Source organism: Moorena sp. SIO3I6 (genome assembly GCF_010672095.1).
The window spans coordinates 57,672-115,342 of the sequence record NZ_JAAHHU010000009.1; the positions used below are offsets into that span (position 1 = coordinate 57,672).

Below are 57,671 nucleotides of genomic sequence, written 5' to 3' on the forward strand. Positions count from 1 at the left end.
ATAATTGCTTAAGGGTTATTGGTTTCTGTAAACCTATAACCCTGATTTGCTTAGGTGCGCGCCTCCTAGGGCGAGTAAATCGCTCTTGGGTCACACCTTTAGATGCGGACGAAAGGACTTGAACCTTCACGTCTTGCGACACTAGAACCTAAATCTAGCGCGTCTACCAATTCCGCCACGTCCGCGTACCTTGCGATTTAAATTATAGCATATATTTTAGCTTTTATTGCAACTGCTGGGGAAAATTTTCCCAAATCCCCCTTAAAAAGTCCCTTTATCACCTACACCTCAACTCTCACCCCGCCCCGGAAAGCAATATACCCTTCAATGGGTTTCGCCTTCTCCTTGGTGCTCGGGTAATACCAGGCTGCATAGCTTATTCAAAAGCACCATCTGTAGCACCATCTGTAGCCCATAGGCTGATACGCGACACGCTGATAGCACCATCTGTAGCACCATCTGTAGCCCATAGGCTTACCTGCCATAGATGATAATCGCAATTGAAGGCTAGAATCCAGTCAGGAATAGTTGCCTCGCAATTAAACCCCTAAAAATAGGTATAAATCGGTATTTAATCCTATAAAATGGACATTGACATTTGACTAGCGCTAGAGTATCATTGAAGTAATTGACTCAGGTTTGACGATGCCCAAAAAAGTAGGAATGACCAAGAAAATATCAACCCAGATTGTCCCTGTAGTAGGGATGACTGAGTCGGTTGAACTTGAGTTGTTGTCCACGATGAAGAAATTGGGCATTGTCAGGTCTGAATCCTACAACAAGCTAGGCAGCATAAGTCATTGGGAACTTGATTGGAAAAAAGCTTACCCAAAAGTTAGGAGTTTTAGGACTCCTGAATCCTTGGGACTACCTTCCAAATTGATGGAATGGACTGTAAGCGATGTAGCCAAAGCCATTACGGCTCAGCAGGCAGCTTGCACCGAAGCGGTAATTAAAAAGGTTTACAAAAGGTTTCCTGGAAAAGATAACCAGAACGAACGGAAGGAACTTTGCAAACAACTTAAGACTTTAGCCTTTCTGGACACGCCACTTCTCCACAGACTTGTTAGGAAGGAGTTTCAGCGGGGACATTCTTGGGGTAAAAACCAGATAGTTTATCAACAAGTAGGTTATAAGTGTAAAAAGCTTTCCCGTAATACTTACCAGTTAGAACTAGCTGGACTCACTAGAGGGAAAAGGAACAGGATAGTTGTTAGGTCTAATCGTACAATAAAAGGCCAGATCAGACTGATATATAACCAACTTTTGCCAAGATTTGAGATTCACTTTCTAGTAGATCATGGAACTGTAGAAATTAAATCTGAACGTCGGAGTCTAGGAGTAGACAAGGGTTACACTGAGGCTTTCTATGACTCAGAGGGGCAAGCTCACGGAAAAGAACTAGGGGAAGTAACCACCCAGAAACAGAAACGAATATGTGCAAAAAACCGAAACAGAGGGAAGCTTTGGGCACTTCATAGAAAACTAGAAAAAATCGACCAGGCCAAATCAGCTCGAATATTAGAAAATAATCTGACCAGAAAAACCGAAAATCGCCGCTACAGAAAAAATCAATCAGAACTGACGGCGATAATAGGAGCAGCCTCTAAGTCTCTTTTTAATGGGGAATCTTTAAAGGTTTTTGCGGAAGATTTAACACAACCGTACCGAAATAAGCGTCAGTCTAAGGCCGTGTCCCGCAAACTCAATAGTTGGATGAAAGGAGTTATGCGGGATTCTTTGCAGAAATGGGCTGATTGGACTGGCTCGGTTGTCACAGAAGTTCAACCTAGTTACACGTCGCAAATTGACTCTAGGAATGGAACCCTGTTGGGGAAAAGGACTGGGGACAATTTTACCGGATTTGATGGGGTCGTGTTACAGGCTGATTGCAATGCTGCCAAGAACATCCTTGCTCGCGGTACCGACAAGGAAATAACTCGGTACATGAATAAAACCGAGGTTCAAGCAGTGTTGTTGCGTCGTACCGCGCGTTTCTTGAAAGGGATGGGGCTTAGCCTGCTAGATGCAGTCGAGCTTGGTTGGCTTGATTGTAAGCATACCTTGGCTAAGGCTTTCAAGCAACTCCTCAACGGGATTTGAGGAATGCCTAGAAAGACGGGTGGAAGGTTCAACTCCAATTACTGTATAACCACCCCTCACTCAGGCAACAATAGTGCGGCTCGTTCTTACTAGGAGCCTCGGGAGAACCGAGGGGTATGAGTAAGGGGATAAACGAAGGGAAACCTTCCAAAATCCTAACTGTCCTACGGATGTGAGTGAAAACCTCACCCCTGAGGAGAACAGGTGACTCCCTACCTGGCCACACCGAGACAGACGGCAATCTGTCAGAGTGAAGCTGGCAACAGGGCGCAATCAGAGGGGAAACAGATACCTAAACACTGGCGCTAACGGGGAGGCGACAAGAGTAAACAAGTCCTAGAAAAGTGTCTTAGCCTGGAGCCACAATCTGAGAGGAACATCGTGTGGACTTCATCCTTTTATTCTCACAGCGTTATTAATTGTGACAGCTGTAAACTCCGAGAAGAGGATAGGCAAAGTGGACTGCTCTAAATCGCCATAACAATCTAAAGGATGGAACGAGTAAAAACACCAGCGAAATAAAGGTCTGAGGACAGGTCGTAACCTCAGTAAGTTATGCCAAACTTAATCCCTACTGGTGGGTAAGATGTGACCGGAAACTGGTCACGGGGTTCAGAAAATACAAATCAATGAAGAGCATGGGTAGACACAGACAAAAATCTAGTGACCTTTGGAAAAAGCAGGACTGGAAGCAATTCCAGAAAAACCTTTTCCGCCTACAAAGAAGAGTATTTAAAGCAGTTCAAGCTGGAGATTTGAGGAAAGCACGGTCTCTACAGAAACTGATTCTAAAATCTCGTTCGGCACAGTTACTGGCTATCCGTCAAGTAACACAATTAAATCAGGGTAAACGCACCGCCGGAGTCGATGGGAAGACAGCCCTACGACACCAAGAGCGATTCAAGCTACTAAAAGAACTGAACGATTATGTCCACGTCTGGAAACATAACCGACTACGTGAAATACCAATCCCAAAAAAGAACGGAAAGGTAAGAATTCTTAAAGTACCTACAATCGCCGATAGAGCATGGCAATGTCTAGCAAAATACGCTCTCGAACCAGCACACGAGGCAACCTTTCACGCCCGGAGTTACGGGTTTAGGACTGGACGCAGTGCTCACGATGCCCAAAGACAGATAGCAAACCACTTGCAATCTAATAAAAACGGCATTAACAAAAGAGTAATCGAACTAGACATCAAGAAGTGCTTTGACCGTATCTCCCACAAATCCATTATGGACAGGTTAATTGCTCCAGCAAGTCTAAAGACCGGGATACACCGATGTCTAAAGGCAGGAGTCAACCCGGAGTTCCCTGAACAAGGTACCCCGCAGGGAGGGGTGGTCAGCCCACTACTTGCCAACATCGCACTTGACGGAATAGAGGAAATACACCCAAGCGTCCGATACGCAGACGACATGGTGATTTTTCTTAAGCCAAAAGACAATGCAGAAAAGGTCTTGAATAAAATCAAAACCTTTCTGGCCGAAAGAGGAATGGAAATCAGTGAAGAAAAAACCAGGCTAACCAAAACGACAGATGGATTTAACTTCTTGGGCTGGTACTTTCGAGTCCAATATGACGGAAGATTTAAGAGCTACCCCGCTAAGGAGAATCTCAAAAACTTCCTAAAGAAAGTAAAAACCATAATTAACAGCTCGAACTATGGTGCAGAAGTCAAAGCAAAGAAACTGGCACCCATTGTAAGAGGCTGGAGAAACTACCATAAATGGTGCTGCATGGAAGACTCACCTAACAACCTATATTTCCCGATGAAAGCTGCCGAAAGAAAATTCCGAAAGCAGAAAACAATAAATCGGTATAAATCAAAGAAACTGTTAGGAAAAGCCTTTCCAAAAGTACCATGGAAAGAAAACGGCCACACAATGGTTAAAGGGACTAAGTCCCCATATAACGGAGACTTAGTCTACTGGAGTAAGCGAAACAGCAAACTCTACAACAATGCAACCTCGACAGCTTTGAACAAGCAAAACCATTCCTGCGGATATTGCGGATTAAAATTCATCAATGAAGAAAGAGTACACTTACACCACATTGATGGGAACCACGACAACTGGAAGGAGAACAACCTCATGGCCGTTCACCAAAGCTGTCACCAATATATCCACGGGGGCAAGTCGTTCGCGAAGCGTCGCCTTTGGCCGTAGGCCACGCTGCGCGAACGGCGATAAGACTAGAATACCCAGGAGCCGTATGACGGGAAACCGTCACGTACGGATTTGAAGGAGAGGTGCTCCGGGTAATACCGGACATCGACTCTAATCATTGCACCTTGACCGTTTTGTACGGGTTTATCCCGATTAATTACGGTTTAAGAGTATCCCAATCCACCTCAGCCAAATCCATAGTTTGGTTAATTGTTCGCATCCTATTTCGACGAGCCCATTAGTAAACTATTATAACTGGAGACCGCAAGTCAATATGTCTTTCACTGCTAGTGTCATTTCAGCAAAAGAATGGGGAGCTAAACCCCCAAAAAAATGGCCAGATACCACTCGACCACGATATATTATTATTCACCATACTGCTACTCCCAATGCCCCGAATGATCTATCGAAAGGAACCTTATGGGGATCCAGAAGTTTGGCTAGGAGTATTCAAAAATCCCACATGGATGGTTTTGGCTGGGATGACTCAGGTCACAACTTTTTGAATACCACCGGTGGATATTTACTCGAAGGTAGACAGAGTTCCTTATCAGCGATTAAAAAAGGACGTTCTGTCAGCTCTGCTCATGCTGGTAGTACTCTAGGTAACCAGTCACCGGGAATTGAAAATGAAGGCACCTTTATCAGCTACCGGATGAATGCCAAACAATGGAAAAGTTTGGTAGATTTATGTGTTTCGATTTGCAACACTACCAAGATTAGCCCAGACAATATTAAAGGACATCGAGACTTTTCACCAACCCAATGCCCTGGGGACTGGTTATACAGTCAATTGCCTCGGTTGCGCCGAGAAGTTCGTCAGCGCCTTGACTCATCAGTTGAAGACTATCTCAGAGAAGGAGACACTGGTCTGAAAGTCAAACAGCTACAGCAATCCCTCCAAACTAAAGGGTTTAGTCCCGGCCCAGTTGATGGCATTTTTGGTCCTGCTACCACCAAAGCAGTAATTTCCTTTCAGAAGTTTGAGGGACTCAATCCCAATGGATTAGTGGGATCAAAGACCTGGGAAGCACTGAAAAGTTCTTCTAAACCATCAGAGAAATCTCCTTCTAAACCAGGTAACCAGAACCGCAAGCCTGTGGTTATCCTGAACACCTACAAGTATTATCGTGGCTTACCTCACCAAAAACAAGCGATTGAGTGGCTACAAAAACAACTACCAAAAGAAGTCTTGGAAGAGTTTTCAGAAAGATGGCGTAACGATCAACCCTCATCTGCCTATCTTCCTTTAATTCAAGGAGCAGTTGGATCAGAAGTAGAGGAACTACAGCAGCTGCTCCAAACCCAAGGATTTTATTCTGGTGCAACGGATGGTGATTTTGGATCTCGGACAAAATCTGCTGTGATTGCTTATCAGAAAGCGAAAGGATTATATGCTGATGGGATTGTAGGTTCTATAACTTGGTCTACTTTGAATCTTGACTAATGGTAATGGGTAATTTTGAATTGGTAATTGCTAGTTTACGATGACCCATTAACCATTAATCTATACAAGAGGTGCGACCCGTGGCGAATTTAATTCGCCAAGGTCAAGCGCACCTATTAATTTATCAAAAAACGGGAGGCTAACAAAGTAATTATTTAGCCTCCTTTATCTAGGTATAAAAGCGGTATTTCAGCTAGGGTTTCATAACTATTAACATAATTAAACGTAATTATATTAATAGTTACATTTGTGACGTTTATAAAAATCTTGATATTAACCGTTTACCCTTGTCTAATATAGCACTAAGCATTAAAGTTAGGATATTGATACAAGCAGCAAAAGCTGTTTTAGTCAACTTTTTCCTCTTGCCTCTTGTCTCTTGCCTTGCGCGTAGCGCTATACCTGATCTTAACAGTCAAGTTTAATTGTATATAACTACTTGAATCGAATATTTCTGATCTTATCGATCTATTCGGAAAACAGGTTGGTACTGTCGCAGACACGACCTCTGCCAGATATATGAATCAACAGCCAGTCAAGCTAATTGAATTTGAGCAGCTGGAAGATGCATACAAAGCTCTCAAAGCGGGGCAAGTGCAGGCTCTAGTTTATGATTCACCAACGTTACTTTACCAAACGTCACAAAACCGAGAATACCAGATTGTAGGTGAGTTGTTTGCTGAACAAGACTACGGCATAGTTTTGCCTCAAGGTAGCCATTATCGTGAGCCAATCAACCGAATTATTTTGCAATTACAGGAAGACGGAGAACTGACCAACCTAGAGCAAAAGTGGTTTCCTTCTAACCAGTAAGATTAGGTATGCTTAATCACGTACAATAGGGTCGATTCCATGCATAGTAATTGGTAATTGGCCATTGGTAATTGGTAATTGGTAACGTGACACAAGAGATACAGCTTCAAATTGAAACAATTGATGAAAAATCCCTGCACCTAAGGACAGTCAAGGCTTTGGGACGAGCACACGCAACCACTCTTGGTCATTTTCCTGAAGGAGCGTTTGATCAACACGCACTAAGTGGTCAAATACTTGTGGCGCTTACTCCTGAAAAAAAGTGTACCGGTTATTTGTTATACCGGAAGGTGCGTAGACATAATATCATCGTTATTGTTCATCTATGCATCGAGCCATCATGGCGTGGTAACGGTATTGCTAAGAAGCTGGTTAATTATCTAAGTCAGAATACTCAGGACTTTTACGGCATTAAACTCAAATGCCGTCGTGATTATGGATTAGAGAAAATGTGGTCTCACTTAGACTTTGTTCCTTTGGCTGAAAAACCCGGAAGGAGCAAGGATGGAAAACTACTTACCGTTTGGTGGCGGGATCACGACCATCCTACCCTATTTTCTACGGTTGCTACCCAAAAACTTGAGTCTAAATTGTGTGCAGTCATTGATACCAGCGTGTTTTTTGACTTGCAAGGAGATGAAGCTAGGTCAAAGGCCGAATCCGACTCTCTACTAGCTGATTGGTTACAACCTGACTTGGAGTTATGTATAACTAATGAAATATTTAAGGTCATCAATAGTATTGATGATACTAAACAAAGGAATGGTAAACGCCAGTTAGCCGATACCTTTACTCAACTCCCTTACAATCAGAAAGACTTTCAAACAGCTTGTCGCGCTCTAACCAAGGTTTTGTTATCAACTCAGATAACTCTCAATAAATCTGAACTGCGTCAGTTAGCTATAGCCATAGCTTCAGATGCACCATTTTTTTTGACTCGTAATTCACAAATACTAGCGATCGCAGATGCTATCAATGAGGAATTTAACTTATCAATCCTTAGTCCTACTAGTTTAATTGTTAAGCTAGATTATCTTCACGAATATATTAACTATCAGCCTGTACGATTAGCAGGCACAGGTATCACTAGACAACGTGTTCATAAATTTGATCAAGTACGTTTTTTGAGTGAAACGTTTTTGGTTGGTGCTAAGGGAGAAAAACTTAGTAATTTTCAAGGAAGGCTGGGCTATATTATTGCTAATCCCGATAAATTTAAGTGTTATATTATTCTCCAGTCAGAAAAAAATCCCCTAGCTTTAATTGCGTATCATACTCATAAAAATCATGAGTTAAACGTGCCAATTTTTCGGGTTAGATCTGGTCCTCTTGAAGAAACCCTGGCGCGGCACTTAATTTTTTGGTTTATATCCCTGTCAGTACGTGAAAATCTGCCATTTACACGAATTACTGAACCTTATTTGGATCACACTATTCTTAGCGGTATTCAAGATGATGCATTTTTTAAAGTTAAGGATGGTTATTTAAATGCCAATCTTGCCGTTGCGGTTACGGCGACAGAATTATCAGACTATCTCACTACTTTAGCGAATCGAAGTCAAGATTATAACTTTTGCCTAAAAATTGCTGATACCCTCAAAACTGATAAATTAACCACAGCGGTAAAAACAACGCTAGACGTTGAACGCATACTGTGGCCAGCAAAAATTATTGATGCTGATCTTCCTACTATAATCATTCCTATTCAAGCAGAATGGGCGAAAGAATTATTCGATGAAGACTTAGCTAACCAGCTCCTATGGAGATCGGAAACTGATCTGGCGCTAAAACGTGAACTTGTCTATTATCGAAGCCATCGAGGTAATGGTGGCTTAAAACCAGGGGTTGTTGGTAGAATTCTTTGGTATGTAAGCTATAATAAAAAGTATTGCGGCACAGGAAAGGTAAGAGCGTGCTCTAGACTTGATGAAGTAGTCGTAAATAAACCTAAAAATCTCCATCAACAGTTTCGACGATTGGGTGTATATGAATTAGAAGATTTAATGAAGCTTACCAAAACTGATCCTAATAAAAAGCTGATGGCGCTTCGATTTAGTGATACTGAACTGTTTAAAAATCCTATAGATTTGCCTGAAATTCAAGAAATACTTGGTAAGCGTTTAACACTTCAATCACCGTTGCGGATTTCTCAAGAACAATTTACAATAATATATAGAGAATGCACCCAAAATTAATCAAAATTACTCGTGTTAACAATGCCCAATGTGTTGTTATTATCAATTCGTCCTAAATATGCTAATCAATTATTCAAGGGAACCAAAAAAATTGAACTTCGTCGGGTGCGTCCTCGATTAGTACCAGGGGATATTGTTGTGGTTTATGTCTCGGCTCCAGATAAGGTTTTATCGGGTTTTTTTGAAGTGGAAGACGTTATTCAAGACCGCCCGGATATCCTTTGGTATAAAGTAAAGGACAATGCTGGTATAGAAAAAAAAGATTTTAATGAGTATTATGAGGAAGCCGCCGTCGGTTATGGGATTTGCTTAAAACTCATAGAACATTTTGAGCCACCAGTAACCTTACAAGATTTGAGAGCAAAATGGGCTAACTTTAGACCTCCACAATCTTATCATTACTTGACGACTAGTCAATTTGAGCATCTTAAGTCTATTGTAGAGGATAAAATGGCAATTATGTCAGAACATTATATCAATTAGCTAAATGTTTGGTAAGAATAGATTTTGGAATGGGTAATGGAGAATCGATAATGGATAATAGCAAGCCAATAACCCATTACTCATAATCAATGACTAACTAACAGTCTCTAATATCTCAAACATGTTCTAATAAAAAAAATTAGGTGGATAGTATGGTGGGGGATAAGAAAGCTGAATTGGTCAGTCTATTTCAGGAATTTATTAGTTCATATCCCTACACACCGGTTGGGTTAAGTCACATGGCAACCTACAAAGAGCAGCGTCGCCTTTGGTGTCGGAATTTTGAAGCTATCTCTGCCATAGTGGAGTCTGGAGAAGCTATAACAGAACCGATACTATTTCAGCTATTCCCTGATAGAGAATTGGCGATTACGTTGAATAGTCAATATGGTGAGGGTGATGATTCATGGATACTAACTATTCCTAGAAAACGTGATAATTATTTAGAATTACGATTGCCATTAAAACTGAGATATCAGCATAAATGGATACAAAGGTTAGTAGAGCAGATTGGTTACGACATCCTTGAATTTGTTGGTTGCTGCACTAAGCATCCTAATCAGTTATCAGCAGCTTGTGATCAGTTTTCTACAGGGGAATACTCTAAAGGTTTTCCGACGGAAATGCTGACGAATCTCCTCAATGGGCTGCAACCAGATAGGTTTCTGTTAATCAATGATAATTCTCGACAGGTTATCAATTATTTTGTTAATACATCCTACGGAAAGAGACTGACAGATTATCCAGCGGCCAATGCTGCTGGATTGAAGCTGATTAAAGCATTAGATAACACTATGCATCAACCGGGTGTACCAGTGCTCAGGGATAATGATTTATTCGATATGTTTTGCTACTGGTTAGTTGCGGTAAAAGGGTATAATTTTCCGGGTAAAGACGAGGTTATCGAATTTACCTCTGATGGTTCAAGGATGGCGTTACCAGAGGACTATACGGTAAGCGACTGTGCTAAAGATACTGGTTTTGATATAGCAGAGTTAGAGGGATGGATACGTGCTATTGAACGCAAAGGACAAGTAATTTTTTACGGCCCACCAGGTACAGGTAAAACCTATAGTGCTCAAAAAATTGCTAACCATTTAATCAGTGGAAGTGATGGATTCACGGAACTTGTCCAATTCCATCCTGCCTATTCCTATGAAGACTTTATTCAAGGTATCCGTCCACAAAGTCAAAATGGGGAATTGAGATATCCTTTAGTTCCAGGCAGATTTATAGAATTCTGTAATAAAGCTGAGTCTCGGCAAGGAATTTGTGTTCTAATCATCGATGAAATTAATCGTGCTAACCTCGCTAGTGTGTTTGGAGAATTATTGTATCTACTAGAGTACCGGGATCAAAAAATTCCCTTAGCTGGCAGTAATCAACTATTCAGTATCCCGAAAAATGTTCGGATCATCGGTACTATGAACACGGCAGACCGTTCTATTGCTCTAGTGGATCAGGCATTTCGCCGTCGCTTTGCATTTATTCGGCTCTATCCCAACTATGAAATCCTGAGACGATATCACCAAACAACCGATTTTCCAGTGAATGGATTGATTAAGATACTGGAACAAATAAATAATGCGATCGCAGATCCTAACTACTCCCTCGGAATCTCCTTCTTTCTACTAGAAACTATAGCTGAGGAAATTGAAGATATCTGGCAAAGGGAAATTGAGCCATATCTAGAAGAATACTTTTTCGATCAACGAGACAAACTAGACCAATTTCGCTGGGAGACTATAAAATTAAGAATTAAGAATTAAGAATTAAGAATTAAGAATTAAGAATTAAGAATCTAGCATTTCAAATACTTATGAAGTAAATTCAATGTTCTTACCCCTACTCCCTACTCCCTACTCCTACTCCCTACTCCCTACTCCCTACTCCCTGTTCCCTGGGCGTAGCCCTATAAAAAATGACAATAATTAAACTAACGGAGTATCAGCCAGATAAGATCCCACGCTACCAGATTCCAGAATCCGTAATCGATGAATTGCAGCAAAAATACAGCAATCAGGTCACAGTAAATCTTGAATACTCCAAAACTGGGGATTACTGGCAACTAACCTCTCAAGGATGGGTAGGTTATATTCCCCTAACCAATGAACTGAGTATCCAACTCCAGCCGAAAGTCCCCCTAAACAATCTTTTCGGAATGCTGGACTATGCTTATAACCTTAGAAGCTTTCACATTCTAGAAGGGTTGATTGATTGTAAATCTGTAGAAGAATTTTACGATTACCTAGTCAGTATACTCATTAATGGCATACGCGATCGCATTCGCCAAGGACTCTACCGCACCTACATCCCTACAACTGGTCAACTAGCATACCTTCGGGGGCGTTTGGATGTACAGCAAACTATCCAGAAGCCATGGGATATCAAACTTAACTGCCATTACGACGAACATACTAGTGACATCGAAGATAATCAGATTATCGCCTGGACACTCCACTGTATCTCTCGCACGGGTTTATATAGCGCTAAAGTAAGTCCCATGTTGCGCCAAGCCTATCATGCCCTACAAAACCTTGTCACCCTACAACCTTATAGCGCTAGGGATTGTATCGGACGAAACTATAATCGGCTCAATCAGAATTACCAAAGGTTACATGCTCTTTGCCGCTTTTTTCTCGAACACAGCGGACCAAGTCATCAAACAGGTAGTAATACCATGTTGCCCTTTCTAGTTAACATGGCAAAACTCTATGAACGCTTTGTTGCTGAATGGCTAAAATCGCACTTACCTACTGGCTTTGGCATTAAGATACTCGAAAGAGTAGACATCGACAAGACATTATATTTTTACATTGATTTAGTACTGTACGAGATAGCGACTGAGAAAACATGCTGCATTCTCGATACTAAGTATAAAATCCCTATTAGTCCATCTCGTGATGACTTTAACCAAGTAGTAATCTATGCCATCACACAAGATTGCCAAGAGGCAGTTTTAGTATATCCAGCTCCTTTAACTCAACCCCTTGATGTTAAAATTCGTGATATTCGAGTCCGGAGCTTGACGTTTTCTCTGGATGGGAATTTGGAAGAAGCTGGTGAACTATTCCTAAAGAAATTAACAGGACTTACCCAGAAATAGGAAACAAACCCTACAGGTAGAGTGACTCATGATTCAACAGACTTGATCTCATTCATCATTGGCCAATTCCTCAACGCCCTGATGAATTACAATTGGTGTTCCCACAGAGGCCCAATCAAATAACCACTCAGCATGATCCACAGCTACATTCACACAGCCATGACTTACTGGCGTACCAAACTTACGATGCCAGTATGCCCCATGGATAGCATAGCCCCGGTGGTAATACATCGCATAAGGTACATTGGCCAGATCGTAATCTGCACCACGCATTCTGTCCTTGCGACGCTTGGATTGAATCGTGAATGTACCAGGATGGGTAGGTGTTGAATCTTTACCAGTGGAGACAATTATTGCATAAACCGGTTGTCTACCTTCCCAAGCAATCAGCCTTTGATTAGTTAGGTCTATCTCAATCCAGCGTTCCTCTGAATCTTGTAGTTCCATCACTCTGGTAGCGATTTGCTCACTCACAGGATTGGTCAACGCTGGTGTTGTCCAGACAGCCAAGGCGATTAGCATCAGTGGGAAACTGGCAAACAAGCTTCTTAACGGATTTAGCCAGTGGAAAAACATATAACCTTAGCAGTCAATCAAACAAATCACCAACATCATAGCCTCAACTCAGAGAATCAGGGGCTAATCGTTGCTTGAGCTGTTTTGCTCGTTTTGCGATCGCATTCCAATTCCCCCCATCAATCAGGGATTTAGGAAACAAATTCCCAGAAATACCCACAGCGATCGCTCCGATATTAATCAATTCCTGAGCATTGTCTATCGTAACACCACCAGTAGGGATTAACGGGATGTGACCGAGTGGCCCAAGTAAGGCTTTGATGTAACTAGCACCACCTACCGCCTGAATCGGAAACACCTTAACACAGCTAGCACCAGCATCCCAAGCTGTCACAATTTCTGTGGGGGAAAGTGCTCCGGGAACCACTGGCACCTTAGCAGCTACCGCTGCTTTAATAACTGCTGTATCTACATGGGGACTAAAGATAAACTGCGCTCCAACATCAATTGCCTGATGTAACTGAGATTGGTTTAATATCGTGCCAGTACCAATGATACAGTTGGGTAATTCTCTATGGAGCTGACTAATCAGCTCAGGAGCATCAGCGCTATTCCAGGTAATTTCAATTAACCGTATACCCCCAGTGGCTACAGTCTTAGCCATCTGATCTCCTAGGGATTTCGAGGATGCTCGAATCACAGCAATTACTCGCTGCTGTCGTAATAGGTTTAACCAGTTGTCAGTCCTCAATTCTAGTTACCATTAGTTAACCTCAACACCCTTGTGCGTTCCCGTAGCGTGACCTACGGTCAAATCGCATCTGGATAACTAGCAACTTGGGTTAATCAAATTTATATGACTTTCATAGAAAATGAAGATACAAGATTGAGACACTATTTAGCAAGACTACATCCACGCACTCTGTGCTACTCTATATTTGAACAAGCGATGCAGCAAGGTCTTGGGAGTCTCTCCCCACTCGCGCTTTGCATCAATAAAATCTTCGATTTATCAATTAGGCTTCTTATTTATTATTTAAATTATCATAAAATTCCCCTTTATAGTTAAATCATTTCGATATTCAGCAACGCCCAATTTTGAGACAGTGTTTTTAAGTTCACTGAGCAATTGCGCTAGTCAGGTAAGTTACGATGGTTTTATACTGGATTTAGGAAAGTTAATCTATGAGCCTCGTTTTGGAACGTGAGACACCGCCTCTGCGAGAAGATGAAACCGGAGCGATTCGAGTTGGAAATTCAAGGGTTTTGCTAGAGACTGTTATTCGAGCGTTTCAAGATGGTGCATCTCCTGAGTCTATTGTGCATCGATACTCGACTCTATCTTTGTCCGATGTTTACAATACAATTGGCTACTACCTTCGACACCAAGATGCGGTAGAAACATACTTAAATCAGAGAGAGCAGTTAGCTGAATCAGTGCAGCAACGTTTGTCTAGTATCCAACCTGATCTCAGCTTAATTCGTACCCGTTTGCTATCTCAGCAGAATCAGTAGAAACGGTTATGCTGAGTTTGCTAAGCGATGAGAATTTCAACGGTGACATTGTTCGAGGGCTGTTTTTGCGTCAACCCAATCTTGACCTACTACGGGTTCAAGATGTTGGCTTGCGAGAAGTAGATGATCCAGCGATTCTAGCTTGGGCAGCAATTAATGGACGTATCCTTCTAACTCATGATCGTGCAACGATGCCAGATTTTGCCTACAACCGCCTAGTTTCAGGAGAGTCAATGACGGGCATCTTTGTCGTCAATGATCGAATGCCAATTCGACAGGCAATTGATGAATTACTACTACTGATCGATTGTAGTGAGCAAGCAGAATGGAAGGGAATTGTGCTGTATTTGCCTTTGTGACCAATAATTAGTCACTGTACAATTTGCTAACTACTCGGTAATTTATGCTTAAAAGCCCGTGACGAGGATTGAACTCGTGACCTCACCCTTACCAAGGGTGTGCTCTACCACTGAGCCACACGGGCTAGATTTAAATTATTAGATTTACATTATTGGTTTGATTTAGCCTATTGTGCTTTGGCCAAACCTATTCTGCCGATACACCAAATAAGCTTTTGATTTACCGACGCTAAACCAGTCATGGTAATTAGTTAACGGTTAACATCAGCAAATCTTATGCTGACTTATCAAAAGTATATTTAGGTTATATCCCAAACCATTGTGGTGGGCCGGGCTGGATTTGAACCAGCGTAGGCATAGCCAACGGATTTACAGTCCGCCCCCATTAACCACTCGGGCACCGACCCTTTTAGCTCACATTTATAAATGTTAGCACAGCTTTTAGGAATTGTCAATTTTTTAAGGAAATCGACGGAGATTAGCCAATGCTGTAAGCGTTGTGCAATGCCCACCAGATCAGAACGCTGATACTGCCCAAAACCAGAATTGCTGAAATAACAACGGCTGTGGGGCTATCAGCTCCTTTGAACTTCATGATGCCACGATTGAGGTCTGACATAGTTTGTCGCTCCTGTTTGAGTTATCAGGGATCTAAGCCAACAAGTCGATTATAGCCAGGGCTAGATCAGGGGGAAATTTACCGATTAACCTTGGTATACTCAGCTTTGAGCGGTTATACTCGGCTTTTAAAGTGATCTCACTACTGAACACCTAGACAAAACTATAGGAAAAATTTATAAATTATATAGGATTTTCTTGTGAAAGTATTGCTATTAACCTTGGCAGTGCTAGTCAGTTCCTTGGTAGCGCTAGAGGTCGGTTTACGATGGCTGCTCGGCTTCGGTAATCCCCTGATTTATGTGGCAGATGAGGAAATTGGCTACTTGCTAGCCCCTAACCAAAGCACCAGACGGTTTGGCAACCGCATTGTCATTAATGAATATTCCATGCGCAGTCCCACCACCACTCCTAGCCCACCCCTATCCATGCTGCGGGTGTTCCTACTGGGGGATTCTGTTGCGAATGGGGCTTGGTGGACAGACCAAGACCAAACCATATCAGCACTGCTCCAATCTCAATTAGAACTATGGCTGACCAAAGACGTCTTACCAAGACTAACCAAGGAGAAACCATTTGAAACATTCGAAGTCCTTAATGCTTCTGCTAATTCTTGGGGACCACGAAATGAGTTAGCCTATCTACGACGCTTTGGCACCTTCAACGCCCATGTAGTGGTATTACTTATTAATACCGATGACTTGTTTGCTACAGCACCGACTTCTGTACAAGTGGGACGCGATCGCAATTATCCCAGCCAAAAACCCCTCCTAGCCATAGCCGAGATCTGGAGTCGCTATCTCCTGAGAGCACCAGCTATTCCTGAAATGGAAGCAGTCAGAGCGGAACCAGGAGACCGGGTTGGCTTTAATCTCAAGGCCATTGGGGAAATTAAGACCCTAACTGATGCTGCTGGAGCCAAGTTAGTGCTAGGGATGACCCCCCTACTCCGGGAAATTGGCACCAAAGGACCTCGTGACTATGAGTTAAAAGCCCGCAAACGCTTGAGTGACTTTACTCAAGAGCACAACATTACTTATCTAGATTTTTTACCAGTGTTCAATAACACCGAAACACCAGAAATACTTTACCGTGACCACATTCACCTTAGCCCCCAAGGAAATCATAAAGTCAGTGAAGTGATATCAACTCAGGTAGCTTCATCAGTTATCACACTTGTCAGTTGACACTCCCAGCCCTGGAAGGACGGGGATTCTTGATTCAACGAGATGACTTGTTCAACCAGGCCGGAGCCAGGAAAAATAGAGGTCTCCTCTCCCCAAGCGTATTTGGTCTATGACCCAGGTTTCGGTGTGCCCCACCGTACCTTTTGTTTTATATAGATAGATAGATACTTTTTTAATCTAATTTTTTTCATAGACGTTTAAGTCGTTAGACCAAATTACGCAATATGCATCTGATACATATTTTTTACGTTGCCTACTTATTTTTAGATAGTATTTATCTAGCTTTTTAGTTTTTTATTTATCATATGATGATAACACGCTCTGTGAAAACTGTCAAGTTTTAGCTGAAAAATAAAGCCGTCCTATAAGGACGGGGCGCGATTACCTAATTTTTTCGGTAAATGTTCAAACGCACAGGGGAAAAGGTTGATCGCAAATCCGGATTCAAGACCCCCTGTTGAAGTCAGTCTGTCCAGGCAGACTTTGTACTCTTCGAGAAGGCTTAACCTACCTATAGCTGCGACTTTTAGTTGTCAGGGCTATAAGGGATTTATCAAAGCGGATTTGACTGATTTGTTCCTTACCCCCTTGGGCTCCCCCTAATTTCGGTCAGTTACAAGTGCAACTGACCCCTAAATTATCAACAAAAAGCCGTTAACAGGGAACTGTCATAACCGAAGTATGGAGTTTATGATTCCCATTGTCTACGTTGTGCCAAACTTGACCATCAAGAGCCATCTGCTCAATCAAACTTGCCAAGCGCAGTGCTTTTAGGGCTTGTTCACCCCCGACAGAAGGTTGATTACCACCCCGTACACAATTGACAAAGTGTTCTAACTCAGCATGGAGTGGTTCAATATTACTGGTATAAACCTTCTCAATCAAACCATCCTGTCGGTAAAGCACTTGACCATAGTCGGTCATATAATTGGCAGTGGTTTGCCGATGAATTAGAATCTCATTATTGAGGAAATCAGCTTCCGTCAGAGAATTTTTGCAATGGGCAGCGATGCGACGGATTTTTCGGTGTGTCACTTTACTTGCCGTGACGGTACCAACAATACCATTGGCAAACCCCAAGGTAGCAGTGACGTAATCTAAATACCCGGAATCAGAAGCACGGCTGCCACTAGCGGTTAACCTTGTCACCGGTGAGGCTACCAATTCTAGTAATAGATCTATATCATGAATCATGAGATCCAAAACCACCGAGACATCATTGGCTCGGTCAGAGTAAGGACTCATGCGATGAGCTTCCACAGCCAGCAATTGTTCTGTCTTCAGAACTTTGCTCAATTCCTGGAAAGCTGGGTTAAAACGTTCAATATGTCCAACTTGGAGAATACATTGGGACTCTGCTGCTGCATTTACTAACGATTCTGCCTCAGCAATACTAGCGGCAATCGGTTTTTCAATTAAAATATGGACTCCAGCTTGTAGACAAGTCATCCCGACTTCATGATGTAGACGGGTCGGCACTGCAATGCAAACCGCCTCTACATAGGGAAGAAGATCGTGATAATCTTCAAAAAAGCGAACACGGTACTTACTGGCAATATTTAAACCACGCTCGACGTTAATGTCTGCCACACCCACAATTTCAACGTCTTTGAGAAGACTCAAAACTCGGGCATGATGTTGTCCCATATTGCCAACGCCAATCACACCGATTTTGATTGGCTGCGGTAAGTTGCGCTGGACTTGATGATCTCGATGTCTTTGATAAGTACGATTCTGCACTCTTTTTTGCTCCTCCACCACTGGTAATAAGTCGATTTACTTAATCTAAGTCGCCTTAAACCATCCAGATAGTACCACAGCAACTATAAATGTGAAGAATTTCAAAGCTTTGTCCATCCCACTCAGGCTAAAAGAACCTTTAAAACATGTGTTCTATACTTATTGTGGTTTGACGAAATATGGAACACTAACCCTATGTGTCAGTTTGTGGGTTGTCTGTTGACAGAGCAATGAAATTATTAATTGGTAGTTGTAGTAACAGTGCAAAACGTTTGATTAGGCATTATCCTGATGAGACTTGTGATATCTGGTTGGATCATGTCTAAGAAAGTAATTGTGTTGTTATCTGGAGGTTTAGACTCTGCTACAGTTTTGTATCAATCAGTAGGAGACGGTTATGAGTGTTATGCCCTTTCCTTTGATTATCAGCAGCGACATCGACGAGAACTCAAATCAGCGTACGCAATTGCTAGTGCAGCAGGTGTTAAGGAACATCAGGTAGTCAGGTTTGACTTACGGCAGTGGGGAGGTTCAGCGTTAACCGATGATAACCTTGACCTACCCAAGGAGCGTAGTCTAGAGCAGATGTCTCAAGAAATCCCCATTACCTACGTTCCAGCCCGTAACACGATTTTTCTGAGCTTTGGCTTATCCTATGCAGAAGCAATTGGTGCTGAGGCAGTCTATGTCGGTGTCAATGCCTTAGATTATTCTGGCTATCCAGATTGTCGTCCGGATTATATCCAAGCAATGCAGACAGCTTTTGATTTGGGCACAAAACAAGGTAGGGAGGGCAATGGAATTAAAATTGTCACTCCTCTGATTGACCTGAAAAAAACCGAAATTATCCAATTAGGCAATCAGCTGGGTGTTCCTTGGGAAAAAACCTGGTCATGCTACACAGGTAACGATCTAGCTTGTGGTGTTTGTGATGCTTGTCGGTTGCGATTGGCTGCCTTTGCTGAGTTGGGATTGGACGATCCACTTACTTATCAGGAAGGCTGAGTGCCTCAGTGTGAAGGGTGCTGAGTAAGCTGAGTAATCAGTGTGTTGGTAGAACAACAGGGATTTTCATTCCTGTTGGATACTAAGAGAATTGATTTAGCTGATAGTTACGGCTGGCGTAGATACGGTAAACCCCTGTATCTGCCAGCAATACTTCTTGATCAATCACTAACTGGTAGCCTTTCCGTTGGAGTAAGTTTGTGATTTGCTTTAGGTTTATCCCTGCTGTAATCTGATCAACCTCGATCACAATTTGCTGAATTTTTTCCCAATCCTTCTCCTTGATGCCAGCCAGGATATCTAACTGAGGTTGATCAGCATTAATTTTGAGTAAATCAATTTTTTCAATGTTCTGTTGATGAATAATACTAGATATAGTCTTTGAGTGCTTGGAAAGTCCAAAACTGAACACTTTGGCATTCGAGCCATAGAGTGATGCATTGATCTGCAACAGTTCAAAAACATCTGGTAAGGCTTCAAAGGAGAATAGTCTGGCATTTTTACAGATTTGCTGAGCAAACAGGGTGAACATACCGATGTTTGCCCCTATATCAAAAATACAATCCCCATCATGGATAGTGATGCCATGTTTAATGTAGGTCTGTTTTTCAAATATATCTTGATATAATTCATCAGTTTTTTGCTCATTTTCATGAACGATTACTAAATGATTAGGTAATTGGTAATCGTTATGATTAGCTAAAAGTGCCTCGGCTTTAAGAATATCAAAATTGGTAGCTAATCCTAGGTTAGAGTGATTTGGTGATAATGGCTGATTGGCAGGAGACTTGATCCAGTCTTCAAAACTTGAGGAGATGACAGGACTCCCATTGTTTTTAGTAGATATTAGACTAGACTTATCAAATATTTTTTCAACATGTTGATTAGATTTTGATAAGTTTATTTTGGATGGAATATTTATATCTTCCATCCATAAGTTAACAGATTTATTTAAGGGTTATGCTGTCAGGGTAGCTGTTAGCTTAATAGTTATTTCAGATAGTTTATTTGCGTTTAATACCATAGGTCTTATCGTTAACTATATTGATTTAAATGCACAGTAGTAATATCACGAATTATAAGTAGTTATCTTGACATAGATATTACTGACTTACTTATAGTGTAGTAAAGCACCCTGATTTAAATTTAGTTAATTAAAGCCATTTTCAGCAATCTTAATTTAACTTTCATGAAAATTATAAAAATCAAGAATACTCTGGGGATATTATTTACCCTGGATTTTAGTTTAATCCTCTTCCGAATCTAATCATTTCGACATGGATTTATAGGGCAGTGAACTTAAGAGTAAATAAACCTGCATCTATACAATATTGACTTATACATATTAGTAATTGGTTGCCATTTTGGCAAAATTTTCAGTGATGAGGAAGGAGAGGCCGTGAGCTAGCAGTGATTTTCGGGATACTCTGGGGGGTCAAACCTAGGTATATTTTATAACCGATAGCTTGAAATCAATTTAATAGGGTTACAGTTGACGCTTGACCCTTGAGTGTGAAGGATAAACGCTCAAAAAAAAGTAAACTAGTGAACTCAAATAATCCAAAACGGAACTATCTAAGGAAGTAGATATAGTTAAGCATCTTCAATATCTCAATATCTCAATTGATTTAAAACTCCCGTTTAGGATACTTGTTTTATTTGCCAATCAAGTATATAATAGTTAATGGGAATCAAATCAATTTTAATCCTAACTGTTAAAACTCTTCTGAATAACCAGGGTCACTGGTATTTTGTTGCCACTAAGCTTAACTAGTTGGTAATGATTCAGCAGTCAGCTCTCGCTTCTGAGCTTCTCAAGATAGGTATCCACAATAGCTCATCTCTTCCTGCTGAGATAGGTACTACGGAATTATTCTGATCAGCAGATTCGGCACCATGTCACCCACATAAGAAGTTGTCGGTCAAAAGCAATGCAACGCAGCCAAAGGGAAGCCAGCCCAGTCTTGGGGTACCTCCCATAGCGCGACTGCATCAAGACAATGTCACCACAATCTCAGCAAAAATGTCACAAAGAGTACTCATCAAGGGTACCGTCAAACTTGACACTCCCCGCTCTAAAGAGACGGGGATTCCTAGATCTACGACCGGCCTTAAACCTCCGTATCCAAGTCTCTAACTCTGTCAGAAGCTTGGCAGTATCTGAACCGAAATCCCGTCAAAACCAAGACTTTAGTTCAGTTTACGAAAGACCCAGCGGGCTAGTCTCGCGATAGCGTTTAGTTACTTTTTGAGAAGTGCCTTATGAAGTCCGTTGCTTCCCTGTTTCACTTGGTTCCGGCGTGCCCCGCCGTACCGTTTTTTTTCTCAAGTTGTGTCTTGCTGGGTTCACACGCCAACTGTTAATTGACGATTGGGTTTTTAAGGAGGATTTTCCCTACCCTCCGGGCATTACTACTTTAAGGTCAAGCAGTGGCGGGTCTCTCTCCCGGTTGCGCCTCGGTTTTTCAGCCTGTACCCATATCTCACTAATACTCTAGCGCGCAAGTATTGTCAACTACGCGACTAAAGTCGGTGCGAGCCTACATCCGGTGGTTTAAAAACACGGGGTTTTGGCTTGTGGGAATTCCCATAAAATAAAACTTGCCAGCATACTAGATATATCAGTAAGCCCACCCACAACAGTCTTTTTCCCCGAGCTAGACTGTTTTACCTCTCAAGGTGTAAGCTGAGCGGGAACTGGCAAGGGGTTCAGTCATTCATGTATAAAAGGTACAATAATCCCGCCGATGGCGGAGTATAACGACGAGTAAAGTAGAAAAAGACACAATAAATGCAGATTTTCTTTCTGATCTGGTTGGGACAACTAGTATCCCTTCTGGGGTCTAATCTTACCGAATTTGCTTTGGGTGTTTGGGCTTACCAGACCACTGGTTCAATCACCCAATTTGCCCTAATTTCTTTATTTATTCACCTACCCAATATTATCATCTCACCCATAGCTGGTACATTCGTAGACCGGTGGAACAGACGCTGGGCGATGATTCTCAGCGATTCCGTGGCGGGGGTTAGCACACTGGTGGTTATGGCTCTGGTGTTCTCGGGCAGGTTAGAGATCTGGCACATTTACCTAGTCGTAGCAATCAGTTCAACGTTTAAGGCTTTCCAGTTGCCAGCCTATACAGCAGCTACGACTCAGCTGATGCCTCAAGAACATCTTAGCCGTGCTAATGGCATGATGCAAGCCTCTAGGGCAACTGCCAAGATTCTTGGACCGACCTTGGCGGGTGTGCTGCTGGAGACCATCCACTTGCAGGGAATTCTATTAATAGACTTCATCACATTCATCTTTGCCCTAGCAACATTGCTAAGGGTTCAGATTCCCCATCTCCAGTCTAGCCATCACACTCATCAAAAGCAAGCCCACTTCTCTCAACTGCGCCAAGATCTAGTATCAGGCTGGCGTTACATTGCCAAACGCCAAGGACTACGAGGGTTGCTGATGTTCTTTGCCGTGGTCTACTTCAGTATGGGTATTCTTCAGGTGTTGTTCTGGCCACTGGTGTTAAGTTTTGCCTCCAGTGCTGAACTTGGGGTCATTTTATCTATTGGCGGTTGTGGGATGCTGATTGGTAGCTTAGTCATGACTACCTGGGGAGGACCCAAGCCCAGGATATACGGTATTTTTAGCTTTGTAATCCTGCAAGGCTTGTTCTTACTTTTAGGTGGGTGCCGCGCTTCTGTGAGCTTGGCTGCTCTTGGGGCTTTTGGTGTCTTATTTGCTCAACCCATTATCGTTAGTTGTAATCAGACTATCTGGCAGAACAAAGTCCCAGCTAATCTGCAAGGACGGGTCTTCGCCTTACAACTGGCCATCGAAAACTCCTTATTGATCCTTGCCCACATGCTAACCGGACCGTTAGTCGATCATGTTTTAGAACCGATGATGGCTACCAATGGATTGTTAGCAGGTAGTATTGGCCATATCATTGGCGTTGGTCCAGGGCGTGGCATGGGCTTGCTGTTGCTGTTGATGGGATTGCTGAACATCCTGGCAAGCTTTATCGCTTATCGATATCCACCCATACGGCGAGTGGAAAAGGAACTCCCGGATGCGATTCACCCTAACTTAGGTTTAACTACTTCGACTAGTGTTTGATACCAAATCGGCTTCAAAAACCCTCTTGATGATTCCAACATTCTTTCTCCTGTTCTCCTGAAGCTTAGTCACGCTTAGTCACGCTCCTCATGCTTTTTGCTTAAAAAGGGGGTAATTAACCCGGATTTGGTATGAAACGTTATTAGATTTGCCTGATCTGTTCTGCTGAGGATTTATGCAAAAATTGATCCATCCTCAATACTTTGGCTCTACAGATTAAACACGCTCTGAGTGTAATAGATTCTACTAACCATGAAAATTGCTATTATCACCTCTGGATTCTTGCCTGTTATTGATGGCGTAACAGTTAGTGGATTATCTAGGCTACAACGACTGAGTCAGTGGGGACACCAGGTGTTGTTATTTTGTCCTGACTACAGTGCGTTAGAAGATGTCTATCCCAATTGGCGAGATTATACTGGTCAAATCCTGCCTGGAGTGAGAATCATCAATTTACCGAGTACCTCATTCATGGACTTAGAGTTTGAGCGTCAGGTGCGTAGAAGTTCCTATTCAATCCTCCTCCAGGAGTTAAAAAAATTCCAGCCCGATATTATTCATGTTGATGAACCAGAAAGACTGTTTTTTGGCTTTTTTAGAGTGCCTGGGGTGGCTTTTGCTAAAAAGGCTGGTATTCCCTGTGTGAGTTTTTTTAGGACTAATTTTCTCGACTATGCCGAAGATTACTTTTCTCTACCGTCTGTGGTCGTCGCTGGAATTAAATTTATTTTTAAAACCATATTGCTTTCAGTGTACAATTCTTATGATGTCACCTTAGTGTCTAGTCGGATTACCCATAAAAAAATTATCGATCTAGGCATTAAAAACACCACTTATGCCAATTTACTTGGCTTTGATGCTAGTAAATTCTCTGCGGATTTACAGGAGGAACAGTTTTTTGAGAAGAACTATGACCTTAGAGGGGTTGACAGTAAAGTTAAGTTAGTTTTTCTAGGTAGGTTAACTCCAGATAAGGGGTGGGAATTTACCCTAAATGCCTTTTTACGAGTTGTACAAGAGGTCAACAGTGACCAAATCGCACTGATCATTGTTGGTGATGGTCCGATGCGGGATGAGATTGCTACCAGGTTAAGCAAGTTAACACCTAATAGTCACTTAATTGGTAGAGTCCCACCGGAAAATGTTCCAGCTTTGTTGGTCAATAGTGATATTCATATCACTGCATCAGAAAAGGAGACTAGAGGGCTAACTATATTAGAAGCCTTCGCTGCTGGAATTCCTGTGCTCGCTCCTGAAGCAGGTGGGGTAGTGGAGAATATCCAAGACGGATGGAATGGTTTTTTGTTCACTCCCCAGAATCAGGAAGATTTCTGCGATAAGCTCAAAGTACTAATTGAGAACCCAGCGTTGCGACAGGAAATGGGTCGCAACGGTAGGGAGTGTGTTTCCCAGTATGGTTGGGATCAGAGGGTTCAGAATTTAGTTGCTATTTGGGAAAAGCAGATTGCTAAGAAAACCCACTGATATCAAGTCCAGTTAATTACTCAAGAGAATAGCCTATCGCTTTTTGGGAATGGGTAATGGGTAATGGGTAATGGGTAATGGGTAATGGGTAATTGCCTATTACCAGCTAACGGATAGGATGAGTACTCCAATAGACTTGATATGATTGAGTGGGGTTCTGTGTGTTTAAGGTTTAAAAGTAGTCGGTTTCTGGCTGCGGCATTGGTACCATCTCAAAGTTGGATGGATCACGAAGATAACGAATGGCATCTTCTTCTAAGCGGTAGGTTATATAGGATTCAAGGGTATTTGTGTGTTTGAGGGCAGAAAGATAGCCATCGATATATAGCCGCAATTCATCGAAGCTATAACCTCGATTCCACAAATCGACTAGGGAGTCAGTAAGTTTTTGATAGCAGCGTATAGCTTGAGGATCTTGCAGCATAGTCTTAATAAATTTTGAGTATCAACAGTAGTGGTATTGGCTCACTCAGTAGAAACTCGGATACGCCAACTTAATTTCAGTTTAGCAAAAGTAGCAAGTCCTCGATACGTTTCTCAATTATTTGTTATGTTAGCTAGACTAAATTGCATCTTATATGCTATAATTAAAAATGGTCAGTTAAAATTAATGGTAAATTGAAATTTTACTATTGTCCTTATTGTCCCTCTGACCTGGTCGCGATCGTGCCACTAGGAAGTCGTATTTTAAGAACCCAAGCCAATATCGGTATCATCAGTAGCAGTTGTTACAGAATGTTGACGTGACCTTTGCTAGGATTAGATCCCAACGGCTAAGGCTAAGAGGACTTTAAAGTGCCGTGGGCTCAGTTAGAATTCAGATTATTGAAGGAAACCCTCATTTGCGATCGCTTCTAGGGTCGCACCTGAAGAAATCCGGCTATGGGGTGTATCAATCACAAAATCTTGATCAAGCCAAGGAAGACTTTCACCATCGCCAACCCACTCTGGTTATCCTAGACTCTGATTTACCAGACAGCGATGGGGTTGAATTTTGCTGCTGGCTTCAGCAACAGCGAAAATCTCTAATTTTAATGTTGTCTGCTCGTAATAGTGAAAGAGATATCGTCACTGGTCTTAAAGCTGGGGCAGATGATTACCTGACCAAGCCCTTTGGTATACAGGAATTTATGGCACGGGTAGAAGCCCTAATTCGTCGCCTCCGCATTACGGTGGCTCCCCTGTCTCTAGACTACGGTGATCTCAAAATTGATTTAGTCCAGCGTCGTGTCCGCTTTAAAGAAGAGTTTATTGACCTGACTCCCCAAGAATTTAGTTTGCTCTACGTACTTGCCCAAGCAGAGGGAATGGCTTTGAGTCGCTCTGAATTATTGCGCCGCGCTTGGCCCAATGCGATTGACAATCCGCGCACCATCGATACCCATGTCCTTGCCCTGCGCAAAAAAATAGAAACCGATCCTCGACAACCCAGCATTATTCAAACGGTTCGCAATGTTGGCTATCGGTTTAATCAAGGGATAAGTGAGAATAATCCAACACCTGGGACAGAATTGGCAATTTAAAAAATTTATTAGAGGTTCTGCGTCAATTAATCATCAACCCTTAAATCCTGATCAACCAGCGTCGCCGATACATCCCATAGAGAATCACCCACCACAACAGTACATTCACTATCGCAAAGATCAAAGAACCATTCATGGCTCCAGCCCACGACCGAAACAGATTTTCATAAATCCAACTATAGGTACTCACAGCATTATCACCTGTCCCTACCTTAGTTCGATATAGGATACGAACTACTAAACCAGATGCGACAAACAGAAAAATTGCGTTTAACCCCATCACTTCTAAGAGCCATCCCCATCGGCGAAATCCCCGCACTTCAATTAACTCATAACAAGCAGCCAGTAACAGCATCGACCAAGCAGCAGAAAAGACTACATAGGAACTTGTCCATAGCTGCTTGTTAATTGGGAACCAGAAATCCCAAACCCAGCCTAAACCAAGACAACCTAGACCAAATAGTACTAATCCCAAACTAGTACGGGACTGTATCGGTTGATGGCGTAGCCAATCCCCAACGAAATAGCCAGCCAAAACAGTTACTACCGCCGGGAAGGTGCTAAAGAGTCCTTCTGGATCAAATTGAGCTTGTTTATACAAATGGTTTGTTCCCAATACCATACGGTCGATATAGGCAGCAAAATTCCCTTCCGGTGTGAGATTACCAGCACCATAATCAGGAACTGGCAATAAAGACATCGCTGCCCAGTACCCTAGCAAAACTATTCCGGTCAGTACCCACAAACCCCGTCGTCTTAGATTTAGCACTGCTACAGCACAAAGGAGATAGGCAAGACTAATGCGCTGCAAGACACCCATAATCCGAATAGTATCCCAGTTGTAAGTCGGAAAACCATTGAGCAATAAGCCTAGGGCAAATAGAATGGCGCATCGCCTGCCAATACGCCAATATCCTTGGGATAGGGATTGGTTGTTATTGGTGTACTTGACTAAGGAAAAAGCCATTGCTACACCAGCAATAAATAAAAAGGCAGGAAATACTAAGTCTGTGGGTGTAAAACCATGCCACTTAGCGTGAAGTAAGGGGGGATAGACATAAGACCAACTTCCTGGATTGTTGACTAGAATCATGCTAGCCATGGCAATACCTCGAAAGACATCAAGAGAGGTTAGACGCATGATAGGCAAGAGGCAAGAGGCAAGAGGCAATAGACATGCTAGCAATAGACAATAGGCATGCTAGCAATAGGCATGCTAGCAAAATTCAAATAACCGTCAACTGTCAACAAATGATTAAGACCACTCTTGAGATGCTTTAGCTTCTGCTTGTACTAATCTCTCTCGTAACTGTTGCCAATTAATCTGCTCAGCGGTCGTATCTTGGAGTAACTGAGTATTTTGGAAATACAATACTCGATTACAAAATAACTCAGCCATATCTAGCTGATGATTGACCATCAAAATTGTGATCTGCTCCTTTTGCGCTAAATCTGTAAATACCCTGATCACCTGAGAGGCTATACCAGCATCCAAGGCTGAGGTGGGCTCATCGAGTAACACTATTCTTGGTTGGACAACTAGTGCTCGTGCGATCGCAACCAATTGCCGTTGTCCCAAAGACAGTTGTAACTCTGTACGCTCTAACCACTCCGCTGGAATACGCAGTCTCTCTCGAATCTCTTGTGTCCGTTGTGCGTTCGCGTAGCGTGGCCTACGGCCAATCGCTTTTTTTGGCAGCTGTTGCAATACCAACGGATAAGCTAGAGCCTCCTGAACGGTCATCCCTAACAGTTTTGGTTCTTGAGGTACCAGCATGATCTGTCGCCGCAATTCTAGGACAGGGATATTCCGGATGTTCTGATTATCTAGGTAAATATTTCCCTGGGTGGACTCACTTAGTCGGTTCAACAGGCGCAACAGAGAGGTTTTACCCGCACCAGATGGTCCAATCACGCTGATGCGATCGCATTGGCTGACCTCGAAAGAAATATCACTTAATATAGGTATTCCAGCTGCTTTAGCCCTGGTTGAGAGGGTCAGGCTTACCTGTTTGAGCTGCAACAGGGGATTAGTCAATCGCTTTGCTCCCATTCAAAATTATCAATGTCTTGATGCAGTCGCTCATGGGGAGGAGCTGCATCAAGGTATTGTGATTAATAAATCAAACCCTGATTAATAGCTGTGGTTATTGTCCAGCCATCTACAAGTAATAGCAAGAGGGTGAATCCGAACAAAATTAGATACATCCAAGGCTGGGCTAGGGGACGAATATCGGTAGTATCTATCCCGGTATAGTTTTGTACTAACTTAACTAAGCGATTAAATCCTACTACTCGCATTGGCAGCAAGTAAGCTTGGTCAGAAGACTGGCTAATGAAATAGTAAACAAGCCCTCCTTGACCTGTGGTGCGCATTTTCAAGTCTTTCACCTCTTTCCAGTGTAATTGCCAACCTTTGCGAAAGAATCGGGGCACCCAATTGGGATAAGCCACCTGAATTTTTTCGTCATCTACAATCACCTGTTCGCTTAAAGCTCCATAGAGGGCTAAAAATCCTAAGCTAATTCCTATCCACAGGACTATTGGCGATACCGGAGTCGATGATACTTTAGCTAAAAACGGTAATGGTATCAACAGTGCCCAATAAAATGTTATTAGGGTAATCCGAATTATAGGAGAGATGCGAAATACAGAAGGGATATACTGTTTAGTCTCAGGTTTAGTTTCAGGTTTAGTTTCAGATGCTGTTTGTTGATTTGGTGACATAATTAAAAAGGGTTTAATAAGGGAATAGGGAATAGGGAATAGGGAGTAGGGAGTAGGGAGTAGGGAAGATGGTAAAATTTCTGTTTACCTCAGGTGCGACCCGTGGCGAATTTAATTCTTAATGGCTCAAGCGTACCTCATAGCTATGATAAATGTTATCTCAACTTCAAATTCTATAGTCGATTGAGCGCATCAAAACTCATAGCCGAGGAAAACTCACCCCACGGGCGAGGTGGGGTGTGGCTCTATTTAATTAATTGGGCAACTGTTGAGTAAACTCATCTAAAGAATTCACAGTTAATGCTATGGCGATTAACTCGTCTAATTTTTCGAGAGTTAAAGCTGGCATTTTCCGGGATATATCTAAAGTAATATCTCCAAATCGCAGGTTAAGGATGCGCTCTAAACTCCGGCGACGTTCTTGTTGAATTCCTTCTTGTAAAATTTCTTGATACCAGGGTGATTCTCGTAATACTGTCATATCCCACCTCATGATTTGTTGAATTAACGGTATCTTATGTACAAAACTAGCAAAGAAAGCTAACAATGGTTCTAGTTGGTTCAAAGTTTGATCCGCTCGTAGTGCCTGCACTGCTGAGCGTAATTTCGATTCACTACCACCTCCTTTTAAGATTGGGACAAACGGTAGTAAGGATGGTAAAGGTTGTGTCAGTACCAAGTCAGCATCTACTTCCCACAGATTAATTACCCGATAATCTTGATGCGCCTTTAATCCCATGAATTCACTGTCGTAGCAGTCTTCAATGGTAACGGTGGCTGGGGGCGGCAAGATGTTAATTAATACTGGATAAGTGGATAGGTTATATTTCTCCTCAGCTAAGGCAACATAATTGCGCATGCGCTTAGGCATGGCCTGGCTATAGCGCAGTTGTAATTCGTTGAGAATCAGAAATTCTTGATGTTCAGGACTCTTTGCTTTGACGATTACGTCGCTTTCCCGACTAATCCACTGGAATTCAGCATCGAGTAACTCCGATGCTCGCACTTGGGGATTACCGGTTACCCATTGCACCCAAGCATTGGGGGCGAGACTGATTAGACGTTTGCTACCAATATCTGCACGTTTTGCCATAGACTATTGACTGAATTAAGACTAATTACTGAAGAACGCCCACTCTACTTTGCAGAGCTGTTTCTGGGGTCAGACTAAAATTTGATTGCTGGGGAGCTGGGTCTCCCACACTTCCCACACTCCCTGCTCCTTAAGATTCTTCTTCTATAGGCTCGTCGTCTATAGGCTCGCCGTCTATAGGCTGGGCGTCTATAGGCTGACCAATATCGAAGATAATGATAAATTTCCTATCAGGCATCAGTCGTTTCAGAGCCTGCAAGTGACCTTCCGCATCAGAACGGTTGCGGAAACGAGCAACAACCACCCGTTGCATTTCGGGCAACAGCCGAACAACTACCCATGGGTGTAGGCGTTGAGAGTACGACATAAAATATTAGGTATCTCCTTAACTGGGGGTCTAGAGCCAGCCTGGGGTCCTGGAGAAACTGTCGGCTGGCTTTTACCGTGGAACGTTTTAGCGCCCACGGTAATTTTATTATAACACAAAAAACGTTATATTATAACATTTTTTAAGAACTTTTGTAACAAATTTTTTAGGGAGTAGGGAACAGGGAATCGGGAATCGGGAATCGGGAGTAGTGGAGTGGGGAAAAATCCTGTGTAACAAATTAATTAATTTTTTAGAGAACTATGGGTGATGCGACCTTGGAGCCGCTTCCAATTCCCGATTTCCTAACTATTCCGGTATTAACGCAGTCGCTAATAGTGGAAACAACAGCACTTGACTTGCTACCCACCCTTACACTATTTACCACCTTTACCACGCTTTCCTCCCTATTCCCGATTCCCGATTCCCGATTCCCTGACATTGTCAATTTTTATTTTCTCTCTTATAATAGTATTATAGGAATAGTTAAAGGAGAGTCAACTGATGAACAAGTGTGTTGGTACTACTGAAGCGGCATCTTTATTAGGAATTTCCTCTAGACGATTGCGCCAACTTCTAGAGAAGGGTCGCGTCCGGGGTGCCTATAAAACCGGGAAATTCTGGATTATTCCTCTGTTCAACCATTTGCCACAAATTACCAAAGGTACCCGTGGACCAAAGGGCAAATGGCGTACCAGCCGTCCCCCTGCTTTAGCTAAGATTAATGTCAATCGCAATCACATTGGCTCGAATATGAAGAAAAGTCCCAAAGACCGGAAGCCAGTGATTTCAGTAAAACGAAAGGGCACCAATCTCTACGGCAACGAGGTCGAAATCCTTGGTCCGTGTAAGATTGTGTATCAGCCGGATAATCCACTCGATTGTGGCGCTCGTTTGTGGATCGAAACTTTCAGCGATATTCACTTCATTGGTGGCAGTTTCCCCGCCACTCGCTAATGATCATGGCAACAGTCTTTGACTGTCGGGATTGACGGTAGGTCACGCTAGGTGATTGCATTTACCAATCCTAAGACTTACTTGATAGCAAACCCGGTATCTGCTCGCCTAATTGGTGAGATGAACCCTAATACGATATCTGATTTAGGAATTGAGAGCTGTACCAATTGCTCTGCAATACGCAAATCAGTGCCATCGTAGTGTACCCAAACTTTCCCATCGTGACTAACATCAATGTGTAGATAACAACCGTAAGTTCGTTTAGAGCCACGCCATCCATTGAAATAAAGCAGGTAGTGTCCTCTCTCATCATCTAAAATAATCTGACTCTTAACCTCATCATCAGGACGCTCACCCAGCTTCCCAGTTTCTATGGTGATTTGACGAACAATTGACTTATATTTAGCTACTTTATCCATCGTTCAATAATTGCTTCATCTATCCGATACACCAGCATTTTCACCTGATAGCGATCCAGTAGTTCCATAATAAAGTATTCCTTGAAAAAATCGTCATAGGTATCATCTGGTACAGCTAAAAATAATGTTCGTTCTGGCATCTTTTTTTCAAGAGCAAACTTATAAAAACTAAATTGCCCCAAAGCTTGGTAAAAATCATGAAGCGTTGAGACACCAATAAAGCTTTTTATCTCTACAGCAATTTTTTCACCATCTTTTTGAGCAGCAATTAACCGTTCAGCTCCCAAATCAACCTGAATCTTACGTTTGCCAGCTTCTACAATGAGCGGGTCATCCGTAATCATCAGCCATCTTTCCTTGACTAGCGCTGCTTTGACTAGTTCATGATACTTGTCTCTTGCCATAGTAAAATAGCAATATCTTCAGGAAAACCCTACCGATAATAGGATAGTCATACCAAAATCCTGATGCCCGGCAATATTTCCTAGTACTTTAACGGTAAACAAACTGTAAATGTACTTCCTTTGTTTAACTGCGATCGCACTTTGACATTCCCCCCCATCCCCTCGACCAAAGTCTTGACAATGGATAGACCCAAACCTGCGCCACCAGTAGAACGAGTTCTAGTTTCATCGACCCGATAGAAGCGGTCAAAAATACGGGCTTGTTGTTTTAAAGGAATACCAATACCACGATCACAGACCTCAATTCTGCCACGGCCATCCACCTGAGATAACTTAACGGTGACTGGTTTATCGACACTAGAGTATTTTACAGCATTATCAATCAAATTCAGTAAGACTTGTTTGAGTCGATTGATATCAGCTTTGACCCAAATCCCAGGTTTATTACTCTCAACTTTAATAACTCGCTTAGTATATTGCCTTGCCATCTCAGCCACCTCTTCGACCAACTCATCTAGGACAAAGGATTCTAGATTGAAGTGTATATGGCCACTATCCGCTCGTGCCAAATCCAGTAAATCCTGCAACATTTGCACGGTGCGGTCAGCTTCTGAAGAAGCAATTTCTAGGGCTTCGCGCTGAGGTGGACTCAAATTAGCACCGCGACGTAAGGTACTTTGGACATAGCCAGAGACTAAGGTTAAAGGAGTCCGCAATTCATGGGATACATTGCTAACAAATTGCCGTTGATTTTCTAAGGCTTCATTCAGACGCACAAGCATTTGGTCAAAGGTTTGTGCCAATTCTCTAACTTCAGTAGGAGCATTATCTAGCTGTATTTGCACATCTCCCAAATCATCAGCAGAAATACTCTCAGTTAGCTGACTCATCATCTGTAGTGGTTGGAGCGATCGCTTAATATAGAATGCGATCGCAATACACATCCCTCCAATAGCCAGTGCTGTAGCTATCCCCAGACTCCGGATCAGCTGCAAAAACATCTTTTGATCACTAGTAATGTCTTGGGCAATGTAAAACTTACCAAGATTGGATTGCTTAACTTCCAAAGTAGTGCCGCAAACCACCCAGTAGCTGCCATTTACTTCCAAGACTTCCGGCATGGGCGGTATCTGTGGCAAATACTTTGGAGACGTCAGGGTTTCAATCACCTCTTGCGCTTCAGATTGAGCAACAATACCATTGTTGGGATGCTTTACCCAGAGTAGGGTATTACTATTGCTGAGTTTATCAATTGCTTTTTGCATTCCAGTTTCCATGGTAACCATATCGCTATAGATTTCCACATCCTGGGGGAAGCGCTCTGCAATATAACTAATACTCTGTTTGTGAGTGGAAACCAGAATATCCTGCATTTTCCAGCTGGTCCAAATTGCCAAACTCCCCATACCTAAGGCTGAAACAGCGGCAATTCCTAAGGTTAGTCTTACCCGTAGGGAACGTAAATCAAGATTTAGGTAGGAGTTATTCAAGAATTTTTCCAGCAAACGGCTGGGGAACTTCATCAGTCTTTGTAGGATTATTTATATTAATATTACTAATTATCACTTTGACAGAACAACCTGAGAAATTACTGATAGACTAGTTAGAATCAGATAACTAATAGTTTGTTTGGGAGCATGGGGATTGTCAAGCTAGGATAATTGGGAATTGGGAATTGGTAACTATAATTACTATCGAGCGATAACTACTGGACTAGAAACACTCCCAATAACTCTACCGATAACACTACTAAAGTAATTTAACACGATCTGATTGAGGAGACCAGTCTTAGGTTATTAACAGTAAATGTATTTAAATGTATTCTTGTAGCCGAGTAAAAAGCCACCGTGTTGAACTGGATTTATTTAACTCCCTATCGGGATTTATTTCATTTGATGAACATAGCCCAATGATGAGTATCAGGAATCAGTAAAATAACGTATATTTATACTATCTACCAATGGGAATTTATTTGTGAACAAGAGGTGCGCTTGACCCGTAATTTAATTCTTAATGGGTCAAGCGTACCTAAATATGTCGGTAAGCATTCAGCTATCAGCGGTCAGCGGTCAGCAGTCAGTTGATTTTATTCAAAAGCACCTCAACGTGGCACAGGCTTCGACGCTGTGACGCCCATAAGCTGAACGCGCACCCGTGCGCGTAGCCCTAATCGCTGTTCGCTGATAACTGACGGCTGAATGCTTACTTCGATGACCTGATCTAAGCTTGAGTATATAGCACTACCCATTAAAGTTAGGACATTGATACAAGCTGAAAACCTTGTGTAGTAAACTTTTGCCTCTTGCCTCTTGCCTCTTGCCTTGGGCGTAGCGCGCTTATTAGACCTCTAGCAAAAGTCCAAAACACGTCTCCGATAATCCTTCCGAGACCGGATATCCGCAGTTTTCTACTGCTGTAAGAAGTCTAGTGTCTAGTTTTATGAATATCCCGTTCTAGTCATTACCGACAATTTAATTATGAAACGTTTTGGAAATTTACTGCTAATTTTGTCAGGAATCCTAATGGCGGGTGAAGCCTCAACTGCCTTAGCTGAGTCTCCCAAAATCGGGGAATCGGAACCGATCCAACACAGTAGTGAACCTCTAACTGTCTCAGATGCATGGGCTACTGAGGTTTCTGACATGTCAGAGTATACTGAAGTTCCTAGGTCGGGGGATATATCTGAAACTGAAGCACCGACTACCGATGCCTCTACCGAAACTTCCGATACTGGTATACCTATACCTAGAAATCCTATAGATATAGAAGTGCCATTACCGGATAATTCCACTGAAGACACGGAGCAGCAAGATACCTTAGTAGATAGGGAGCTTCCAGAAACAGACAGCTCTACGACAACTGTACCTACAATAGACTCAGATACCAAAGATACTGATTCCGATACAGAGGCTTTGGATACAGAAACTGCGGATACAGAGGCTTCGGATACAGAAGCTTCAGATACAGAAACTGCGGATACAGAGGCTTCGGATACAGAAGCTTCAGATACAGAAACTGCGGATACAGAAACTGCGGATACAGAGGTAGAGAAAGAAGAAACCACAACGGCTGTTGACGCTAACGAAAACGACCTGGAAGCAGAAGCTGAAGAAATCAGCCCAGAAGAACTGGCAAAACAGCAGAAACTGATTGAAGCCGATAGACTTTATCTAAGTGGAGATATAATTGGTGCTGAACAACTATATCGTGAAGCCAAGAATCCTTTTGATAATCCAGAACCAGTTCAAGAACTACCGGAGGCAATTTACGACACCGCTCAACTCTCTCCCGCTGGTGGAGTGTACTGGCGTAACTATGAGTCAGGGTTAGAAAAGAATTTAGAAAGTAAAATTCTGATTCCCCTAAAGTTTTTAGTAGAGCAGCAACCAGAATTTATTCCCGGTCATATACGCTACGCTCAAGCTCTAAAAGATTATGAGCGGCTTGATGAAGCCTTAGTAGTTTTAACGCAAGCTAAAAATCTATATCCCCATGAGCCGGAATTAATCAAGGTAACCATGGCAATGCTAGCAGACTCAGAAAATTGGTTTGAAGCATCTCTGGTAGCTCGTGAATTTGCCCTGTTTAATACTGAGCATCCTCAATCGGAAGAGTTTCTTCAGCTCGCTGATCAGCATCTAGACCGCCACATTTCCCATCTCCGGAATGAAATTACCGGTAATACAATAATGAATGTGATTACTGGCACATTAGGTTATGTTTTTACTGGTAATCTCTTTGGTCCGCTATCAGCAATAGAGTCAACGGTATTAATGCTTCAGGGAGAATCAGGCATTGGGAAAAGAATTGCTAAGCAAGCACAAAAGCAATTACCGATGCTAGAAGACGAAGAAGTGCTGGAGTATGTGCGGGAAATGGGAAATGAACTTACCAAGGTAACAGGTCGCGATGAGTTTAACTACGAGTTTTATGTAGTTATGGATGACCAACTCAATGCTTTCGCTTTACCGGGAGGTAAAATATTTATCAACGCTGGGGCTATCCTAAAAACCAAGTCCGAAGCAGAATTAGCTGGTTTACTGGCTCATGAACTATCCCATGCTGTGTTATCCCACGGTTTCCAGTTAGTCACTCAAGGTAACTTGACTGCTAACATTGCCCAATTTATCCCCTATGGTGGCACTGCTGCTAATTTAATTGTACTTAACTATAGCCGGAATATGGAACGTCAGGCTGATGATTTAGGAACTAAAATTCTTGCGGCTAGTGGCTATGCAGCAGATGGATTGCGCAATTTGATGATTACTCTCCATGATCAAGGTGGACCAAAACCCTTATTTCCTTGGCTTTCAACTCACCCAGAGACTAAAGAACGGATTAATAATTTAGAAGTTATAATTGACAGGAATGGTTACAACCGTTATACTTATGAAGGTGTAGAAAAACACCTAGAAATTCAGAAGCGAGTTGCTGAACTTCTCAAAGAATATGAGGAAAAGCAGAAGGAAGAAGAAGAGGGAAAACAGGAGCTAATGCAAGAAGATGAGCAGGAGCAACAACAGGAGGGAGAACAGGAGCTAATGCAAGAAGATGAGCAGGAGCTAAAACAGCAGGAGTAAGCATATGCGCTACGCGCACGCTGGGCGAACAGCAGTCAGCAGTCAGCAGTCAGCCATTCCCGTAGGGTAGCCATAGGCCAAGGCTCAAGCTAAGTGAACAGCTTATTTTATTCAAAATCACCTCAAGTAGGGTGGCCACCAGCCCCTGATAGCTGATAGCTGAACGCGCACGCGTGCGCGTAGCGCTTAAGCTGATAGCTGAATACTTACGATCACATGGCTTCGAGTTCCTTACCTTTGGTTTCCCGAACTGCGAACACAACTAAGAAAAAGGAGATAGCAGCAGCAATGGTATAAAGACCATAAGCAGTACCTAAACCAAACCTAGTCAGGAGAATGGGGAAGGTGATGGTAATGAAAAAATTTGCCAGCCATTGAGTTGAAGCACCAACAGACAGTGCAGACCCTCGAATCTGGTTGTTGAACATTTCCCCTAGCATCACCCAGACCACTGGTCCCCAGGAAAAGCCAAAGCAGAACACATAGAGGTTAGCGCCTAAGAGGGCGACAATCCCTTGAGAGTGAGTCAGAATCAATTCACCAGCGCTATCCAAGTGGGCGAAAGTGAAAATAAATGCCATTATGCCCAAGGTCAAGGTCATGCCAATAGACCCGAGGAGCAGAAGGGGTTTGCGTCCAAACTTGTCTATGAATGCGATCGCTAAAAGGGTAGTAAGAAGATTAATAGCGCCAGTAATAACATTAATTAGCAGGGAATCCCCTTCTGAAAACCCTACCTCTTGCCATAACACATTACCATAGTAGAATACTACATTAATTCCCACAAACTGTTGAAATAGAGATAATCCCATGCCCACCCAGACAATGGGAAGCAGCATAGCATTTTTACCAATCAGATCAGAGAGTTTAGGCTTGCGCTCCTTGAGAACTGTTTGCTGAATTTCCAAGACCTTGGCTTGGACATCACCACTCTCAATCTTGGCGAAAACAGCAGCAGCTTTTGTCAAGCGGCCAATAGATACCAAAAAGCGGGGAGATTCAGGAATCAACCAAGCCCCCACCCCATAAACAATTGCTGGAATCAGCTCCATCCAGAACATCCAGCGCCAAGCCGGTATAGAAAACCAAAGTGGTGCTTCTGCTGAACCGGTAACCATACCAATCAAGTAATTGCTGACAAAAGCAATAAAAATACCAATAACAATGGCCAATTGCTGCAGAGAACCTAACCTTCCCCGCAGGTGAGCTGGAGAAACCTCTGCGATGTAAGCTGGACTAATTACACTAGCGGCACCCACAGCAATGCCACCCACCAGTCGATAGACTACAAAATCCCAGATACCGATTGCTATACCAGAGCCAATGGCACTGATCGTAAATAAAGCAGCAGTCATTAGCATCACCTTTTTGCGGCCATACCAATCCGCCATCTGTCCAGCGTAAAACGCCCCAACTGCAGAACCTAGCAGCATCGAAGATACTGAGAATCCCGTCCCGACGCTAGTGGAGTTAAAGGCTTTTTGCAGTGCTGTAATGGTGCCATTGATAACTGCACTGTCGAAACCGAATAAAAAACCACCAATGGCAGCCACTGCGGAAATCAGGACTACAAAAGATATATGGTATTGTTGTTGGTCATTTATCATTGATAGCAGTTCTCAATGGGGTGAGGTACTTTCGTCTTGGGTTAATGGGAGTAGGGAGTAGGGAGTAGCGCTGCATCACTTTTCAATTTTCTATATTCATACCAAGTTGCGGTCAAAGGTACAACTTTCTCTTCCGCCCATCTCCCCATCTCCCCATCTCCCCATCTCCCCATCTCCCTATCCAACCAATTTAATCTCTTTGAATGCAACTCGGTATCATTCATACCTGGAAGCTTTTTGCCCTAATTCTTTAGGTGGAGAAGTTGCCAGTTAAGCAACTGTCTATGGAAAGAACGACCTATCACCAATGGCATAGCAGGGTTCAATAATAGACAGAGCGAGGATTAAAGCCGAATCTTGCTAAGACCTTAACTACCACGGGATTGTGTACAGGTTTAAATAGTGGCATGGGATACCTCACGAAGCTTTAAAAAAGGAAAGTACAGTTTAAAGGTAAGGTAAAGCTGAGGGAGCTTGCAGCAAATGGAATCAACTAAAAACCCCACCATGGAAGAAATGAACCTATTCTCAGAGCCTGGCACTGGCAAGGTAGAAAAGACAATTACCCCTCATAAGCCAGGACGAGTCAAGTTTAAAGCAACTTACTGGCCAGCAGAAGTATGCTCTGATTTTCAAGTCACCCTTGAACCTGAAGACCCAGTTACAGTTGTTGGTCGGCGGGGCATTACCCTGATTGTGGTACCAGTGGGTTATATTTTTCCCGACGATTCCCAAGAGTCAAGCCAAAACCTAGCCAGAGGGATTGTCTCACGCTTGTTTAGTTGGACTCAACGAGTGTGAGTGTTTACAGTATTCTGTAATCCAAACTAATTAACTTCAGAAGCCCAATACTGAACCTAGGGTTGACAGTATTGGGCTTCTAGGTTTACTTGAACTTTGCCACTAAGATCACTTTTTGAGGAACTTAGGAAATAACTCTACCGTTAAAGTTCCTTAATAATTCACCCTATCTTATAGCTCAGTTTAATAGCTGAGTTTAGTAGACATTTGACAGCGAGGTAATTTTTCCTTTATAATAGTTTTATCGGTATAGTTTTTAGGAACAGCTATGAACAAGTGCGTTTGTACTACTGAAGCCGCATCTCTTTTAGGTATTTCTCCTCGCCGATTGCGCCAACTCCTTGAGAAGGGTCGCGTCCGAGGTGCCTATAAAAGTGGTAAATTCTGGATTATTCCCCTGTTCAACAATCTGCCCCAAATCATTAAAGGTACTAGAGGACCAAAAGGAAAATGGCGTACCAGTCGTACTCCAGCTCTAGCCAAGATTAATGTCAACCGCAATCACATTGGCTCGAATATCCACAAAAGTCCGGAAGAGCGCAAGCCAGTGATTTCAGTAAAACGAAGTGGCAACAATTTATACGGCAACCAGGTAGAAATCCTCGGTCCGTGTCGGATTGTATATCAGCCGGAGAACCCACTGGCTTGTGGTGCTCGTCTGTGGATTGAAACCTTCAGTGACGTTCACTTTATTGGTGGTAGTTTTTCTGCTCGTGGTTGAAGCAAAAGTTGCTACTTATGCAGAGCAGAACAGAGAGATCAAAGTTTGTCGAGAATGGCAACAACTGATCACAAAATTGTGATCAAAGAACTATCTGAAAGTCCCCGAATTTTATCTGTGGCCATTGACTTGATGCAAAAACTTTTCCAACCGATCCATCCCCTTCTCAATGGAAGCCATATCCGTAGCATAGGAAAGACGGATACAATCATCAGCACCAAAGGCAATACCAGGAATTGCAGCAACTTGCTGGGAACTGAGTAAGCGATCGCAAAATTCCAAAGAGCTTAAACCAGTTTGACTGATGTTAGGGAATAAGTAGAAAGCAGCGTCTGGCTTCACACAAGTCAGGCCAGGCATGGCCGTGAGGCGCTCTAACATCACCTGTCGCCGTTGGGCAAAGGCTTGGCGCATCTGTTCTACACAGTCAAGGGGACCTTCCAAAGCTGCGATCGCACCATACTGAGCAAAGGTACAAACATTGGAGGTGCTATGACTCTGAATCGTTGTCATTGCTTTAATTAGCTCTAGTGGACCGGCTATATAACCGATACGCCAGCCGGTCATGGCAAAAGCTTTAGCAAACCCATTACTAATGATAGTGCGCTTGAATATTTCTGAGCCTACTGCCCCAATACTAAGGTGTTGAGCCCCATCGTAGCGAATTTTCTCGTAAATTTCGTCAGAAACCACCAGAATATCTTGCTCTACAACTACCTCCGCCAAGGCTTTTAGTTCTGCGGGAGTATAAACCATACCGGTGGGATTAGAGGGAGAGTTGAGAATAAATAATTTAGTTTGGGGTGTGATGGATGAACGGAGCTGAGCCGGTGTAATTTTGTACCCAAGAGTTGCATCTGTAGGAACAATCACAGGTTTGCCCCCAGCCAGCTTCACCATTTCTGGATAGGAAAGCCAGTACGGAGCAGGAATAATCACCTCATCTCCGACTTCAATCAGAGCCAGCATCAAGTTGAATAGGGATTGCTTACCGCCGTTGGTGACAATAACGTTCTGTGTATCGTAATCCAGGTTATTCTCATGGCGCAGTTTATTTGCGATCGCAGCTCTTAGCTTTGGTTCCCCAGCGGCTGGACCATACTTAGTCTTTCCTTCATCCAGGGCTTGCTTACTGGCTGCTTTAATATGAGCAGGAGTATCAAAATCCGGTTCTCCGGCGCTAAAACTACAAACATCAATCCCATCTGCCTTCATGGCTTTGGCTTTAGCAGCAATGGCTAAAGTTAAAGAAGGGGTAACTTGACCAACTCTTGATGCCAGCTTCATTCTCACAAATAATAACTGAGGAATTGTTAATCCGATTGCTCTTACAATCTTATCATTATCTCATAATAGCTAGCCATTCATAATTTATTTTAGATTTATTTTAGATTTATTTTAATATTTATTGAATTTTTCAGCCTTCTTTGTGATCTAATCAGGGCTAATCAATGCTGTGGGGGTTTGCTGTCAAACCATGAACTTACGTTAACTAAAGACTAGAAAATATATATTTCTTAAATTGATGTGTTTTTTGGCTGCAATTTACTTGCAATTAATTCAGACTTAAATTTATTGTTTACTTGGCTAAGTAGCAGGGAAAACGCATCTAAATTCTAGAAGCCTTACTCAGATAAGATAACAAAAACAATAAGCAAAAATACTTATCGTATTACTCTTAGATCGAGTAGGTATTTCAAAATAAGATGCCTTTATCCTGAACTAAGTAAGTAGCTAGAAAAGTGTCAGCTATTAGCTGATAGCTGGTAGCTGTTCGCGTAGCGTGCGCGTAGCGCTTAAGCTGATAGCTGACATTTGCCCCAACAAGTTTGTTTGGGCTTATTTGTGTCTACTAATTAATTTTCCTGTCATTGTCGGAAGAGGATAGTGTAAATGCTAGAGGTAGAGAAATACTACAGAATCTTGGAGCTGGAGCCTGGAGCTTCACAGGAGGAGATTCACCAGGGCTACCTCGATTTGACCTGGGTATGGCATCCTGACCGTTTTTCTGGTAATCCCCGGCTACAACAGAAAGCTCACTGCAAGTTGCAACAAATCAATGAAGCTCATGCCCAATTGCGCTCTTTACAAAGAACTCTCGGTTGGAAAAATAGACACCCCAAGCCTAAACCCCAGAAGCAATCACCATTAAAGAACCAATATCGTAAGTCAGATTTATATAAACGGGAAGTTAATCCTGTAACCACCGAACCTAGTGAAAGTAGCACTGGCAGTAAGAGTCAGGGAAGTCCAAAGTCTAGGCGTGTGTATCGGAGCCAGAAAATCGATGATTGGTTAGATTAACTTACTGGTAATTACTTGTGATAACTTGATCGCTGCTTTAATTACTTAACGTTTCTATATCCTGTCGGTAGGCAATTAAGGCGTGACGATTCCGGTATTCGGCTATAGCACGCAGAATTGCATCAGACACTTCCCGGGATACGATCGTCTTAATTTCAACATTGGTGTTGTAGCCCGGAATATCTCCTAGGCGTCTGCCGTGACCACCTTCTCCCCTTACATCACTAACAGTATAACCAGTAGCCCCTTGGCTTTTGATTAGCTTGACAAGGCTTTCTCGAATTACTGATTCACCAATGATGGTGACTAAGACAGCATTATTGATGGGAGCATCTTCTGTAGACATAGGAAATTCCATAATCCTGACATCTACTAGTCTAGAATCTTCTAGTTTAGACTAGTAGATGTTAATTTTTAGTTATCAATGGGATTGACCTACGGTCACGCTACGCGAACCCATTGACAAGTAAGCTCAACTATACCGATTAGTGCGTAATTTCAAATCCCTGCAAACCTTCTGGTGTCTCATTATTAACCACCACATTGTCAACCACAGCATTTAACGGTCCGCTATGACACCAACGCACCATAGCTTCCACTGCTGCGGTGTTCCCTTCAAATACTGCTTCCACACGCTTATCAAGAAGATTTCTGACCCAGCCATTCACCCCTAGATGCTTAGCTTGAAGCATTGTGGCGTAGCGATAACCAACTCCTTGAACTCTTCCGGAAATGAAAACATGGGTGCGGATTTGCTTGTGTGGTGTTGATGAGTTTTGCATTTAGCAGTTTGCTGTTGACTACATCAAGTTAATGTTGAAGGTTGTTCGCCGTAAGCATCCTTTGTCGGCGAGGTTGACTGTAACACACTTTGCTTACGGTCAATCTTCAACCAACCTTCAACATAGTTACCCCAAACCATGGAACTTTATCGTATTGTTTAGCTACAGCGCACCAGCCGCTGTTTTATCCAATACACCTCCAGATAGGTGTGTGGTGATATTCATCGCTTGCAATACTGGGGCTTTGTCTAAGCCTTGGGGATAATCAATTACGCTGACAGCCCCATTTCCCTGCTTGATATTCCAAATTAATGCTGGACTCAAGCCAAGAATGTCACAAAGTACTACTTTATTGATAGCATCATGAGCCACCACTAAGCCAGTCTGAAATCCTGAACCAGATGCCGTAGCCGATTGAACCATCCCATTCCAGGATGCCACTGCTCTTTCCAAAACATCCTGTAGGTTCTCTCCTTCTGGCATTTGTACCGTTTCTGGGGCAACTTTCCACTGATGCAGCAATTCACCATACTCTTGGGCTATCTCTGACTCTAATTTACCCTCCCATAAGCCATGACTGATTTCCCGGAGTCCATCATCAACTTGTAAATTGACATTGGGGTGAGACTGGAGAATAATTTCAGCAGTTTCCTTGGGACGCAGCATGGGGCTACTGACTGCAAAATCAATGGGGATATCTTTTAGAAACTCACCCGCAAGCTGTCCTTGTTTACGACCATTGTCATTTAAAGGAACATCAATCTGTCCCTGGAAGCGAGAGGCACGATTCCAATCGGTTTCACCGTGGCGCACCAACAACAGACGCAACCCTTGGTCAATATCTCCCCTTTTTGGCAATTTTTCCCCCAAGTGGGAGGTTTGATTGAGGGATTCCAATTGTACGGTTTCTCCCCAACCACCAGTGAAATTTAGTACATTGATGGCACAATTGGATTGCCTGATACTATGGTAACGAGCAGGAGTTACCCCAATGGCACTGCTAATTAAGCAGCGATTGATACCATTATGGGCTACGATTAAAATCGTACCTCCTTGATAGAGGCGGATAACCTCTTGCCAAAACTGCTCTGCTTGTTTGTATAGTTCAAGCACAGGAAAATGTTCTTTTGACCCGACCCCTGTGGGAATGACCATGGAAAATTCGTGGGGGCTTTCTTTCCAGCGCTGGTAGTCTTCTGGGAATTTTTCCAAAACTTCGTTCTTTTGCAGATTTTCCCAAAGGGGTAAATCGATTTCCATCAGCTGATCTGATGGCTGTAACTGGGGAGGGTTTGGCAAATAGGATAGGATAATATCTGCGGTTTGCTTTGCCCGTTGTAAAGGGGAGCAGTAGATGGCATCAAAGCTGAGGCTACTGAGGGCAGTACCAACTTTTTGGGCATCAGCACGACCTTTGTCGGTCAAGACTGACTGATCACTGCGTCCTTGAATGATCTGCTGAATGTTGTAAGTACTTTGACCGTGACGGACAATAACGACGCGGGTAGCCAATCTTTTATTCCTCCATGAGCAGGTATGTGGTTCAGCCGGGTCAGCTAGGGTGACAAATGTATACTGGGTATACTCAGATGATTCCGAATCATCAAGGTCATTGTAACCTAGCTAGATTATCCCTAAAGTGGCAGTGTACAGTTGGTGACTAGTTATTGGTTACTTGTCCGTTGACTACCAACAAATAACTAGTGACTAATAAGCAAAATGCTTGTGTGTTGGGGGGTTCGATGACTATAAAACGGTTGGTTTTGATTGTACTGACGATTTTTGCGATCGCTAGAATTGGCCTTTCTCTGGTAGAAAGCTGGGGTCAGCCCCAGATTCAAACTAGTCTGGAACTTCGCCAAACCAATCTAGTACTCCATGGCTGGGAGTGGAAAAACACAACCTCTGATTCTGCCACATCTGAGCAGTCTAATCAGGAGTTTAAGGTAGATTGGACTGCGGCTCGTAATGCTTTGATTGGTGCTGAGCCGTTTCAATCTGCTCAAAAACAGTATGAAACAGCCCGTCAATTGGCTCAGACCAATCAGTCAAAGGTTCTGACCAAACTCCAAAAATTTTCCATAGGGAAGGTAACTACACCGAACGATAGGTCGCAATCACAATCACCAGCCACTCCCCTGACCCAAAACTCCTATCCCTCGGAGCAGCAGCAATTGCAACAGTCATTGTCTGACATCGAACAGCTGATTGCTCGGCTGGATTTGCGTATTGGAATTCTCCAAGCTCAACAAGGAAAAACCGATGCTGCTATTGAAACCTGGGATAAACAGACATACTCTAATGGCTCATTAGAAACTGCTGGGGTATTAATGGGTCTATGGAGTGAGCCACCCCTAGTACTACCAGATGCTGAGCAAAAAATTGAACAAAATTTAGATAATTGGTTCCGCTATCGCGCGTTGAGTCAGCTGTATCAAGTGCAGCAGCGCCAAAGTGATTTATTGTCACTCCAAACCCAAGAACAAGAAACGGCTGAACAAGCAATTGTCAAATTATTCGTTATCGCTGTCATCCCAGGATTTAATACCCTATTGGGTTTAGTAATCTTAGTGTGCTTGGTTGGTCAGTTGTTATTTCAAGGTAAGCAATCCCTTCTAGCCACCAATCATAATGTGCCATGGAAAACAGCTTGGGATCGGGAAATTATTTGGCAAGTGCTGATTTTTGGTTTTTTCGCTATCGGTCAACTGCTGTTACCGGTTTTAATTGGTCTGTCACTGGGGATTGTTGGGATTAACCCAGGCAATTTTACGGTACAGATGAGTGCGTTCTATGTGTTGCTAACTTACCTAATCATGGCATTTGGTGGCTTGTTAGTGATGTACCTTTCCATTAAGCCCTTTTTGCCCCTGCCAGAGGATTGGTTTCGCTTCAAGTGGCGCAGCAACTGGATTGTCTGGGGAGTCGGTGGCTATTTGATAGCACTGCCCTTGGTGATTGTGGTATCTCTGATTAACCAACAGTTATGGCAAGGAAATGGCGGTAGTAACCCACTGTTGCCCCTAGCTTTGGAGGGACAGGACAGCATAGCTTTGACGATATTTTTTCTGACAGCAGCTGTGGCAGCACCAGTGTTTGAAGAGATAATTTTTCGAGGGTTCTTGTTGCCCTCTTTGACTCGTTATCTACCAGTTTGGGGAGCGATCGCATTAAGTAGTCTGATTTTTGCGATCGCTCATTTGAGTCTCTCAGAAGTCCTACCCCTAGCCACATTGGGAATTGTCTTGGGATTCGTTTACACGCGATCGCGTAATCTCCTAGCTCCCATGCTGCTCCATAGTCTCTGGAATAGTGGTACGCTTCTGAGTTTGTTTGTTTTAGGGAGTAGTTAAGAATTACAGCGGTTTACAATTGGGTGAGGTACAAATTCCTGGCTTTTAGGGAACAGGGAACAGGCAACAGGGAACAGGGAACAGGTAAGAGGTAAAAAATCCTGTGTACCTGATAGTTATGAAAAACGCTGTAAGTATGAACTGTCAAGTATCAAGTGTTAAGTATTAAGTGTGAAGTATGACGTGTGACATTCTTCATCCTTCAAAAAACACCATAAAGCTGTTTAATAAATACCATAATCTGATTCCCGTACTCCAAATCTGGATTCCAACGTCTGCCTAAGTCATAAACTGAAGGAGCAACACCTCTGGGCACATATTCAAAACGAGGGTCTACTATCGGGGTCTCGTTAATCATATCAGTACTGGCATATGCCTTCAGGTGCTGAATGTGAGCTTTAACTCCTGTTTTCGGGTCAGGAAACGTAGCACCAGCAGCACTAGCCTCAACGGTACCCAATCCACAGAAGTTATTCTGCTCAGGTTTGACCTTACCTCCAAAGCGTAAATAATCGGTTTCCAGACACATCTGACAGAAAGCAACATCGTGGTTCACTCCCTCATTTTCCGCTTCTTCTATGTAAAGTCTGGGTAAGTCAGGAAATTGTTTTAAACCGTCTTCATTGTTTTTCTCAAGAAAGCTTTTCAATTGGCTTTCAGTGGCATTTCCCATCCCCATAATTTGATCACCATCTTCGAGTAAGGTGCGGGGAAGTGAATTTAAAATAACAGTTTTTGTCTGATTTTCCCAGGATGCAGCTATATTAAACTCCTGTAAGTCTACCGCTTTGACATAGACAACATTTCCATAACTGATTTGGCGAATATTTTCTCGATCAGTTAGACTAATCCCGAGCATTTCCACTAAATCAACGGGGATAAAGGCATTGCTATTAATTAAAATCCCTTTTTCGTCATACTTCTGTTGTTTAATAAAGATATTGATAGTAGGAAACTCAGGAGTTTTTGGAGTCTGACCGCTCCATTTAATTAATCCTTGAGCAATCCCTTTGGCAAATTTTTCCCGCTGATTTTGCAGTAACTCTAGGTCTTGAGGATTGTCGAGAAAACACAACTGCATCAGTACGGAAGAGACTGCTACCTGACGACAAAAGGATAAGCCGCGCCGATTGGGAGAGTGGATATCCGCTTGAATGCCACGACTGGGAAGTTCAGGAATTTCTTGGAGTAAGGCATTCAGTAAGAGCTGAGCATCCAGCTGCCTTTCATCGTTACCATAGATGTAAAAGGCTTGAGCCCCTCGCAGGGAACCGTTAAAGGCATTGCCATCAATTTCCAAGGCTACGTCACCAGGCACAGCATTGGCATTGATCCATCGAATCGTCTCTCGACGACTGAGAGAGTCAGGAACAACAATACAATCTACTCCCCGTAATTCAAGCTGTTTAACAATTTCGTTACGGGTAAGTATCATTTCCCGAGATTCTGTTGTGCCTAAAGCCACTACTCCCGGGTCTTTGAGGTCATGACCAGCGGAAATTATAATACGTGCCATGGGTTGGTTTCTTCTCCTTGGTTTACCGTTTTTTGGTCGGAAAATAATTCGGTAGATTGCTTTAAAAAGCCGTGCTAATAGCTTACGCATTTCGCCTTTAAATTGTCAGTTACGGAAAAACAATCAATGAAACAATCAATGATGATTTAGGAATGATGAATATCTCTGGAACTTGTTAATGAATGATAGATTATTTTACCATTGACCATTACCATTCGGTTAGGGTCAATGGTGCTCAATTAAAGTCCCATTTTGGCACGGGTTGCTGGGCCGACAACTCCATCTACATCTAAACCGTTTTGTTGTTGGAACTGCTTTACAACTGCCTCACTACCTGGTCCATAGACACCATCCACATCCAGACTATAGCCTGCTTTGGCCAAGGCTTGTTGAATAGCACGTACGTCTTCTCCCTTCATATAAGGTCGGCTGAGGCGCAGTACCCGAAATTGTATTGACTTGTCAGATTCGGTCTTGGGGGGTACCGAGATCGAAAACCCTTCTGCAAAACTATTGTTTAGTCGTCTCTCGGTTGATGGTCCGTAGGAACCATCTTCGGAAATCCGGTCATTGATATTATAGCGGTTCCAAACTCGCTGGAATGCCCGCACTGCTAGGGAGCGAATGTCTCGGGTACCTCTGCCTACGTAGTCGAAATGAACTGGGTCTCCCCAACCGAGCCATCGCCAGCCGTACTTCTGGAGGTAAGGTCGCCAGCTTTGGTAATCTGAAATATCAATGGCTAGACCACTTTGGTGATTACTGCGAGACGGACGGGCAGCAATGGGAATATGGCAACGGCTATTTCTGTAGTGGTTATATAGTATTAATTGCTGGGCAATGGTGCGATAGGCTGAATTTACTACCATGGGAACGCCCCGGTCTTGAATAGCACGTTCTAGGGCTCTTTTGGCAGCGGGTTGCAGCATAGCCCAGACAGCAGGACCTAGTTGCACATCTAAATCATCAAAACTGATTAGTACATTCGGGATGAGTCGGTTCATTTCATTAATAATCTGTTTGTCTAGCCCCCGAACCACTTCTGTGGAGCAGGAGGTAACATTCCTGACCTTGATGGATATTTTCTTAGGGAACAACTGTTTATCGTCATCCCAAACCTCCACATGGGGTTCGTAGACGTACCAGGTATTCTTGCCATTAAATTCATCTTTGGTAAAAGCAATCCGCAGGTAAGACTTCTCGTCTTTGAGGTCTACCCAGCTGTGCAGCTCTAGTTCCCTGCCTTTTTTGACCCACACTTTATCCTCTTCATTTTCGATCTTCTGGCTGGATACGGGTTGCTGTTTTAGGAAGGTATCATGTACGATTTTCAAAGATAAGACCATCAGTTTCCCTCATAGACGAAATGGTGGCAGTAGTCGTGATTGGTGAGTCGTGATTGGTGAGTGGTAATTGGTAAGTGGTAATTGGTGTTTGTCACTTAAAGTAAACTCCTGCCTAGGAGGAGTGATTAGGACGTTTCAAGCTAGCTGTTGTTAGCCCTACCAAACTCAAGACTCTTCCACTATATATTCATATTCAATACTAGAGCCTGGGATTACGGCCAAATGTTTGACAAAATTGGGCAGAATCCTCCGCTTATAACAGTTAGAGTCAAGAGGAGATCAAGGTAGATACTTGATTCGACAGTGAGCAGCTACCGACTTGATTGCTACGCCCAATCCCTGTTAATGCAATCAGCATCTCACCCTTAAGTCGAAACTTTTAAGTTAGTGATATCTCAATTATCTAAGCTGACGGACCTTTTTTTCCAAGTGTCCTGCTTTCGTGATTGACATCAACAATTAGATAATGATAACCATTAAAAACATTAACTGTAGGCTAGTTGAGCAGCTGTTAGCCTAAGCTAGAAATAAGAGGCATGTGTTGCTCTTAATCCTCAAGGGGTTGCCACTATCTACTGAAGCTGTTCACCAAATCTATGCCAAAATCTATGCCAACTTCCCCTAAGACTACCTTAACTCAACCAGCTTTGCCTGTAGAAACTATCACATTAGATGTAACTGGCATGAAATGTGCTGGTTGTGTTGGTGTAGTGGAACGGCAACTGAGCAGTAACCCTGGGGTATCGAAAGCCTGTGTCAATCTGGTAACTGGGGTAGCTGTGGTAGAGTATCAAGCTGGTGAGGTAGAACCAACTGTCCTAGCTGAGCTGCTTACATCAAAAGGGTTTCCTAGTCAACCCCGTTTACCTGAAACTGAAAAGGGAACTAAGAGCCAGGATAGGTTAACACCAGCCCAGAGACATCAGCAAGAAGCTAGAGCATACCGCCAACAACTAGCGATTGCTGCTGTCCTGATTGTCTTCTCTACATTAGGACATATCGGTCATTGGTTCCATGGACCAATGCTGCCAGTATTGAGTACTTTGTGGTTCCATTGGGGACTGGCAACTATAGCGCTACTATTACCGGGACGCTCTATCATAGTCGAGGGTGGGCGCGGTTTGTGGCACGGTGCTCCCAATATGAATACGTTGATCGGACTGGGGGCGGTGACGGCTTACACCACTAGCTGTGTGGCATTACTATTCCCTAACCTAGGATGGGAATGTTTCTTTGATGAGCCAGTGATGTTGCTGGGTTTTATTCTTTTAGGTCGGACCTTAGAGCAAGGGGCAAGATATCAAGCTACTGCTGACTTTGAGTCTTTGCTATCCCTACAGCCTCAGGTAGCCCGGTTGATTGGAACATTAGACAGTAAAGAAGGTGATCAAGGGGGTATCGAAATTCCTGTGGAGCAAGTCCGGGTGGGAGAATGGTTAAGGATATTACCTGGGGAAAAAGTTCCTGTCGATGGGGAAGTGATTACTGGACTCTCATCGATTGATGAGTCAATGCTAACGGGGGAATCTCTACCAGTATTGAAGCAAGCAGGGGACATGGTTACTGGTGGTACGTTGAATCAATCGGGAGTGCTGGTGCTAAAGGCAACCCGTACTGGTAAAGAAACTACTCTGGCACAAATTGTAGCACTAGTGGAGGAAGCGCAAACTCGGAAAGCGCCAGTACAGCAGTTAGCGGATTTGGTAGCAGGGTATTTTACCTATGGGGTGATGGCGATCGCATTTTTAACGTTCCTATTTTGGTACGTGGCTGGGACTAAAATCTGGCCGGAGGTCTGGTCAACCATGGCGGCTTCTCCATTACTGTTGAGTTTGAAATTAGCGATCGCAGTTTTAGTGATTGCTTGTCCCTGTGCCTTGGGTCTAGCCACACCTACCGCCATTCTAGTCGGTACTAGCCTGGGGGCAAAGCGGGGCTTATTAATCAAAGGCGGTGACATTTTAGAACAGGTGCATCGGCTGGATACTGTGGTTTTTGACAAAACCGGTACCCTAACTCAGGGTCAAGCTACAGTTACCGATTGCCTGCTGATTCAACCTGACACCGGGAATGACCAACAGAGCGCTATTGCTACGAAAACCATTGCTCTATCTTCTGCTAGCCAATTGCTGCAACTGGCAGCAGCAGCAGAAAGTGGCACATCCCATCCCTTAGGTAGGGCAATTGTTACCGAAGCTCAACAGCAACAGTTACCGATGTTAGGGGCTCAAGATTTTTACACAGAACCAGGATTGGGAGTATCAGCTTTAGTAGAAAACCAACGGGTAGTGCTTGGCAGTGCAGACTGGTTGAGTAAGCAGGGTATTACGATTAGTGATACTGCTCAAGGTGAAGTCAAGGCTTTGGCAGATGGGGGTAAAACAGTAGTTTATGTAGCCGTTGATGGGCTACTAGCTGGATTAATTGGTGTGAATGATCTTCCGAGAGTCGAGGCTAAAGAAACAGTAGAACACCTCAAAGACCTGGGATTGCAGGTGATGATGCTAACTGGTGACAGACCGGAAGTGGCGGCTGCTGTGGCCAAAACTTTGTCAATAGAGCCAGAAGATGTTATCGCTGGGGTGCTTCCCGATGGCAAAGCTAATGCGATCGCAAACCTCCAAGACCAGGGACACTGTGTCGCTATGGTGGGAGATGGCATCAATGACAGTCCAGCTCTAGCACAAGCTGATGTTGGGATTGCCTTGCATGGGGGAACCGATGTGGCAGCGGAAACAGCAGGAATTATTCTGATCAGAAATAACTTGCTCGATGTGGTCAAGTCCATAGACCTATCACGAGCCACCTTCAACAAAATCCGCCAGAATCTGTTTTGGGCATTCGGTTACAATATATTGGGTATTCCCATAGCGGCTGGTGGGCTACTACCAGGATTTGGGATAGTACTTTCTCCTGCTGCTGCTGGTGCCTTCATGGCTTTCAGCTCAGTTAGTGTTGTCACAAACTCTCTGCTGCTAACCCGTTTGCGGAATTAGTTCAAGTTCGCTTGAATACCTAGAATAGACCATCAGAGCAGCAAGGTTTCAGAAGGCTACAGTATCCTGGGTGGTCGGAAGCCACGGCCATAGGGTAAGCTTGGCGTCTGGTAGTTTACTATTATTGATTCAAGGAATAATCAGGTAATGCTGAGCACTCAGGAGATTTTTCTAGGTAAATCAGTCCTTAAGTCAGTCGCAAGCTGGTTGAGACCTGTGCCAATGTAAGTAAATAAGAGTATTGTTCTCAACCAATTACCCTTTTGATCACGAGCGATTCATGGCTACACAATCCGACCACAACCATTTATTGATTATTGAGGATGACAAGGGAAGCAAGCAGATTCCTTTGGAAGATGAGGTATATTCTATCGGTAGAGATCCAGAGTCTGATATCCGCCTGTTTTCAAAGTTTGTGTCTCGCCGACATGCGACCTTAGTAAGGCGTAGACGTTCTGATGGTAGTCCCTACTACCGAATTTTTGATGGTAACCTCAAAGGGAAGGCTAGTTCCAATGGCATTTTAATCAATGGTCGTAAGCTTCAAGCCCATGATCTCGAAGATGAAGATGAGGTAATTTTCGCACCTAAGGTCAGTGCTAAATATTATCTACTGAAGCGAGAGAATACCCCAACTGATCCAGTAGATCAAATGGATGAGTATGATATTACCCTAATTAATCCCGGTATGATTGATGATTCGGAAGAATGGGATAATTAGTAAGTAAATGACCGCCAAGTTAACCTTAAAATTTATAATTTTAAGGTTATAGTTTGAGCGGTTAGCTACAGGATGTTAAAGTTTACCAGTCGCAACGGGAGAATAGATCACTAAGAAAATACTTGCGCCAACGAGTCACTGGGTCTCTTCCCTGGAAAGTCACAGTACGATTGTCCTTGGTGTTCCACGGTGCCAAGGGTAAGTGACCTTCCTCCGCTTTGTTTTTGTTGAAAATTTCTGCATACCAGTTTACTTTTTCCCACCACTCGTACCATGTTTCATCTAATAATTCATCATACTCTCCCTTGGGTAAACCACGCTCAGCAATAATTTTGTCCAAGATCTGCTTTTGTACACTGAAGCCAAACTTTCCATCTGAGTGTTTGACCCAAAGGGTGTTAAGAGTACGTAGCTTTTGGCAGGAACATTGTTCAATATGTTTGAGATCGAGCCAACCTTCTTTTTCTCGATCAGCGATGTAAAGCATGATACGAACATTTTTTAGGTCAGCATCTTTCCAGTTTCCCGACTTCATAAAGAAGTGAAGTTCAGCTAGGAAGTGATTGAAAAGAGAGTCTTTGACCATTTGATAGTCTTGACCGTTTTCAGATAGTAACTCAATGTATTCCCGATGCAAATTTTCTACGGCATTCGTTGAGAGTATTGACTGTTGTTGAGGAAGAAAGCTAGGTATAGGAATTTCTGTATCGAGATCAACGTTCGGAAACTTTTGCCAAGCAGTATCAAGTATATCAAAGGCTTCCTTGTAAGCTTTTAAGGCTTCCTCTATCTTCCCTTCTGTTCTCAACAAGCTCCCTTCTACTCTTTTGACATGAACCTGAATTGCCCATTCTTCGGGGACATCTGGTTTAGGTTGTGAGGGTAATAGATTTTTTTCCTTTATCTGTTTAATCCTTTGCCTAGCCTCATTCCGCCATTCGGTTGCTTTACTATCCTGTTCAAATTCTTGATACTTCTGACTAAGTTGCTGATTTGCTAAAGAAATCGAAGCTAACAGCATGGCTTGCTTGATATTGCGCTTGTCTTCTCGGATTAGTGTAGACTTACTGACTTGAACCCATGCCTCTTGTGCTTCAGAAGACAGCCCCTTGTTTTGGAGTTCTGCAGCAAGTTCAGAGAGGCGATTAATGGTTTCGATATCTTCTTTGATTATTTTATGAGCAGCTTTAGCTTCCGCTAGCATGATCATTTCCTTTACTGCCACTACTCCTGAAAAAATTGCTCCCAACACAGCTATACTTAGCACCACAGCGCCGATCTGAATCCGCTGTTGAGCCTTCCGATTCGCCTCAGTTAGTACCTGATTTCTCTTCTGGGTCGCTTCCCTATCCTTCCTCTCTCTGTCTAATTCTGCTTCCAGCTTTTCTTGAGCGATTTGCTCCTCAATCCCCTTCTTTTCACTAGCCGCCAAAAACTGTTGATCTAAATAACTTAAATTCTTTCTTTTCGCCCAAGCCTGAGCATCCTTGAGAGCCTTCCCCCGCAACAACAGCGACTCATCCTGACATCCCGACGCCACCCAAGCCCTAAACCCTTCCGAATAGGGACGTAATGCAGCTAATTCTTGTTCAATCCAGTCTTGATTAAAGACTTGATGGTAGATACGGTTATAGACTTTAAGAACTGGAAAAGCTCCAACTCTCTGCTTCACCACTAATCCAGATAACTGTAACTTACCTTCCTCAAAACTGTTATTGGCAACAACTTCCCCCTGCTGCCACACTTGCTGATACAATTCCAACAAGTAGGCAGACCGTTGCTCATTACTCAAGATGCGGTCGCGTATGGTCTTCAAATGTTCTGGCTCATCGGTAGCTTCCCAGTTCGAGATGATATGCGATCGCACCAATTTCTCAATCGATTCCTTCTCCCCTTTTTTTAAGGGATCGAAAACCGAGGCAGAACTAACCACCAACTGACACAGCTTTTGGGTAAGAAAGGGCTGTCCTCCTGTCCAGTCTAATATTTCCTCGATAACAGCCTGGGGGTTGCTGACCTGTCCCGCCAATCCCCTAACTAACGGCTCAACTTCATGGGGTTGAAAGCCATGTAATTCCAGAGCCCGTCCGATATTAAACGGGGTTCGGTCTTTATCTTCAATTAAATCCCCCGGTGTCGCCACCCCTAAAAGCACAAAACTAAGGCGATTATAGGCAGAATTTTCCGACCGTTTGTTGTAACAGGCTCGAACTAGGGCAAAGAAGTCATCTTTGAAGCTTAATTGCAGAACGCTATCGATTTCATCAATAAAAATAACAATTGGTTGAGCAATATATTCAAACAATACCTCTTTGATAAACTTACGAAAGCACTGCACCGGAGAAATCTTTTGGTGCTGTTGAAGCCAATGGTATTCATCAAACCTGTCGTAGAGTTCTAACTCAGACACCAACCCACTAATCAAACCGCCATACCATTCCCGTGGGGGAATCTGTTGCGACCCCAGCATGGTAATATCAATAGAAGCACAAACAATGTCTTCTTGTTGCAACCGTTTTATGGTTTGAACTTTCAGGGAAGACTTTCCCATCTGACGGGAATTTAAGACATAACAAAATTCCCCTGCTTTTAGGTATTGATACAACTCTTCATCGGCCTGACGCTTGACATAACTGCTAGCATTAAGGGGTAATGCGCCGCCTACTTGATAGATTTGCATAGTCTGGGTTCCCATCATGGGGTCTCCTGGAATCGCGCTTGAAAATACTCCCGATACAACTGACAACGGAGAGTTACCTGATGTGCTTGTAAATTCACTAATCCCATACTGTGTAGTTTGTAAGCCGATCGGGATTCTAAGGGAATCGGACAACTGGCCTCAATCACATCTTTAAAAGCATCAGCCAAAGCTTGGTGTTGCTGTAGCATCTGCCATAGGTGTCGTAGATGATTGCGATAAATCCCTGCTTCGGTGGCAGCATTGTTTAATACTTTCTCGAGGGAACCAATACCATTAAATTTGAGATGGTTAAAGCATTCGCCAATTAAATAGGGATGTCCACCTACTAACCCCTGCAATTGCTCAACCTCAGATGCTGTACAATCAAGTTGGTATTGTTGGGCTAATTGAAGAATTTGCTCTTGGGTCAATTCCGGTAACTCAATCGGAACACCAACATTAAACGGAGATTCGTTAAGGTTCAGGGGAATATAAACTTCTGTGGAATGAACCACCACTAATCGGAGCCGTTCTAAACGTTTACCCATCTTGGCTTTCTCATGCCAAGCCCTTAGCATTCCTAAAAAGTCCGATGCCACATCTCGATGAGGAAAAACTCGGTCAACCTCATCCAAACATAAGACCACTGGCCTGTTAACTTGCCTTAGCAAATACCGTTCAAAGTAGTTGGTACAAGCCATTTTACTGGTCGATAATCCTTCGTACCAATAATCAGCTAATCGATTAGCTAATCCTAAACTTTCACTGACACAGAAGCTAAACCACTTGAGTAATAAATTAAGATTCCCAAGGTCAGCGTGGTTAGCCAGGTGCAGGTTAATATAAACAGTTTGATAGCCCTGCTGGGCAACCAACTTTTTCAGCACTCTAGCTATCAGTAAGGTCTTCCCCATTAGACTTGGTGCTTTAATTCTCACCAAGGCACCTGGACGTAAAAGTGTTTGATAACAAATGCTTTCAATAGGAGGACGTTCAACATAATAGTCAACGTCAGGGATAGCTTCGTCCTGATCTAAATCCGGTTTCCATGGATCTGGATTAACATTGCTATTGCTTGGTGCGCTTTCTTGATCTAGAAAAGCGATCGCTTTCCAGTCTTGCCCCAATTTTTCACTAATTTCTTGAAAATTCAGGTTATCGACAGGTCGGCCATTGAGATAATTATTGAGGGTTGATAGAGATATCTCCAATTCCTCAGCTAAGTCTTTCTGGCGAGGATAACCGTTGCGCTTAAGAGCTAATTTCACCTGGTCAATAGACTCGGGATGAACTCTGAGTGAGCGAGACATAGTTGTCGGTTCGATGAACTACTCAAACTATAACTATCTTTTATAGTCACTCAGCCCAACTCAGGTACAACTCAGGTACAAGTCGGCAATCAACTATAAGTTGGCCATAAGTCACCTGATCTCAATAGCTTTCAAGGTCTCAACTGCTTTAGCCCCAGGGTTTGATGAAATTGTAGTTCACCTGAAACAATTTTCATGAACAATCTCGAAAGCTTCCAAACCCTTCTGGAAATTGTGTTACTAGTTCTAACCCTCTCTACTGAATCTCCATTGTTAGGTATTGTTGCTGCTATTTGTGCATTGTTGTATTTGTTAATCGACTCTGATGATTCAGATAACGGTGAGGAGTGAGGCGGTTGTCTAGCTCCGGAGATGGGAAGATAGGGAGATAGGGAAATGGGGAGATACGGAAATGAAATTGATCTGTAGTCGTAGTTTACAGCATTGGTATAAGTATACCAATTTAATCGATAACTACTTCATCAAAAGTTCCCGATTCCCGATTCCCGATTCCCGATTCCCTGTACTATAGTCGTTAGTTTAACAACTATCAACCTAGAATCATACTACAAATTTTGCCGATTGACTAACTGAATTTTATTGACAA

General features: G+C 43.0%; 53 protein-coding genes, 3 tRNA genes and 1 pseudogene (1 of these 57 only partly in view). 26 read left to right on the plus strand and 31 right to left on the minus strand.

The window, feature by feature from the left end; all coding sequences use genetic code 11:
- Positions 1-103 precede the first annotated feature (103 nt).
- Together F6K49_RS05530 and F6K49_RS53220 are read right to left on the minus strand one after the other, a co-directional pair.
- Positions 104-185 (minus strand) — tRNA-Leu (locus F6K49_RS05530).
- A 96-nt stretch (positions 186-281) separates the two neighbouring features.
- Complete coding sequence (locus tag F6K49_RS53220; protein WP_293022106.1) at positions 282-380, minus strand: DUF427 domain-containing protein; 99 nt, start codon at positions 378-380, stop codon at positions 282-284.
- Positions 381-645: 265 nt separating this feature from the next.
- On the opposite strand from F6K49_RS53220, the gene F6K49_RS05535 reads away from it, so the two are divergent.
- From F6K49_RS05535 to F6K49_RS05570, 8 genes are all read left to right on the plus strand, one after another.
- Complete coding sequence (locus F6K49_RS05535; RefSeq protein ID WP_293022041.1) at positions 646-2,103, plus strand: zinc ribbon domain-containing protein; 1,458 nt, start codon at positions 646-648, stop codon at positions 2,101-2,103.
- 638 nt (positions 2,104-2,741) lie between these two features.
- The gene (locus tag F6K49_RS05540; protein WP_293094856.1) at positions 2,742-4,271 is read left to right on the plus strand and encodes a reverse transcriptase domain-containing protein; all 1,530 of its coding nucleotides are present in this window, start codon (positions 2,742-2,744) and stop codon (positions 4,269-4,271) included.
- Between the two features lie 274 nt (positions 4,272-4,545).
- Entirely contained in the window at positions 4,546-5,718 is a 1,173-nt protein-coding gene (locus tag F6K49_RS05545; RefSeq protein WP_293022039.1) for an N-acetylmuramoyl-L-alanine amidase, read from the plus strand.
- Positions 5,719-6,180: 462 nt separating this feature from the next.
- Positions 6,181-6,531: a transporter substrate-binding domain-containing protein gene (locus F6K49_RS05550; protein ID WP_366514131.1), complete on the plus strand. Its 351-nt coding sequence runs from the start codon at positions 6,181-6,183 to the stop codon at positions 6,529-6,531.
- Between the two features lie 71 nt (positions 6,532-6,602).
- On the plus strand, positions 6,603-8,726 hold the full coding sequence (locus F6K49_RS05555) for a GNAT family N-acetyltransferase (protein ID WP_293022038.1): 2,124 nt from the start codon (positions 6,603-6,605) through the stop codon (positions 8,724-8,726).
- 21 nt (positions 8,727-8,747) lie between these two features.
- Complete coding sequence (locus F6K49_RS05560) at positions 8,748-9,209, plus strand: ASCH domain-containing protein (RefSeq protein ID WP_293036876.1); 462 nt, start codon at positions 8,748-8,750, stop codon at positions 9,207-9,209.
- A 152-nt stretch (positions 9,210-9,361) separates the two neighbouring features.
- Positions 9,362-10,978: an AAA family ATPase gene (locus tag F6K49_RS05565; protein ID WP_293094859.1), complete on the plus strand. Its 1,617-nt coding sequence runs from the start codon at positions 9,362-9,364 to the stop codon at positions 10,976-10,978.
- 152 nt (positions 10,979-11,130) lie between these two features.
- Positions 11,131-12,315, plus strand: coding sequence for a restriction endonuclease (locus F6K49_RS05570; RefSeq protein WP_293036878.1), 1,185 nt, complete (start codon positions 11,131-11,133; stop codon positions 12,313-12,315).
- 48 nt (positions 12,316-12,363) lie between these two features.
- On the opposite strand, the gene F6K49_RS05575 is transcribed toward F6K49_RS05570, so the two are convergent.
- Together F6K49_RS05575 and F6K49_RS05580 are read right to left on the minus strand one after the other, a co-directional pair.
- A complete protein-coding gene (locus F6K49_RS05575) occupies positions 12,364-12,837 on the minus strand; it encodes a L,D-transpeptidase (RefSeq protein WP_293065596.1) in 474 nt (157 codons plus the stop codon).
- A gap of 97 nt (positions 12,838-12,934) precedes the next feature.
- Positions 12,935-13,582 (minus strand): bifunctional 4-hydroxy-2-oxoglutarate aldolase/2-dehydro-3-deoxy-phosphogluconate aldolase, encoded by a 648-nt coding sequence (locus F6K49_RS05580; RefSeq protein WP_293094863.1) that lies wholly within the window; start codon positions 13,580-13,582, stop codon positions 12,935-12,937.
- A 90-nt stretch (positions 13,583-13,672) separates the two neighbouring features.
- Between F6K49_RS05580 and F6K49_RS05585 the strand changes: the two are divergent.
- The 3 genes and pseudogenes from F6K49_RS05585 to F6K49_RS05595 all read left to right on the plus strand — a co-directional run.
- Positions 13,673-13,777: pseudogene (locus tag F6K49_RS05585) on the plus strand (IS1 family transposase); the annotation flags it as partial.
- Positions 13,778-14,016: 239 nt separating this feature from the next.
- Complete coding sequence (locus tag F6K49_RS05590) at positions 14,017-14,346, plus strand: DUF433 domain-containing protein (protein ID WP_070395498.1); 330 nt, start codon at positions 14,017-14,019, stop codon at positions 14,344-14,346.
- A gap of 8 nt (positions 14,347-14,354) precedes the next feature.
- Positions 14,355-14,705 carry a DUF5615 family PIN-like protein gene (locus F6K49_RS05595; RefSeq protein ID WP_293094866.1) on the plus strand — a complete coding sequence of 117 codons (351 nt, stop codon included), beginning with the start codon at positions 14,355-14,357 and terminating at the stop codon, positions 14,703-14,705.
- Positions 14,706-14,758: 53 nt separating this feature from the next.
- Here F6K49_RS05595 and F6K49_RS05600 read toward each other — a convergent pair.
- The 3 genes from F6K49_RS05600 to F6K49_RS05610 form a co-directional block, all read right to left on the minus strand.
- Positions 14,759-14,830: transfer RNA gene (locus F6K49_RS05600), tRNA-Thr, on the minus strand.
- Between the two features lie 197 nt (positions 14,831-15,027).
- Positions 15,028-15,112, minus strand: a tRNA-Tyr gene (locus tag F6K49_RS05605).
- A 71-nt stretch (positions 15,113-15,183) separates the two neighbouring features.
- Positions 15,184-15,324: a hypothetical protein gene (locus F6K49_RS05610; protein ID WP_293019812.1), complete on the minus strand. Its 141-nt coding sequence runs from the start codon at positions 15,322-15,324 to the stop codon at positions 15,184-15,186.
- Between the two features lie 199 nt (positions 15,325-15,523).
- Here F6K49_RS05610 and F6K49_RS05615 point away from each other — a divergent pair, with 199 nt between their 5' ends.
- The gene (locus tag F6K49_RS05615) at positions 15,524-16,510 is read left to right on the plus strand and encodes an SGNH/GDSL hydrolase family protein (RefSeq protein ID WP_293094869.1); all 987 of its coding nucleotides are present in this window, start codon (positions 15,524-15,526) and stop codon (positions 16,508-16,510) included.
- A gap of 654 nt (positions 16,511-17,164) precedes the next feature.
- On the opposite strand, the gene F6K49_RS05620 is transcribed toward F6K49_RS05615, so the two are convergent.
- The gene (locus F6K49_RS05620) at positions 17,165-18,250 is read right to left on the minus strand and encodes a Gfo/Idh/MocA family oxidoreductase (RefSeq protein ID WP_143727850.1); all 1,086 of its coding nucleotides are present in this window, start codon (positions 18,248-18,250) and stop codon (positions 17,165-17,167) included.
- 318 nt (positions 18,251-18,568) lie between these two features.
- Between F6K49_RS05620 and queC the strand changes: the two genes are divergently transcribed.
- Entirely contained in the window at positions 18,569-19,255 is a 687-nt protein-coding gene (queC, locus tag F6K49_RS05625) for a 7-cyano-7-deazaguanine synthase QueC (RefSeq protein ID WP_293036886.1), read from the plus strand.
- A gap of 82 nt (positions 19,256-19,337) precedes the next feature.
- Here queC and F6K49_RS05630 read toward each other — a convergent pair whose 3' ends face one another.
- Positions 19,338-20,186 carry an FkbM family methyltransferase gene (locus tag F6K49_RS05630; protein WP_293094872.1) on the minus strand — a complete coding sequence of 283 codons (849 nt, stop codon included), beginning with the start codon at positions 20,184-20,186 and terminating at the stop codon, positions 19,338-19,340.
- Positions 20,187-22,046: 1,860 nt separating this feature from the next.
- On the opposite strand from F6K49_RS05630, the gene F6K49_RS05635 reads away from it, so the two are divergent.
- Both F6K49_RS05635 and F6K49_RS05640 read left to right on the plus strand, forming a co-directional pair.
- Positions 22,047-23,372 carry an MFS transporter gene (locus F6K49_RS05635; protein WP_293094875.1) on the plus strand — a complete coding sequence of 442 codons (1,326 nt, stop codon included), beginning with the start codon at positions 22,047-22,049 and terminating at the stop codon, positions 23,370-23,372.
- 252 nt (positions 23,373-23,624) lie between these two features.
- Positions 23,625-24,857 carry a glycosyltransferase gene (locus F6K49_RS05640; RefSeq protein WP_293094878.1) on the plus strand — a complete coding sequence of 411 codons (1,233 nt, stop codon included), beginning with the start codon at positions 23,625-23,627 and terminating at the stop codon, positions 24,855-24,857.
- A gap of 172 nt (positions 24,858-25,029) precedes the next feature.
- On the opposite strand, the gene F6K49_RS05645 is transcribed toward F6K49_RS05640, so the two are convergent.
- Positions 25,030-25,281: a DUF6761 family protein gene (locus tag F6K49_RS05645; protein WP_075904034.1), complete on the minus strand. Its 252-nt coding sequence runs from the start codon at positions 25,279-25,281 to the stop codon at positions 25,030-25,032.
- Between the two features lie 376 nt (positions 25,282-25,657).
- Here F6K49_RS05645 and F6K49_RS05650 point away from each other — a divergent pair, with 376 nt between their 5' ends.
- A complete protein-coding gene (locus F6K49_RS05650) occupies positions 25,658-26,380 on the plus strand; it encodes a response regulator transcription factor (RefSeq protein WP_293022331.1) in 723 nt (240 codons plus the stop codon).
- A gap of 40 nt (positions 26,381-26,420) precedes the next feature.
- Here F6K49_RS05650 and F6K49_RS05655 read toward each other — a convergent pair whose 3' ends face one another.
- The 6 genes from F6K49_RS05655 to F6K49_RS05680 all read right to left on the minus strand — a co-directional run bounded on the left by F6K49_RS05655 (position 26,421) and on the right by F6K49_RS05680 (position 30,807).
- The gene (locus tag F6K49_RS05655; RefSeq protein ID WP_293094936.1) at positions 26,421-27,521 is read right to left on the minus strand and encodes a heparan-alpha-glucosaminide N-acetyltransferase domain-containing protein; all 1,101 of its coding nucleotides are present in this window, start codon (positions 27,519-27,521) and stop codon (positions 26,421-26,423) included.
- A 114-nt stretch (positions 27,522-27,635) separates the two neighbouring features.
- Positions 27,636-28,433, minus strand: a complete 798-nt coding sequence (locus tag F6K49_RS05660; protein ID WP_293094882.1) for an ATP-binding cassette domain-containing protein — start codon at positions 28,431-28,433, stop codon at positions 27,636-27,638.
- A 62-nt stretch (positions 28,434-28,495) separates the two neighbouring features.
- On the minus strand, positions 28,496-29,107 hold the full coding sequence (locus F6K49_RS05665) for a hypothetical protein (protein ID WP_293094886.1): 612 nt from the start codon (positions 29,105-29,107) through the stop codon (positions 28,496-28,498).
- A 253-nt stretch (positions 29,108-29,360) separates the two neighbouring features.
- On the minus strand, positions 29,361-30,200 hold the full coding sequence (locus F6K49_RS05670; protein ID WP_293022339.1) for an Rpn family recombination-promoting nuclease/putative transposase: 840 nt from the start codon (positions 30,198-30,200) through the stop codon (positions 29,361-29,363).
- A 130-nt stretch (positions 30,201-30,330) separates the two neighbouring features.
- Entirely contained in the window at positions 30,331-30,567 is a 237-nt protein-coding gene (locus F6K49_RS05675) for a hypothetical protein (protein WP_293022341.1), read from the minus strand.
- A 108-nt stretch (positions 30,568-30,675) separates the two neighbouring features.
- On the minus strand, positions 30,676-30,807 hold the full coding sequence (locus F6K49_RS05680) for a hypothetical protein (protein WP_293094889.1): 132 nt from the start codon (positions 30,805-30,807) through the stop codon (positions 30,676-30,678).
- Positions 30,808-30,830: 23 nt separating this feature from the next.
- Here F6K49_RS05680 and F6K49_RS05685 point away from each other — a divergent pair, with 23 nt between their 5' ends.
- Together F6K49_RS05685 and F6K49_RS05690 are read left to right on the plus strand one after the other, a co-directional pair.
- Positions 30,831-31,097, plus strand: coding sequence for a hypothetical protein (locus tag F6K49_RS05685; RefSeq protein WP_293022346.1), 267 nt, complete (start codon positions 30,831-30,833; stop codon positions 31,095-31,097).
- Complete coding sequence (locus F6K49_RS05690) at positions 31,072-31,524, plus strand: DNA-binding protein (RefSeq protein ID WP_293094892.1); 453 nt, start codon at positions 31,072-31,074, stop codon at positions 31,522-31,524. Before F6K49_RS05685 ends, F6K49_RS05690 begins: the two co-directional genes overlap by 26 nt.
- Positions 31,525-31,601: 77 nt before the next feature.
- Here F6K49_RS05690 and F6K49_RS05695 read toward each other — a convergent pair whose 3' ends face one another.
- The 3 genes from F6K49_RS05695 to F6K49_RS05705 form a co-directional block, all read right to left on the minus strand.
- The gene (locus tag F6K49_RS05695) at positions 31,602-31,943 is read right to left on the minus strand and encodes a XisI protein (RefSeq protein WP_293022352.1); all 342 of its coding nucleotides are present in this window, start codon (positions 31,941-31,943) and stop codon (positions 31,602-31,604) included.
- Positions 31,931-32,347, minus strand: a complete 417-nt coding sequence (locus F6K49_RS05700; protein WP_293094895.1) for an element excision factor XisH family protein — start codon at positions 32,345-32,347, stop codon at positions 31,931-31,933. Before F6K49_RS05700 ends, F6K49_RS05695 begins: the two co-directional genes overlap by 13 nt.
- A gap of 80 nt (positions 32,348-32,427) precedes the next feature.
- Positions 32,428-33,870, minus strand: a complete 1,443-nt coding sequence (locus tag F6K49_RS05705) for a HAMP domain-containing sensor histidine kinase (protein ID WP_293094898.1) — start codon at positions 33,868-33,870, stop codon at positions 32,428-32,430.
- A gap of 954 nt (positions 33,871-34,824) precedes the next feature.
- Here F6K49_RS05705 and F6K49_RS05710 point away from each other — a divergent pair.
- On the plus strand, positions 34,825-36,927 hold the full coding sequence (locus F6K49_RS05710; protein ID WP_293022360.1) for a M48 family metalloprotease: 2,103 nt from the start codon (positions 34,825-34,827) through the stop codon (positions 36,925-36,927).
- Positions 36,928-37,139: 212 nt separating this feature from the next.
- Here the strand turns inward: F6K49_RS05710 and F6K49_RS05715 are convergent, their stop codons facing one another.
- Together F6K49_RS05715 and F6K49_RS05720 are read right to left on the minus strand one after the other, a co-directional pair.
- Positions 37,140-38,534, minus strand: a complete 1,395-nt coding sequence (locus F6K49_RS05715) for a sugar porter family MFS transporter (RefSeq protein WP_293094901.1) — start codon at positions 38,532-38,534, stop codon at positions 37,140-37,142.
- Between the two features lie 41 nt (positions 38,535-38,575).
- Positions 38,576-38,707, minus strand: a complete 132-nt coding sequence (locus F6K49_RS05720) for a hypothetical protein (RefSeq protein ID WP_293094904.1) — start codon at positions 38,705-38,707, stop codon at positions 38,576-38,578.
- Between the two features lie 310 nt (positions 38,708-39,017).
- Between F6K49_RS05720 and F6K49_RS05725 the strand changes: the two genes are divergently transcribed.
- Both F6K49_RS05725 and F6K49_RS05730 read left to right on the plus strand, forming a co-directional pair.
- Complete coding sequence (locus tag F6K49_RS05725; RefSeq protein ID WP_293022370.1) at positions 39,018-39,335, plus strand: NfeD family protein; 318 nt, start codon at positions 39,018-39,020, stop codon at positions 39,333-39,335.
- A gap of 268 nt (positions 39,336-39,603) precedes the next feature.
- Positions 39,604-40,056, plus strand: coding sequence for a helix-turn-helix domain-containing protein (locus F6K49_RS05730; protein ID WP_293094907.1), 453 nt, complete (start codon positions 39,604-39,606; stop codon positions 40,054-40,056).
- A 111-nt stretch (positions 40,057-40,167) separates the two neighbouring features.
- On the opposite strand, the gene F6K49_RS05735 is transcribed toward F6K49_RS05730, so the two are convergent.
- Positions 40,168-41,343, minus strand: coding sequence for a pyridoxal phosphate-dependent aminotransferase (locus F6K49_RS05735; RefSeq protein ID WP_293094910.1), 1,176 nt, complete (start codon positions 41,341-41,343; stop codon positions 40,168-40,170).
- A 606-nt stretch (positions 41,344-41,949) separates the two neighbouring features.
- Here F6K49_RS05735 and F6K49_RS05740 point away from each other — a divergent pair.
- Entirely contained in the window at positions 41,950-42,360 is a 411-nt protein-coding gene (locus F6K49_RS05740) for a J domain-containing protein (protein WP_075903240.1), read from the plus strand.
- A 37-nt stretch (positions 42,361-42,397) separates the two neighbouring features.
- Here the strand turns inward: F6K49_RS05740 and F6K49_RS05745 are convergent, their stop codons facing one another.
- From F6K49_RS05745 to F6K49_RS05755, 3 genes are all read right to left on the minus strand, one after another.
- Positions 42,398-42,706 (minus strand): hypothetical protein, encoded by a 309-nt coding sequence (locus F6K49_RS05745; RefSeq protein ID WP_293094914.1) that lies wholly within the window; start codon positions 42,704-42,706, stop codon positions 42,398-42,400.
- Positions 42,707-42,845: 139 nt separating this feature from the next.
- Positions 42,846-43,142, minus strand: coding sequence for an acylphosphatase (locus tag F6K49_RS05750; protein ID WP_293022382.1), 297 nt, complete (start codon positions 43,140-43,142; stop codon positions 42,846-42,848).
- 162 nt (positions 43,143-43,304) lie between these two features.
- Positions 43,305-44,654: a histidine phosphatase family protein gene (locus tag F6K49_RS05755; protein WP_293094917.1), complete on the minus strand. Its 1,350-nt coding sequence runs from the start codon at positions 44,652-44,654 to the stop codon at positions 43,305-43,307.
- Between the two features lie 191 nt (positions 44,655-44,845).
- Between F6K49_RS05755 and F6K49_RS05760 the strand changes: the two genes are divergently transcribed.
- Entirely contained in the window at positions 44,846-46,495 is a 1,650-nt protein-coding gene (locus F6K49_RS05760) for a type II CAAX endopeptidase family protein (protein ID WP_366514128.1), read from the plus strand.
- Positions 46,496-46,508: 13 nt separating this feature from the next.
- Here the strand turns inward: F6K49_RS05760 and F6K49_RS05765 are convergent, their stop codons facing one another.
- The 3 genes from F6K49_RS05765 to F6K49_RS05775 all read right to left on the minus strand — a co-directional run bounded on the left by F6K49_RS05765 (position 46,509) and on the right by F6K49_RS05775 (position 49,357).
- On the minus strand, positions 46,509-46,643 hold the full coding sequence (locus F6K49_RS05765; protein WP_293062816.1) for a hypothetical protein: 135 nt from the start codon (positions 46,641-46,643) through the stop codon (positions 46,509-46,511).
- 54 nt (positions 46,644-46,697) lie between these two features.
- Positions 46,698-48,011: an N-acetylmuramoyl-L-alanine amidase gene (locus tag F6K49_RS05770; RefSeq protein WP_293094919.1), complete on the minus strand. Its 1,314-nt coding sequence runs from the start codon at positions 48,009-48,011 to the stop codon at positions 46,698-46,700.
- Between the two features lie 239 nt (positions 48,012-48,250).
- Entirely contained in the window at positions 48,251-49,357 is a 1,107-nt protein-coding gene (locus F6K49_RS05775; protein WP_293094921.1) for a peptidoglycan-binding protein, read from the minus strand.
- A 608-nt stretch (positions 49,358-49,965) separates the two neighbouring features.
- On the opposite strand from F6K49_RS05775, the gene F6K49_RS05780 reads away from it, so the two are divergent.
- Together F6K49_RS05780 and F6K49_RS05785 are read left to right on the plus strand one after the other, a co-directional pair.
- The gene (locus F6K49_RS05780) at positions 49,966-52,353 is read left to right on the plus strand and encodes a heavy metal translocating P-type ATPase (RefSeq protein ID WP_293094923.1); all 2,388 of its coding nucleotides are present in this window, start codon (positions 49,966-49,968) and stop codon (positions 52,351-52,353) included.
- A 280-nt stretch (positions 52,354-52,633) separates the two neighbouring features.
- Positions 52,634-53,074 carry an FHA domain-containing protein gene (locus F6K49_RS05785; protein ID WP_293022406.1) on the plus strand — a complete coding sequence of 147 codons (441 nt, stop codon included), beginning with the start codon at positions 52,634-52,636 and terminating at the stop codon, positions 53,072-53,074.
- Between the two features lie 82 nt (positions 53,075-53,156).
- Here F6K49_RS05785 and F6K49_RS05790 read toward each other — a convergent pair whose 3' ends face one another.
- Entirely contained in the window at positions 53,157-55,820 is a 2,664-nt protein-coding gene (locus F6K49_RS05790; protein ID WP_293094925.1) for an AAA-like domain-containing protein, read from the minus strand.
- Complete coding sequence (locus tag F6K49_RS05795) at positions 55,769-57,064, minus strand: AAA-like domain-containing protein (protein ID WP_293094927.1); 1,296 nt, start codon at positions 57,062-57,064, stop codon at positions 55,769-55,771. Before F6K49_RS05795 ends, F6K49_RS05790 begins: the two co-directional genes overlap by 52 nt.
- A 195-nt stretch (positions 57,065-57,259) precedes the next feature.
- On the opposite strand from F6K49_RS05795, the gene F6K49_RS05800 reads away from it, so the two are divergent.
- On the plus strand, positions 57,260-57,415 hold the full coding sequence (locus F6K49_RS05800; protein ID WP_293022410.1) for a hypothetical protein: 156 nt from the start codon (positions 57,260-57,262) through the stop codon (positions 57,413-57,415).
- Positions 57,416-57,630: 215 nt separating this feature from the next.
- On the opposite strand, the gene F6K49_RS05805 is transcribed toward F6K49_RS05800, so the two are convergent.
- Positions 57,631-57,671: the end of a tetratricopeptide repeat protein gene (locus F6K49_RS05805; protein ID WP_293094929.1), read on the minus strand. The gene runs 1,261 nt beyond the window's last position; 41 of the gene's 1,302 nt are visible here — the last part of the coding sequence; the start codon falls outside the window, past its right edge; the stop codon is at positions 57,631-57,633.

Excerpts from the sequence above, each read along its gene's own strand:
- F6K49_RS05730 (WP_293094907.1), top strand. The coding sequence starts at position 39,604 with ATGAACAAGTGCGTTTGTACTACTGAAGCCGCATCTCTTTTAGGTATT.
- F6K49_RS05665 (WP_293094886.1), bottom strand. The coding sequence starts at position 29,107 with ATGTCACCAAATCAACAAACAGCATCTGAAACTAAACCTGAAACTAAA.
- queC (WP_293036886.1), top strand. The coding sequence starts at position 18,569 with ATGTCTAAGAAAGTAATTGTGTTGTTATCTGGAGGTTTAGACTCTGCT.
- F6K49_RS05575 (WP_293065596.1), bottom strand. The coding sequence starts at position 12,837 with ATGCTAATCGCCTTGGCTGTCTGGACAACACCAGCGTTGACCAATCCT.
- F6K49_RS05570 (WP_293036878.1), top strand. The coding sequence starts at position 11,131 with ATGACAATAATTAAACTAACGGAGTATCAGCCAGATAAGATCCCACGC.
- F6K49_RS05735 (WP_293094910.1), bottom strand. The coding sequence starts at position 41,343 with ATGAAGCTGGCATCAAGAGTTGGTCAAGTTACCCCTTCTTTAACTTTA.
- F6K49_RS05745 (WP_293094914.1), bottom strand. The coding sequence starts at position 42,706 with ATGTCTACAGAAGATGCTCCCATCAATAATGCTGTCTTAGTCACCATC.
- F6K49_RS05685 (WP_293022346.1), top strand. The coding sequence starts at position 30,831 with ATGGGTGATGCGACCTTGGAGCCGCTTCCAATTCCCGATTTCCTAACT.
- F6K49_RS05535 (WP_293022041.1), top strand. The coding sequence starts at position 646 with ATGCCCAAAAAAGTAGGAATGACCAAGAAAATATCAACCCAGATTGTC.
- F6K49_RS05800 (WP_293022410.1), top strand. The coding sequence starts at position 57,260 with ATGAACAATCTCGAAAGCTTCCAAACCCTTCTGGAAATTGTGTTACTA.
- F6K49_RS05795 (WP_293094927.1), bottom strand. The coding sequence starts at position 57,064 with ATGTCTCGCTCACTCAGAGTTCATCCCGAGTCTATTGACCAGGTGAAA.
- F6K49_RS05630 (WP_293094872.1), bottom strand. The coding sequence starts at position 20,186 with ATGGAAGATATAAATATTCCATCCAAAATAAACTTATCAAAATCTAAT.
- F6K49_RS05710 (WP_293022360.1), top strand. The coding sequence starts at position 34,825 with ATGAAACGTTTTGGAAATTTACTGCTAATTTTGTCAGGAATCCTAATG.
- F6K49_RS05610 (WP_293019812.1), bottom strand. The coding sequence starts at position 15,324 with ATGTCAGACCTCAATCGTGGCATCATGAAGTTCAAAGGAGCTGATAGC.
- F6K49_RS05700 (WP_293094895.1), bottom strand. The coding sequence starts at position 32,347 with ATGGCAAGAGACAAGTATCATGAACTAGTCAAAGCAGCGCTAGTCAAG.
- F6K49_RS05775 (WP_293094921.1), bottom strand. The coding sequence starts at position 49,357 with ATGGTCTTATCTTTGAAAATCGTACATGATACCTTCCTAAAACAGCAA.
- F6K49_RS05780 (WP_293094923.1), top strand. The coding sequence starts at position 49,966 with ATGCCAACTTCCCCTAAGACTACCTTAACTCAACCAGCTTTGCCTGTA.
- F6K49_RS05540 (WP_293094856.1), top strand. The coding sequence starts at position 2,742 with ATGGGTAGACACAGACAAAAATCTAGTGACCTTTGGAAAAAGCAGGAC.
- F6K49_RS05705 (WP_293094898.1), bottom strand. The coding sequence starts at position 33,870 with ATGAAGTTCCCCAGCCGTTTGCTGGAAAAATTCTTGAATAACTCCTAC.
- F6K49_RS05545 (WP_293022039.1), top strand. The coding sequence starts at position 4,546 with ATGTCTTTCACTGCTAGTGTCATTTCAGCAAAAGAATGGGGAGCTAAA.
- F6K49_RS05565 (WP_293094859.1), top strand. The coding sequence starts at position 9,362 with ATGGTGGGGGATAAGAAAGCTGAATTGGTCAGTCTATTTCAGGAATTT.
- F6K49_RS05750 (WP_293022382.1), bottom strand. The coding sequence starts at position 43,142 with ATGCAAAACTCATCAACACCACACAAGCAAATCCGCACCCATGTTTTC.
- F6K49_RS05590 (WP_070395498.1), top strand. The coding sequence starts at position 14,017 with ATGAGCCTCGTTTTGGAACGTGAGACACCGCCTCTGCGAGAAGATGAA.
- F6K49_RS05695 (WP_293022352.1), bottom strand. The coding sequence starts at position 31,943 with ATGGATAAAGTAGCTAAATATAAGTCAATTGTTCGTCAAATCACCATA.
- F6K49_RS05645 (WP_075904034.1), bottom strand. The coding sequence starts at position 25,281 with ATGCTGCAAGATCCTCAAGCTATACGCTGCTATCAAAAACTTACTGAC.
- F6K49_RS05785 (WP_293022406.1), top strand. The coding sequence starts at position 52,634 with ATGGCTACACAATCCGACCACAACCATTTATTGATTATTGAGGATGAC.
- F6K49_RS05640 (WP_293094878.1), top strand. The coding sequence starts at position 23,625 with ATGAAAATTGCTATTATCACCTCTGGATTCTTGCCTGTTATTGATGGC.
- F6K49_RS05770 (WP_293094919.1), bottom strand. The coding sequence starts at position 48,011 with ATGGCACGTATTATAATTTCCGCTGGTCATGACCTCAAAGACCCGGGA.
- F6K49_RS05655 (WP_293094936.1), bottom strand. The coding sequence starts at position 27,521 with ATGCGTCTAACCTCTCTTGATGTCTTTCGAGGTATTGCCATGGCTAGC.
- F6K49_RS05715 (WP_293094901.1), bottom strand. The coding sequence starts at position 38,534 with ATGATAAATGACCAACAACAATACCATATATCTTTTGTAGTCCTGATT.
- F6K49_RS05670 (WP_293022339.1), bottom strand. The coding sequence starts at position 30,200 with ATGGCAAAACGTGCAGATATTGGTAGCAAACGTCTAATCAGTCTCGCC.
- F6K49_RS05560 (WP_293036876.1), top strand. The coding sequence starts at position 8,748 with ATGCCCAATGTGTTGTTATTATCAATTCGTCCTAAATATGCTAATCAA.
- F6K49_RS05725 (WP_293022370.1), top strand. The coding sequence starts at position 39,018 with ATGGAATCAACTAAAAACCCCACCATGGAAGAAATGAACCTATTCTCA.
- F6K49_RS05720 (WP_293094904.1), bottom strand. The coding sequence starts at position 38,707 with ATGGGGAGATGGGGAGATGGGGAGATGGGGAGATGGGCGGAAGAGAAA.
- F6K49_RS05635 (WP_293094875.1), top strand. The coding sequence starts at position 22,047 with ATGCAGATTTTCTTTCTGATCTGGTTGGGACAACTAGTATCCCTTCTG.
- F6K49_RS05595 (WP_293094866.1), top strand. The coding sequence starts at position 14,355 with ATGCTGAGTTTGCTAAGCGATGAGAATTTCAACGGTGACATTGTTCGA.
- F6K49_RS05690 (WP_293094892.1), top strand. The coding sequence starts at position 31,072 with ATGAACAAGTGTGTTGGTACTACTGAAGCGGCATCTTTATTAGGAATT.
- F6K49_RS05660 (WP_293094882.1), bottom strand. The coding sequence starts at position 28,433 with ATGGGAGCAAAGCGATTGACTAATCCCCTGTTGCAGCTCAAACAGGTA.
- F6K49_RS05675 (WP_293022341.1), bottom strand. The coding sequence starts at position 30,567 with ATGTCGTACTCTCAACGCCTACACCCATGGGTAGTTGTTCGGCTGTTG.
- F6K49_RS05740 (WP_075903240.1), top strand. The coding sequence starts at position 41,950 with ATGCTAGAGGTAGAGAAATACTACAGAATCTTGGAGCTGGAGCCTGGA.